Origin of the sequence: Streptomyces adelaidensis (genome assembly GCF_016598475.1) — a bacterium.
Classification (GTDB): Bacteria; Actinomycetota; Actinomycetes; order Streptomycetales; family Streptomycetaceae; genus Streptomyces; species Streptomyces adelaidensis.
This window is the reverse complement of sequence record NZ_JAEMUX010000057.1, coordinates 1-56,803: the sequence shown is the minus strand read 5'-3', so window position 1 is coordinate 56,803 and position 56,803 is coordinate 1. Positions and strand designations below refer to the sequence as shown.

50 protein-coding genes and 3 pseudogenes are annotated in these 56,803 nt (G+C 67.9%); 24 read left to right on the top strand and 29 right to left on the bottom strand.

What is annotated here, in order from left to right; all coding sequences use genetic code 11:
• Window positions 1-256 (top strand): hypothetical protein (locus I8N67_RS43010; protein WP_234046417.1); only part of this gene is annotated, 256 nt, incomplete at its 5' end.
• Window positions 257-411: 155 nt separating this feature from the next.
• On the opposite strand, the pseudogene I8N67_RS44685 reads toward I8N67_RS43010, so the two are convergent.
• Window positions 412-486 (bottom strand): annotated as a pseudogene (locus I8N67_RS44685) (VOC family protein); the annotation flags it as partial.
• A 544-nt stretch (window positions 487-1,030) separates the two neighbouring features.
• A pseudogene (locus I8N67_RS43005) lies at window positions 1,031-1,342 on the bottom strand (mycothiol transferase); the annotation flags it as partial.
• 613 nt (window positions 1,343-1,955) lie between these two features.
• Between I8N67_RS43005 and I8N67_RS28095 the strand changes: the two are divergent.
• Window positions 1,956-2,516 carry a hypothetical protein gene (locus tag I8N67_RS28095; RefSeq protein ID WP_200306880.1) on the top strand — a complete coding sequence of 187 codons (561 nt, stop codon included), beginning with the start codon at window positions 1,956-1,958 and terminating at the stop codon, window positions 2,514-2,516.
• Window positions 2,517-2,597: 81 nt separating this feature from the next.
• Here the strand turns inward: I8N67_RS28095 and I8N67_RS28090 are convergent, their stop codons facing one another.
• From I8N67_RS28090 to typA, 7 genes are all read right to left on the bottom strand, one after another.
• Complete coding sequence (locus tag I8N67_RS28090; RefSeq protein WP_200306878.1) at window positions 2,598-2,825, bottom strand: hypothetical protein; 228 nt, start codon at window positions 2,823-2,825, stop codon at window positions 2,598-2,600.
• A 1,213-nt stretch (window positions 2,826-4,038) separates the two neighbouring features.
• Entirely contained in the window at window positions 4,039-5,181 is a 1,143-nt protein-coding gene (locus tag I8N67_RS28085; protein ID WP_200306876.1) for an ABC transporter ATP-binding protein, read from the bottom strand.
• A gap of 13 nt (window positions 5,182-5,194) precedes the next feature.
• Window positions 5,195-6,256 (bottom strand): ABC transporter ATP-binding protein, encoded by a 1,062-nt coding sequence (locus I8N67_RS28080; RefSeq protein WP_200306874.1) that lies wholly within the window; start codon window positions 6,254-6,256, stop codon window positions 5,195-5,197.
• Window positions 6,257-6,266: 10 nt separating this feature from the next.
• Entirely contained in the window at window positions 6,267-7,244 is a 978-nt protein-coding gene (locus I8N67_RS28075; RefSeq protein ID WP_200306872.1) for an ABC transporter permease, read from the bottom strand.
• Between the two features lie 108 nt (window positions 7,245-7,352).
• The gene (locus I8N67_RS28070) at window positions 7,353-9,155 is read right to left on the bottom strand and encodes an ABC transporter substrate-binding protein (RefSeq protein WP_200306870.1); all 1,803 of its coding nucleotides are present in this window, start codon (window positions 9,153-9,155) and stop codon (window positions 7,353-7,355) included.
• Window positions 9,156-9,259: 104 nt separating this feature from the next.
• A complete protein-coding gene (locus I8N67_RS28065) occupies window positions 9,260-10,300 on the bottom strand; it encodes an ABC transporter permease (protein ID WP_200306868.1) in 1,041 nt (346 codons plus the stop codon).
• Window positions 10,301-10,821: 521 nt separating this feature from the next.
• Window positions 10,822-12,729, bottom strand: a complete 1,908-nt coding sequence (typA, locus tag I8N67_RS28060) for a translational GTPase TypA (RefSeq protein WP_200306866.1) — start codon at window positions 12,727-12,729, stop codon at window positions 10,822-10,824.
• Between the two features lie 287 nt (window positions 12,730-13,016).
• Between typA and I8N67_RS28055 the strand changes: the two genes are divergently transcribed.
• The gene (locus I8N67_RS28055; RefSeq protein WP_200306864.1) at window positions 13,017-13,577 is read left to right on the top strand and encodes a hypothetical protein; all 561 of its coding nucleotides are present in this window, start codon (window positions 13,017-13,019) and stop codon (window positions 13,575-13,577) included.
• Window positions 13,578-13,656: 79 nt separating this feature from the next.
• Here the strand turns inward: I8N67_RS28055 and I8N67_RS28050 are convergent, their stop codons facing one another.
• Entirely contained in the window at window positions 13,657-16,083 is a 2,427-nt protein-coding gene (locus I8N67_RS28050; protein WP_200306862.1) for an ABC transporter family substrate-binding protein, read from the bottom strand.
• A gap of 546 nt (window positions 16,084-16,629) precedes the next feature.
• On the opposite strand from I8N67_RS28050, the gene I8N67_RS28045 reads away from it, so the two are divergent.
• The 4 genes from I8N67_RS28045 (at window position 16,630) to I8N67_RS28030 (ending at window position 20,599) form a co-directional block, all read left to right on the top strand.
• Window positions 16,630-16,920: an Rv0250c family protein gene (locus tag I8N67_RS28045; RefSeq protein ID WP_200306861.1), complete on the top strand. Its 291-nt coding sequence runs from the start codon at window positions 16,630-16,632 to the stop codon at window positions 16,918-16,920.
• 74 nt (window positions 16,921-16,994) lie between these two features.
• The gene (sdhC, locus tag I8N67_RS28040) at window positions 16,995-17,831 is read left to right on the top strand and encodes a succinate dehydrogenase subunit SdhC (RefSeq protein WP_200306859.1); all 837 of its coding nucleotides are present in this window, start codon (window positions 16,995-16,997) and stop codon (window positions 17,829-17,831) included.
• Between the two features lie 19 nt (window positions 17,832-17,850).
• Entirely contained in the window at window positions 17,851-19,797 is a 1,947-nt protein-coding gene (locus I8N67_RS28035; RefSeq protein ID WP_200306857.1) for a fumarate reductase/succinate dehydrogenase flavoprotein subunit, read from the top strand.
• Between the two features lie 22 nt (window positions 19,798-19,819).
• Window positions 19,820-20,599, top strand: a complete 780-nt coding sequence (locus tag I8N67_RS28030) for a succinate dehydrogenase/fumarate reductase iron-sulfur subunit (RefSeq protein WP_200306855.1) — start codon at window positions 19,820-19,822, stop codon at window positions 20,597-20,599.
• Here the strand turns inward: I8N67_RS28030 and I8N67_RS28025 are convergent.
• Together I8N67_RS28025 and I8N67_RS42995 are read right to left on the bottom strand one after the other, a co-directional pair.
• Complete coding sequence (locus tag I8N67_RS28025) at window positions 20,574-21,665, bottom strand: phosphotransferase (RefSeq protein WP_307835392.1); 1,092 nt, start codon at window positions 21,663-21,665, stop codon at window positions 20,574-20,576. The two genes, I8N67_RS28030 and I8N67_RS28025, sit on opposite strands and share 26 nt — an antisense overlap.
• Entirely contained in the window at window positions 21,662-21,958 is a 297-nt protein-coding gene (locus tag I8N67_RS42995; protein WP_234046406.1) for a hypothetical protein, read from the bottom strand. Before I8N67_RS42995 ends, I8N67_RS28025 begins: the two co-directional genes overlap by 4 nt.
• A gap of 182 nt (window positions 21,959-22,140) precedes the next feature.
• Between I8N67_RS42995 and I8N67_RS28020 the strand changes: the two genes are divergently transcribed.
• Complete coding sequence (locus tag I8N67_RS28020; RefSeq protein ID WP_200306851.1) at window positions 22,141-24,105, top strand: hypothetical protein; 1,965 nt, start codon at window positions 22,141-22,143, stop codon at window positions 24,103-24,105.
• Window positions 24,106-24,149: 44 nt separating this feature from the next.
• Here the strand turns inward: I8N67_RS28020 and I8N67_RS28015 are convergent, their stop codons facing one another.
• From I8N67_RS28015 to I8N67_RS27990, 6 genes are all read right to left on the bottom strand, one after another.
• Entirely contained in the window at window positions 24,150-27,044 is a 2,895-nt protein-coding gene (locus tag I8N67_RS28015) for a SpoIIE family protein phosphatase (RefSeq protein WP_372443812.1), read from the bottom strand.
• Window positions 27,045-27,320: 276 nt separating this feature from the next.
• Entirely contained in the window at window positions 27,321-27,728 is a 408-nt protein-coding gene (locus tag I8N67_RS28010) for an ATP-binding protein (RefSeq protein ID WP_200306847.1), read from the bottom strand.
• Window positions 27,729-28,119: 391 nt separating this feature from the next.
• Window positions 28,120-28,527 carry a (deoxy)nucleoside triphosphate pyrophosphohydrolase gene (locus I8N67_RS28005; RefSeq protein ID WP_200306845.1) on the bottom strand — a complete coding sequence of 136 codons (408 nt, stop codon included), beginning with the start codon at window positions 28,525-28,527 and terminating at the stop codon, window positions 28,120-28,122.
• A 45-nt stretch (window positions 28,528-28,572) separates the two neighbouring features.
• Window positions 28,573-28,773 carry an SPOR domain-containing protein gene (locus tag I8N67_RS28000; protein WP_200306843.1) on the bottom strand — a complete coding sequence of 67 codons (201 nt, stop codon included), beginning with the start codon at window positions 28,771-28,773 and terminating at the stop codon, window positions 28,573-28,575.
• Window positions 28,774-29,342: 569 nt separating this feature from the next.
• Complete coding sequence (locus I8N67_RS27995; protein ID WP_200306841.1) at window positions 29,343-30,095, bottom strand: GntR family transcriptional regulator; 753 nt, start codon at window positions 30,093-30,095, stop codon at window positions 29,343-29,345.
• 147 nt (window positions 30,096-30,242) lie between these two features.
• Window positions 30,243-31,454, bottom strand: a complete 1,212-nt coding sequence (locus tag I8N67_RS27990; RefSeq protein ID WP_200306839.1) for a DUF4190 domain-containing protein — start codon at window positions 31,452-31,454, stop codon at window positions 30,243-30,245.
• A gap of 295 nt (window positions 31,455-31,749) precedes the next feature.
• Between I8N67_RS27990 and I8N67_RS27985 the strand changes: the two genes are divergently transcribed.
• Window positions 31,750-32,856, top strand: a complete 1,107-nt coding sequence (locus tag I8N67_RS27985; RefSeq protein WP_200306837.1) for a pyridoxal-phosphate dependent enzyme — start codon at window positions 31,750-31,752, stop codon at window positions 32,854-32,856.
• Window positions 32,857-33,212: 356 nt separating this feature from the next.
• Here I8N67_RS27985 and I8N67_RS27980 read toward each other — a convergent pair whose 3' ends face one another.
• The 3 genes from I8N67_RS27980 to I8N67_RS27970 form a co-directional block, all read right to left on the bottom strand.
• Complete coding sequence (locus I8N67_RS27980) at window positions 33,213-33,377, bottom strand: hypothetical protein (protein WP_200306835.1); 165 nt, start codon at window positions 33,375-33,377, stop codon at window positions 33,213-33,215.
• Window positions 33,378-33,956: 579 nt separating this feature from the next.
• The gene (locus tag I8N67_RS27975; protein WP_200306833.1) at window positions 33,957-35,093 is read right to left on the bottom strand and encodes a Fic family protein; all 1,137 of its coding nucleotides are present in this window, start codon (window positions 35,091-35,093) and stop codon (window positions 33,957-33,959) included.
• Between the two features lie 368 nt (window positions 35,094-35,461).
• Complete coding sequence (locus I8N67_RS27970) at window positions 35,462-37,642, bottom strand: DEAD/DEAH box helicase (protein ID WP_200306831.1); 2,181 nt, start codon at window positions 37,640-37,642, stop codon at window positions 35,462-35,464.
• A gap of 149 nt (window positions 37,643-37,791) precedes the next feature.
• Between I8N67_RS27970 and I8N67_RS27965 the strand changes: the two genes are divergently transcribed.
• The 4 genes and pseudogenes from I8N67_RS27965 (at window position 37,792) to I8N67_RS27950 (ending at window position 38,921) form a co-directional block, all read left to right on the top strand.
• A complete protein-coding gene (locus I8N67_RS27965) occupies window positions 37,792-38,043 on the top strand; it encodes a hypothetical protein (protein WP_200306829.1) in 252 nt (83 codons plus the stop codon).
• Window positions 38,043-38,252, top strand: a pseudogene (locus I8N67_RS27960) (DNA-binding protein); the annotation flags it as partial. The gene I8N67_RS27965 and the pseudogene I8N67_RS27960, both read left to right, overlap by 1 nt.
• Before the next feature lie 143 nt (window positions 38,253-38,395).
• Entirely contained in the window at window positions 38,396-38,665 is a 270-nt protein-coding gene (locus tag I8N67_RS27955) for a type II toxin-antitoxin system Phd/YefM family antitoxin (protein WP_100828042.1), read from the top strand.
• Window positions 38,658-38,921, top strand: coding sequence for a type II toxin-antitoxin system RelE family toxin (locus tag I8N67_RS27950; protein ID WP_200306827.1), 264 nt, complete (start codon window positions 38,658-38,660; stop codon window positions 38,919-38,921). Before I8N67_RS27955 ends, I8N67_RS27950 begins: the two co-directional genes overlap by 8 nt.
• A gap of 134 nt (window positions 38,922-39,055) precedes the next feature.
• On the opposite strand, the gene ychF is transcribed toward I8N67_RS27950, so the two are convergent.
• A complete protein-coding gene (ychF, locus tag I8N67_RS27945) occupies window positions 39,056-40,144 on the bottom strand; it encodes a redox-regulated ATPase YchF (protein ID WP_200306825.1) in 1,089 nt (362 codons plus the stop codon).
• Between the two features lie 391 nt (window positions 40,145-40,535).
• Between ychF and I8N67_RS27940 the strand changes: the two genes are divergently transcribed.
• Window positions 40,536-41,135 carry a DUF6542 domain-containing protein gene (locus I8N67_RS27940; RefSeq protein ID WP_372443811.1) on the top strand — a complete coding sequence of 200 codons (600 nt, stop codon included), beginning with the start codon at window positions 40,536-40,538 and terminating at the stop codon, window positions 41,133-41,135.
• Between the two features lie 39 nt (window positions 41,136-41,174).
• On the opposite strand, the gene ppgK is transcribed toward I8N67_RS27940, so the two are convergent.
• Entirely contained in the window at window positions 41,175-41,921 is a 747-nt protein-coding gene (ppgK, locus tag I8N67_RS27935; RefSeq protein WP_200306821.1) for a polyphosphate--glucose phosphotransferase, read from the bottom strand.
• 140 nt (window positions 41,922-42,061) lie between these two features.
• Window positions 42,062-43,081, bottom strand: a complete 1,020-nt coding sequence (locus I8N67_RS27930) for a 4-hydroxy-3-methylbut-2-enyl diphosphate reductase (RefSeq protein WP_200306819.1) — start codon at window positions 43,079-43,081, stop codon at window positions 42,062-42,064.
• 261 nt (window positions 43,082-43,342) lie between these two features.
• Between I8N67_RS27930 and xseA the strand changes: the two genes are divergently transcribed.
• The 3 genes from xseA (at window position 43,343) to I8N67_RS27915 (ending at window position 46,109) form a co-directional block, all read left to right on the top strand.
• Window positions 43,343-44,575: an exodeoxyribonuclease VII large subunit gene (xseA, locus tag I8N67_RS27925; protein WP_200306817.1), complete on the top strand. Its 1,233-nt coding sequence runs from the start codon at window positions 43,343-43,345 to the stop codon at window positions 44,573-44,575.
• A gap of 10 nt (window positions 44,576-44,585) precedes the next feature.
• Window positions 44,586-44,861, top strand: a complete 276-nt coding sequence (locus tag I8N67_RS27920) for an exodeoxyribonuclease VII small subunit (protein ID WP_200306815.1) — start codon at window positions 44,586-44,588, stop codon at window positions 44,859-44,861.
• Window positions 44,862-45,518: 657 nt separating this feature from the next.
• Window positions 45,519-46,109, top strand: a complete 591-nt coding sequence (locus I8N67_RS27915; protein WP_200306813.1) for a malonic semialdehyde reductase — start codon at window positions 45,519-45,521, stop codon at window positions 46,107-46,109.
• Window positions 46,110-46,216: 107 nt separating this feature from the next.
• On the opposite strand, the gene I8N67_RS27910 is transcribed toward I8N67_RS27915, so the two are convergent.
• Window positions 46,217-46,726, bottom strand: a complete 510-nt coding sequence (locus I8N67_RS27910) for a DUF4245 domain-containing protein (protein ID WP_200306882.1) — start codon at window positions 46,724-46,726, stop codon at window positions 46,217-46,219.
• Between the two features lie 134 nt (window positions 46,727-46,860).
• Here I8N67_RS27910 and glpX point away from each other — a divergent pair, with 134 nt between their 5' ends.
• Entirely contained in the window at window positions 46,861-47,895 is a 1,035-nt protein-coding gene (gene glpX / locus I8N67_RS27905; protein WP_200306811.1) for a class II fructose-bisphosphatase, read from the top strand.
• Between the two features lie 167 nt (window positions 47,896-48,062).
• Here glpX and I8N67_RS27900 read toward each other — a convergent pair whose 3' ends face one another.
• Both I8N67_RS27900 and I8N67_RS27895 read right to left on the bottom strand, forming a co-directional pair.
• Window positions 48,063-48,440 (bottom strand): WhiB family transcriptional regulator, encoded by a 378-nt coding sequence (locus I8N67_RS27900; RefSeq protein ID WP_200306809.1) that lies wholly within the window; start codon window positions 48,438-48,440, stop codon window positions 48,063-48,065.
• A gap of 173 nt (window positions 48,441-48,613) precedes the next feature.
• Window positions 48,614-49,336, bottom strand: a complete 723-nt coding sequence (locus tag I8N67_RS27895; RefSeq protein WP_200306807.1) for a DUF1707 SHOCT-like domain-containing protein — start codon at window positions 49,334-49,336, stop codon at window positions 48,614-48,616.
• 191 nt (window positions 49,337-49,527) lie between these two features.
• On the opposite strand from I8N67_RS27895, the gene I8N67_RS27890 reads away from it, so the two are divergent.
• The 5 genes from I8N67_RS27890 (at window position 49,528) to I8N67_RS44915 (ending at window position 53,507) form a co-directional block, all read left to right on the top strand.
• Window positions 49,528-51,195, top strand: a complete 1,668-nt coding sequence (locus tag I8N67_RS27890; protein ID WP_200306805.1) for a fumarate hydratase — start codon at window positions 49,528-49,530, stop codon at window positions 51,193-51,195.
• 259 nt (window positions 51,196-51,454) lie between these two features.
• The gene (locus I8N67_RS27885) at window positions 51,455-51,661 is read left to right on the top strand and encodes a hypothetical protein (protein ID WP_200306803.1); all 207 of its coding nucleotides are present in this window, start codon (window positions 51,455-51,457) and stop codon (window positions 51,659-51,661) included.
• Complete coding sequence (locus I8N67_RS27880; RefSeq protein WP_200306801.1) at window positions 51,645-52,166, top strand: DUF6879 family protein; 522 nt, start codon at window positions 51,645-51,647, stop codon at window positions 52,164-52,166. The genes I8N67_RS27885 and I8N67_RS27880 overlap by 17 nt, the downstream gene beginning before the upstream one ends.
• Complete coding sequence (locus I8N67_RS27875; RefSeq protein ID WP_200306799.1) at window positions 52,156-52,989, top strand: helix-turn-helix domain-containing protein; 834 nt, start codon at window positions 52,156-52,158, stop codon at window positions 52,987-52,989. Before I8N67_RS27880 ends, I8N67_RS27875 begins: the two co-directional genes overlap by 11 nt.
• 296 nt (window positions 52,990-53,285) lie before the next feature.
• Window positions 53,286-53,507 carry a DUF7848 domain-containing protein gene (locus I8N67_RS44915; RefSeq protein ID WP_443729048.1) on the top strand — a complete coding sequence of 74 codons (222 nt, stop codon included), beginning with the start codon at window positions 53,286-53,288 and terminating at the stop codon, window positions 53,505-53,507.
• Window positions 53,508-54,020: 513 nt separating this feature from the next.
• On the opposite strand, the gene I8N67_RS27870 is transcribed toward I8N67_RS44915, so the two are convergent.
• Together I8N67_RS27870 and I8N67_RS27865 are read right to left on the bottom strand one after the other, a co-directional pair.
• Window positions 54,021-54,422 (bottom strand): HNH endonuclease signature motif containing protein, encoded by a 402-nt coding sequence (locus tag I8N67_RS27870; protein ID WP_200306797.1) that lies wholly within the window; start codon window positions 54,420-54,422, stop codon window positions 54,021-54,023.
• Between the two features lie 125 nt (window positions 54,423-54,547).
• Entirely contained in the window at window positions 54,548-55,675 is a 1,128-nt protein-coding gene (locus I8N67_RS27865) for a phage major capsid protein (RefSeq protein WP_200306795.1), read from the bottom strand.
• A gap of 854 nt (window positions 55,676-56,529) precedes the next feature.
• On the opposite strand from I8N67_RS27865, the gene I8N67_RS42990 reads away from it, so the two are divergent.
• Window positions 56,530-56,803 (top strand): hypothetical protein (locus tag I8N67_RS42990; RefSeq protein WP_234046402.1); only part of this gene is annotated, 274 nt, incomplete at its 3' end.

Below are 56,803 nucleotides of genomic sequence, written 5' to 3'. Positions count from 1 at the left end.
GCAAGGGATAAAGGAGCCGCTGGATCAAGCCCAGCGAGTCCTTCGCCGCGTGCGCCTCGGGTGGTACGCCTGCGTCCAGCGGGGAAAGCGCCGCTTCGCACAGCCTAGCGAAGACGTTCGTGTACCTGGCAGCGGATTCGGCATCCCCCAGTACAGGGAATTCTCGATGTGCGCGACGATCACCGTACTGAGGCGCCGTACGGCAGGTTGCACAAAGGTGACCGAGGAACCGAAAGGCACCGGTAACAGCAACTGAAGGGCCGCCCGTGCCAAGGTCCGGTCAGCCCAACTCGCCCCGCTCCCTCGCAGAATTCGTTGCCCTCGAGGTCGGCCATGAGGACCCCAGCCGCCACCGTCGGGGCGGGTGTGGTCCGCGATCATCCGGGCGCCCAGCGCGAGCGCCCGCTCGACCTCCTGGGTACGGGTGCGATCGTGCGGCTTCAGGTCGAAGCGGAGCCGGTTCTCCGCCGACTTGCCCTCGGGCACCCGGACGAACAGCAGCCTCGGGCCACCGGCCGGGTCCGCCCATCAGCGGCCTCCGAGTCACCGGGTTGCCGTCGTCGGCCAGCGGCCGGCCGAGCAGTTCGCTCCAGAAGAGGCCGGGTTCGTACGGGTCGCCAATGCAGTAGAAGGTGAGGCTGTGGATCGTGGGGTGCAAAGCGGTCTCCTTGTTCGCTTCAGTGATTCCGGGCCGGCCGGGGTTGTTGTTCGGAGACGGGTTCATGGGAATGCGGTGGGGAGCCGACGGGATGCCCGGGGCACACTACGGCCCGGGTGTTCCAGGAGTGCCGCCGCCAGACCCGCCCGCGCATCGGCGGTATCGATCAGAACCCCGTCAACGTCGAACATAACGGCGTAGGCCACCGCCCCGCCGTCGTCCACCTTCCGTTCCAACCCCGCCAATTCGCCCGCCCCCGAAATCGAACGGGTCCTCCCCGAACCCCCGAAAGCACTGCGCGACAGAGATCCACCACACAGAAGTTGACATGCGGCGCCTACACGATTCTCGTCCATACTCCCTCGGTGAGAGGCCATTTCGACCATCGGCGAGTTCCCGAACGAGGTCAGGATGCCCGTTGTGCCGAGCGCGCTCCTCCACGAGGTGGAGGAGCACCCAGCAGAGGTCGACGTGGGCGGCCGTATCTGATCGGCCGCTGGGCCGAGTAGCACTCGACCCACCTCAGATACCCGACCAGCCCCCCAAGGTCATGAGCAACAATCGCGGCAGGGGCGCGTTCCGCGTGTCCTGTGATGACATGCCCTCACACTTGGCGGGCGCGGTGCCCGGTGCGTAATCGAGGAAGGTGGTCCACTGCGTCCGCGACACCGGCCCGAGTGACAAATCAACTCCGGAGCCCTGAAGGCGCTTTGCACTTGAGGAAAAGTTGAGGTTGGGCACCTTTCGCATCACGAAGCGCGTGGTCGATCCGAGTGAGATATAGATCTCACCAGGCGGGAACATAGGGGCGTAAATCCACCCTCACCCCGCGATCGAGACCTCCTTGACCTCCCTTTTGATCACTTTGCTCATCCGCGTCCAGGGCATATAAATCAGGTTCGAACTGCGGTGCGATACAACCCACTTGCCTTCTCACCAACACCCGGCCAATCTTCTCCCTGCGCCCCGGACGGCTCGCTCAAGCGCCGCCTCCGGTACACGCGTTGACCATCTGAACGGGGGTTCTGATGAGCGGTTCGCTCTTCTCGGCGCTCTTTGCGGCCACGCACCGGCCGACTGGCCGATCGGCCATGGCTATCCGTGAAAGGCCTCGGTAGTACCACGCAGTTCGCGACCGTTGGATCTGAACTTCCGTCGCGGGACACCGAATACGGTGCGCGAAGGCTGCGGTATCGGCCCGCCCGGCATGGGCGGTGCGCCCTCACACCACATCCAGCCGTGTTCGACCGCTCAAGCTCGGCCACGCCCAACGGGCATGGCCCGTAGAAGGAATTCCATGAAGAGACTTGTAAGCTCCACACTCACCTCTGTCATCGTGGCCGGTGGTCTGGTGGGCGTCACCGGCTCGCCCGCCTTCGCCGCGTGTGCTCCGGACCCGGTGAAGAAGTACGCCATCTCCAAGAAGTCCACGGTGTACAGGGGGACCAACCTGCACAGCACGTGGATGGACATGAGGGGCGCCTCAGAGGTCTCGGTCAGCTACAACAAGAGCAGCACGGCGACCGCGAGCGTCAGCGGTACCGCGGGCATCGAGGCCGAGGCCGGGGTGATCTTCACCAAGGCGAGCACATCGTTCAGCGTGACGGTTGGCGGAGAGTGGTCCAGCTCCAAGAGCTGGAACTATGAAATGAAGGCCAAGAAGGTCAAGGGCAAGAACCAGGTCCGTATGAGGCTCTTCCACGAAGCCAAGAGGTTCCGGGTCGGCAAGAGCATCACTACGAACAAGCCCAACTGTAAGGGGACCACCACCAAGCACTCATGGAACAAGACCATCACCGCTCCAACCAAGCGCAGCAGCAACGACTTCTGGCGCCTTGAGTACAGGTACGTGAAGTAGGTTCCATGCTGGCGGCCCCCCGAGGAATCTTGGCGGGCCGCCTTCAGTCGTCATCACCGTCGCCTCTTCGCCAAGGACGCTTCAGCGGACGAGCAGCAGGCTGGGCCCCTCGGCCGGGTCCCGAACCAGCACCTCGACGTCACCGGATTCGTCGTCGGCGAGCGGGCGGCCGAGCAGTTCGCTCCAGAAGAGACCGAGGTCGTACGAGCGCCGGTGCGGGCGAAGGTGATGTGATGGATGGTGGGATGCGACTGACGACTCCAAAGGCTGGTCGGCGGCCGTCGGGAGCATCACCGGAGACGGGCTCACTCGTCGAACGATCAACCAGAGTCCCGGAGTTAACCACAACATCCTGGGCGGGACGCCTCTTCTGTCACGAACGCTCCTCCACGGTCCGACGGGCCACCGGGCCGAGTTCCTCGACCACGCGCCGCAGCCTCTGTGGTGTCACCTAGCGCACGTACGCAGCAGTTCGGCGTAACGCCCGCTGTCCGCCCAGCGCGCGCCCCGCTCCGGGTCCGGCTCGGCCGCCTCCCGCGCCAGAGCACAGCGGTTCCGCCGCACCTGCCGGTCAGGCCGAGGACGCCTTTGGGCGGAGTCCAAGGCGTGTGCGGCGTTCTCGGGGAGCACCGAGAGGTCATTGCTGCGCAGGTCACCGTTGGACTATTGCACTGCGGATCACACGGATCACTCCTCCAGTGCGCCCTCGAGCGCGAGTACGTTGGTCGGGGACATGCGCGACGGACGGAGCCGTCTTCTGTCACCACCCCCTCTCCCACCACGCACGCTTCTCCCTCACCGGTTACTCTCCGCCTACCGCACGCAGTACGGCGTCAGCCGCCTCACACAGGGACCCGAAGACAGGCGTGTGGGTGGCCGAGTTCCTCCGGCCGGTACGTGGACGCCACCGCTTACACCGTGCAACCGGCCGCAAGCCCCGCCGCGATGCCCGCCGGCGCGTCCTCGACCACCAGGCACCGGGCCACGTCGGCGCCCAGACGGGCGGCGACATACCCGTCCCGATGACGGCCTGCCCTCAGGACACGTCCTCGGCACACACCCGCGCCTCCGGCACCACCTGCCCGTACGGGCTGGCCTGGCCGCGGTGGGCTCGGCGCAACTGGAGATGACGACGCCCCAACGCCCCCGCGGCAACGCTCCCAGCAACTCGGCGGCTCCGTTCGAAGGCACGGCACCGGGCTTCGCCGCCGCCATCAGCCGGTCCAGGGCGCGGTGTTCCTCGGAGGAATCCCGCTCCAGAGCCACCAGCCGCAGGATGTCCGCCCGCCGCCCCTGCGTGGCCACTGACACCGCCAGGGACCAGCCCCCGCGCCCAGCCTGCCAAACCCGACCGTGCGCGTCGGGGGCGTCGATCAGAGCCCCGTCGGCGTCGAACAGCACTGCGGCGGCCAACGCCCCGTCCACTGCGACCCATTGCGCCCGCCACCCGATCGCCGACCGTCGAAAACGCTACAGGGCCTGCCTTGCGGCAGGCCCTGTAGCGAGCTGAAAAATGGCCGTGTCAGCCCTTCGTGACCGTCGCCCCGGCCTCGTCCGCCGCGCTGTCCTCCAACGCCTTGAGCGCGGGGTCCAGTACGACGTCCTCGCCACGCGCCTCGGTCGTCGGGTCCTCCGGGAAGTGGCAGGCCGTCAGGTGGCCGTCCAGGTTGCCGGAGAGCTGGATCAGCGGCGGCTCCTCGCTGGCGCACTTGTCCTGTGCCTTCCAGCAGCGGGTGCGGAAGCGGCAGCCGGACGGCGGCGAGATCGGCGAGGGCACGTCACCGGCGAGCCGGATCCGCTCCTTCACCTCGATCTCGTCGTCGATGGCGACCTCGGGCACCGCCGAGAGGAGGGCGTGGGTGTACGGGTGGCGGGGCCGGTTGTAGAGCGAGTCCCGGTCGGCGACCTCGACGATCTTGCCGAGGTACATGACCGCGACCCGCTTCGAGAAGTGCCGGACGATCGCGAGGTCGTGGGCGATGAAGAGGAAGGCGATGCCCAGCTCGTCCTGGACCTTCTGGAGGAGATTGACGACCTGCGCCTGGATCGACACGTCCAGCGCCGAGACCGGCTCGTCCGCGACGATCAGCTTCGGGTTCAGGGCGAGCGCGCGGGCGACCCCGATGCGCTGGCGCTGACCACCGGAGAACTCGTGCGGGAAGCGGTTGTAGTGCTCGGGGTTGAGGCCGACCAGTTCGAGGAGCTCCCGGACCTTGTTCTCCCGGCCGCCCTCGGGCTTGATCCCGTTGACCTCCATCGGCGACTTGATGATCGTACCGACCGTCTGCCGCGGGTTCAGTGAGGAGTACGGGTCCTGGAAGATCATCTGGATCTCGGACCGCACAGGCGCGAGCTGCTTGCGCGAGGCGTGCGAGATGTCCTGGCCCTTGTAGGTGATCTTTCCGTCGGTCGGCTCCATCAGACGCGTGATCAGCCGCCCGGTGGTCGACTTGCCGCAGCCGGACTCACCGACCAGGCCGACGCTCTCGCCGACCCCGACGGTCAGGTCGATGCCGTCGACCGCCTGCACGGCACCGACCTTGCGTTTGATCGGGAAGCCGCCGTAGATGGGGAAATGTTTCGTCAGGCCCTCGACCTTGAGGAGCGTCTCGGCTGCGGTGTCCTTGGAGCCCTGTTGTGCCGGGAGGGTGAGGTTGTCACTCATGTCTCGGTTCTCCCTAGCGCAGCCGGGGCTGGATCTTGTCGATGAAGTTGGTCTGCTTCTGCTCCGCCGTCAGGTGGCAGGCAGAGGCACGCCCCGCGGCGAGCGGCGGCCGCTCACCGCTGCAGCGGTTGCCGGTCACCTCGTCGGTGAACGCGCAGCGCGGATGGAACGGGCAGCCCGTGGGCGGGTTGAGCAGGCTGGGCGGGGAGCCGGGGATCGGGTTGAGCGCCTGGCTGGTGTCGCCGCCGAGGCGGGGCATCGAGCTGAGCAGACCCCACGTGTAGGGGTGCTGGGGGTTGCGCAGCACCTCACGGACACTGCCGCGCTCCACGGCCCGGCCCGAGTACATCACGAGCAGGTCGTCGGCCATGTCGGAGATGACGCCGAGGTCGTGGGTGATGAAGATGATCGCGGAGCCGAACTCCTGCTGGAGGTCCTTGAGCAGGTCGAGGATCTGCGCCTGCACGGTCACGTCGAGCGCGGTGGTCGGCTCGTCCGCGATCAGCAGGTCGGGGTCGCAGACCAGCGCCATGGCGATCATGGCGCGCTGGCGCATACCGCCGGAGAACTGGTGCGGGTAGTCGTCCACACGCGACTGCGGGTGCGGGATGCCGACCTTGGCCAGCATCTCGATCGTTCGCTGCCGGGCCTCCTTCTTGGAGGCGCCGGTGTGCTTCATGAACGGCTCGGCTATCTGCCGGCCCACCGTGTAGTACGGCGAGAGTGCCGTCAGCGGGTCCTGGAAGATCATCGCCACCTTGTTGCCTCGGAGCTGCTCCAGCTCCTTCTCCTTGGCGGTGACGAGTTCCTTCCCGTCGAGGATGATCTCGCCCTCGACGGTGGTGGTCTTGGGGTTGTGCAGGCCGAGGACGGTCAGGTTGGTCACGGACTTACCGGAGCCCGACTCGCCCACGATGCCCAGCGTCTTGCCGCGCTCGACGTCGAAGGAGAGCCCGTCGACGGCCTTGACAATGCCGTCCTCGGTGGAGAACCGCACCCGCAGGTCGCGGACCGAGAGGAAGGCCTCCGGCCCGGTCGGGGCCTTCTCACCTTCGGTCTTGGTCAGAGTGGTCACGGTATTTCTCCTAGCTGAGGCGCACGCGCGGGTCGATGTAGGCGTAGGCGATGTCCACGATGATGTTCAGCATCAGGATGAAGAACGCGCCGAACAGCATCACGCCCATCGTCGCCGGAATGTCCTTGCCTTGCGAGGACTCGACCGCGAGGCGCCCGAGGCCGGCCAGGTCGAAGGTGAATTCCGTGACCACCGCGCCGGACAGCAGCGCGCTCAGGTCCATGCCGATGATGGTGACGATCGGGATGAGTGAACCACGCCAGGCATAACGGAAGAATACGTACCGCTGCTTCATGCCCTTGGCCCGGGCCGTGCGGACGTGTTCCTCCGAGAGCTGCTCGATCATGGTCGAGCGGGCCATACGCGTGTACTGGGCGGTGAAGATGGTGGCCATCACGGCCCAGGGGATCAACAGGCCCATGAACCAGCCGGCCGGGTCCTCAGTGAACGGCACGTACTTGGGGCTCTCCATCCAGCCGGTGCTGAAGACGAAGATGCCGACGACGATCGGGCCGAGGAAGTAGATCTGGAACGAGCTGAGGACCATCGAGGCGCCGCTGACGGCCTTGTCGACGGCGGTGCCGCGCTTCCAGGCAGCGAGCAGACCGGTGCCGAGGCCGAACACCAGGAAGATGATCAGACCACCGATGGTCAGCGACAGGGTGAGCGGGAAACTGTCGACGATGGAGTCCCAGACGAATTCACCGCTGTTGAAGGAGACGCCCAGGCACGGCGCGGAGCAGTGCCCCACCGCGAAGTCCCGGCCGACGACGATGCCGGACATGAACTCCCAGAACTGCGTGGTGATGGGCTTGTCGAGACCGAGGTTCTCTCTGATGACCGCGATGTTCTCGGGGGAGCAGTTCTTGCCGCAGGACAGCTGCGCGAAGTCTTGGGGGATCGTATAGAACAGGAAGAACGTGAAGGCGCCGATCAAGAACATGATGACGACGGCGCCGATCAGCCTGCGGATGAGGAACTGAAGCATGGCGGGTGGATGCTCTCTTCGAAAACGCGGCGGTCGGAGGGGGTGGTACCGACCGCGGGGGTGCGCTCCGCCTGGCGCACACCCCCGCGGATCAGCCGGGCTGACGGATTACGGCTGCTTCAGGAACAGGTCGTTGATGTCGATGTAGCTCGACTCCGTGCTGTACCGGGCACCGCCGATGTTCGATCCGAAGAGCTGGATCTGCTTCGAGTAGTAGACCGGGGCGGCCGGGTTGACCTCCTCCACGATGCGGTGGTGAGCCTCTTCCCACGTCTTGGCGGCGGCCTCGGGCTCCTCGGTGAGAGCCTTCTTGATCAGCTCGTCGACCTTGGCGTCCTTGATGTGCGAGTAGTTCGAACCACCGTCGGAGACGAGCGTACCGTCGTAGACCGGGGTGATGACCGTGGACGGGGAGGACCAGTCCTGGCCCCAGCCGGTCATGTAGAGGTCGAACGGGTTGTCCAGCTTGCCGATCTGCTCGTAGAAGCTGGCCCGGTCGATCTCCTTGGCCTGGACGTCGAAGCCGAGCTTGCCCAGCGTGTCCTTGATGATCACCATCTGGGCCTGGCCACGCGGGGTGTTGGAGTAGGCGTAGGTCAGCTTGGTGCCGTCCTTGACACCCGCCTCCTTCAGCAGCTCCTTTGCCTTGTCCAGGTCACCGTTGGGCTTCTTCAGCTTGCCGAACGGGTCGTAGGACTTGTCGTAGCCCGGCAGGGTCGGCGCCATCAGACCACCGGCGATCTCACCGCCGTAACGACCGCCGTCGGCCTGGACCATGGCCTGGGACGGGATCGCGTAGGTGATCGCGTCGCGGACCTTCTTGTCCTTCATGTTGGCGCTGTCGAGGTTGAACGTCATCTGCCACACGTAGGGCTGGTACCCCTGGATCGTGCGCTTCTTGGCGTTCGCGTCACCGATGACCTTGGACAGCTGGGCCGGGTCCACCGAGTCCGTGAACTGGATGGCGTTCTTGGCCTCGCCCTGGTCCGCGATCAGACGCTTGGTCTGGCTGGCCTGCTTGATGGTGGTGGTGAACTGGTAGCCGTCGACGTACTGGTGGCGCACCGAGTCCGTCTCCGGGTCCCACTGGTCGTTCTTGACCAGGGTCAGCGACTTGCCCGCCTTGTACTCGGAAATCTTGTACGGGCCGAGGGCGGCCGGAGCCTTGTCGTACTTCTCCTTCGTGTCCTGCTTCTCGGGCACGATGGCGTAGCCGGCCATGGCCAGGGCCTGCGGGAGGTCCGGGCGAGGCTGGTCGAAGTGGAAGACGACCGTCTTGGCGTCCGGGGTCTCCAGCACGGAGTCCGGCAGGTGCTTGCCCTTGTACGGGCCGTCCGGCAGCGCCTTGCGGTAGTCGGAGCCCGAGAGCCAGCTCTGGACGTAGGACGGGCCGTCGAAGATGACCTTGGAGTACTGGCGCTCGATGGTGTGGCGGACGTCGGCCGAGGTGATCTCGTTGCCGTCCTCGTCCTTGACGCCGTCCTTGAGCTTGTACGTCCAGGTCTTGCCGCCGTCGGACGACGTGCCGGAGTCGGTGGCGATGTCACCGACGACCGTCAGGTTGCCCTTGTCGTCCTCCTGGTAGTTCGTCAGGCCGCGGTGGAGCAGGTTGGCGATCTGACCGGCGTCGGAGACGTAGATCTGGCCCGGGTCCAGGTGGGTCATGTCCGACTGCGCGTACACGTTGATGACACCGCCGGGCTTGGCGCCCTTGACCGGCTCGGCCGGGCCGGTGGAGGCGGCGGCGTCACCGTAGGCGACAGGGTTCGACTGCTCGGCGGCGTCGTCCTGGGACTTGGAGGTGTCCTTGGTGTTGCTCTTGCCGTTGTCCGAGCAGCCGGTGAGCGCCAGCGAGCCGGCCACAATGGCGACGGCCACGGCGCGCGTGGTGCGGGTCCTGATGGGCTTCATGATGCCTATGCACCTACCTGTCGATTGTTGTCCACGAGTACTGCCTGACGGCCCGGGGGAACCCGGATCGGGGGTGGCAGCCCCCCCCACCCACCAATGGACGATTACCGTCCGGTCTTGGGGTCGAATGCGTCCCGGACGGAGTCGCCGAGAAGGTTGAAACAGAGCACGAAGACCACCATTGCCACGCCCGGGAAGAACATGAACATCGGGTCTTCTTCGTAGACGTCGGCGCCGACCGCGAACATGCGGCCCCAGTCGGGGGTGGGCTCGACGAAGCCGACACCTACGAACGAGAGGAAGGCGATCGAGAGGATCGTGCTGGGCAGGATGTACGTGCCCTGCACCAGGATCGGGGTGACGATGTTCGGCAGGATCTCCTTGCGCACGATGCGCCAGGGCGAGGCCCCGGAGACCTTCGCCGCCTCCACGAACTCGCGCTCCCGGAGCGAGAGCACCGAGCTGCGGACCAGCCGGGCTAGACCCATCCAGCCGAGGAACCACATCACCAGGATGATGGACAGGGCCCGCAGATAGGTCGGTGTCTCGTCGCGCGGGTCGACGAACAGCGCGGTGACCACGGGCATGAAGGCGATGAAGAACAGCTGTTGGGGGAAGCCGAGGAAGAAGTCGGTGATCCGGCCGACCCAGTAGTCGACCCGGCCCCCGAAGTAGCCGCCGACCATGCCGATGAGGACACCGGTGATCACGCTGGCCAGGGTGACGACGACCGCCATGTACAGCGAAGTCCGCATGCCGTACAGCAGCATGGTGAACACATCGCGACCCAGCTTCGGCTCGACACCGAACCAGAAGTCACCCGACATGCCACCGAACGAACCGGTGGGCATCGCGAAGTCGTCGAGCAGGAACGGGAAGTCGGGCTCCTGCGCGTACAGCGTGTAGGGGTTCTTGCCGTACACCTTCGAGATGACCGGCGCGAGCGCGGCGATCAGGAAGAAGAAAATCACTACGCACGCGGAGACGACTCCCGTACGGTCCCGCTTGAACCGTTGCCACATCAACTGGCCGGGGGAACGACCCTCAAGCTTCTTCTCACCCTTGGCGACCTCGGCGGTCGTTTCGAGCTCGGGGTCCAAGGCGACCGCGGACCCTGAGCCCTCGGCCTTGGTTGGACTGGTCATGTCTGTTCTTCCCCCGGGGGGTTGGAGAGTTGAGCGCAGCACAGATACCGGCAGGTTCTGTGGTTTGGGGGAACTTTCGCCAAACGGGTCAACGCGCGTCAAGGGCGGAAGGCATAGGGATCTCCCTACGGTCCATATTTTGAGCAAAAATTGCAAAGACTGACACCTACGCGCGCTTGACAGGTCGCAACGGATATCGGCGAAACGGACATACGGGGAACGATTTTTGTTTACATGTCCGAAACTTGATCGCTGGAACACCGATATCCGAACAGTGCTTCACAGCTCACAGACAGTCAGCGGAAGGGTCCGGGCCGGAAGTCCAGCCTCCCCCGGAACTCCTCCCCACCCATCCCGAGATCCCCATTATCCCCACGAGGCCTCCCCCGTATGCGGGCACGCCTGAAGCCCGGCACTCCGCAGTGCGGAGAACCGGGTCTTCAGAGACGGTTGTTGAGGGTGCGTCAGTCGACCGGGAGGGTCAACCGTCGACCCGAAGGGTCAGCCGTCGGTCCGTTGGATCAGCCGTGCTTGGCGCGGCTCGCGGCGCGCGCCCGCTCGCGGCCGTCCAGGTTCACCTTGCGGATGCGAACCGCCTCCGGGGTGACCTCGACGCACTCGTCGTCGCGGCAGAACTCCAGGGACTGCTCCAGGGAGAGCTTGCGCGGCGGGACGATCGCCTCGAACGAGTCGGCCGAGGACGACCGCATGTTCGTGAGCTTCTTCTCCTTGGTGATGTTCACGTCCATGTCGTCGGAGCGCGAGTTCTCGCCGACGATCATGCCCTCGTACACCTCGGTGCCGGGGTCGGTGAACAGCACACCGCGCTCCTGGAGGTTCGTCATCGCGAACGCGGTGACGGCGCCGGCGCGGTCGGCGACCAGCGAGCCGTTGTTACGGGTCGCCAGCACGCCGAACCACGGCTCGTGGCCCTCGTGGATGGAGTGCGCGATGCCGGTGCCGCGCGTGCCGGTCAGGAACTCCGTACGGAAGCCGATGAGGCCCCGGGACGGGACGACGAACTCCATGCGGACCCAGCCGGAGCCGTGGTTCGACATGTTGTCCATACGGCCCTTGCGGACGCCCATGAGCTGCGTGACCGCGCCCATGTGCTCCTCGGGGACGTCGATCGTCATGCGCTCGACGGGCTCGTGCGTCTTGCCGTCGATCTCCTGGGTGACCACCTGCGGCTTGCCGATGGTCAGCTCGAAGCCCTCGCGGCGCATCTGCTCGACCAGGATGGCGAGCGCGAGCTCACCGCGGCCCTGGACCTCCCACGCGTCCGGACGCTCGGTGTCGAGCACGCGCAGCGAGACGTTGCCGACCAGCTCGCGGTCCAGGCGGTCCTTGACCTGACGGGCCGTGACCTTGCGGTCCTTGACCGCGGCCTTGTTGTCCGCGCCCTTGCCGGTGGCACCGCGGCCGACCATCGGCGAGGTGTTCGTACCGATGGTCATCGAGATGGCCGGCTCGTCGACCGTGATGAGCGGCAGCGCGATGGGGTTCTCGGTGTCGGCGAGGGTCTCACCGATCATGATGTCCGGGATACCGGCGACCGCGCAGATGTCACCGGGGCCGGCCATCTCGGCGGGCCTGCGGGTGAGCGCCTCGGTCATCATCAGCTCGGTGATGCGGACGTTGGACATGGTGCCGTCACGCTTGATCCAGGTGACGGTCTGGCCCTTGCGCAGCTCGCCCTGCTCGACGCGGAGCAGCGCGATACGGCCGAGGAAGTTGTCGGCGTCCAGGTTCGTGACGTGGGCCTGGAGCGGGGCGGCCTCGTCGTACTCGGGGGCCGGGACGTGCGACAGGATCGTGGAGAAGAACGGCTCCAGGCTGTCGCTGTCGGCCGGCACGGTGCCGTCGGCCGGCTTGGTCAGCGAGGCGACACCGTCACGCGCACACGCGTAGACGATGGGGAACTCGATCTGGTCCTCGTCGGCGTCGAGGTCGAGGAAGAGGTCGTACGCCTCGTTCACGACCTCGTCGATGCGCGAGTCGGGCCGGTCCGTCTTGTTGATGCACAGGATGACGGGCAGTCGGGCCTTCAGTGCCTTGCGCAGCACGAAGCGGGTCTGCGGCAGCGGCCCCTCGGAGGCATCGACGAGCAGCACGACCGCGTCGACCATCGAGAGACCGCGCTCGACCTCGCCACCGAAGTCGGCGTGGCCGGGGGTGTCGATGATGTTGATGGTGATGACGTCGCCGCCATCCTTGGGGTGGTACTTCACCGCGGTGTTCTTGGCCAGGATCGTGATGCCCTTCTCACGCTCCAGGTCGTTCGAGTCCATCATGCGGTCGTCAAGCGACTCGGCGGCGTGCGCGGCGAAGGCACCGGCCTGCTTGAGCATGGCGTCGACCAAGGTGGTCTTGCCATGGTCGACGTGGGCGACGATGGCGACGTTGCGGATGTCGTGGCGCGTGGCCATAGTGAGGCGCTTCTCCCGGAGTGTGAGGACGGCCTGCGCTGACGTCTGTACTGACATCTGTCGCGCGGACCCTGCCGGGCTGGACACGCCACGGCCTCACCCCATGGTACGGGCCCGCCGCGGTAGGAGCTCGCTGGGTCGCACCGAAGGCCATTCCCACCTCAAATCCACCTCAAGTCACTTGGGTCCCTGATGACACCTGTGTAATTTGACGATCCCCCGTCAGACGAGACGGGTAAACTAGCAGAACGGCAACATCTGTGAGTAGGAAGATGATGTCGGTGGCCGTGGCCACCGGTATTGCAGCGGCCACCGTCGTGCTCGGACCGGTGTCGACGGCCAGCGCCAAGCCCCTCATCTGTGAGCCCGGCCACAAGAGCGCCAAGTGGATCAGTCTGAGCAAGGCGTGGGTGGTCACCCACGCCAAGCAGATCAACATCGCCAAGGACTCCACGGGCTCCTACACGAAGACCGCCATTTACCGCAAGACGGTCAGTTCAGGCCGTTCGGTCACTGGCGGCGCCAGCTACTCGGCGAGCTGGGTGATTTCCAGCATGGACGCCCATGTCGAGGGGACGCTCAGCAAGGCGGGCGAGAAGACCCGCGAGAAGAGCGAGTCGGTCACCTTCAACTTCAACAAGCCTGGGACGTATGTCGTCTTCAGCGGCGTCAAGAAAGCCTCCGGCTACTGGGATGCCAAGACCTGCAACGCCAGCGGCACCGGGTTCGAGAAGAAGGGTAGCGGCAAGGCCACCAGCTGGAGCGTCCAGGCCGAGGGCTCCGTCAAGTGCACCGAGAAGCCCAAGGCAGGCACCATCAAGCGGGCCGCCAAGAACGGGTACTGCTGATCCTGGGTTGCGCGTGAACCTTGGATGACGAGGATGGCCGGACCCTCCTGGGTCCGGCCATCGCAGTTTTCGCGCGCCGTCAGCGCAACGCCGGGCTCGCCGACACCTTCGCCCCCTTCGCGCCCTTCGCGCCCTTCTTCAGGAAGCCCATGTCCTCGTAGACCGGCGTCTGGAAGCCGAAGGCTCCCGTGTTCGCGAGGCCGGTGCGGGTGGCGACGAGCTGGGGCCGCTGGTAGAGGGGGATGGACCCGGCGGCGGCCCAGATGCGGGCGTCCGCCTTGCGGATCAGGGAGCGGGTCTCGGACTCGTCGAGGGTGGCCACCGCCTGGTCGAACAGTTGGTCGACCTGGTCCGTGCCGACCCGCGTGTAGTTCTGCTCGACGCTCAGCGAGCCGTCGGCGGCCGGGACCGGCTTGGCGTAGATCGGCCGGGCGTCGGTGGCGGGGTAGGCGGAGGTCGGCCAGGAGTACAGCGCGAGGTCGTACTGCCCGTTCGCGATGTGGTCCTTGAAGTAGCTCTCGTCGGCGACCTTGGAGATCTCCGTACGGATCCCGACGCGGCCCAGCATCACCGCGATCCGCTCGCCGACGGCCCGCAAGGACTCCGTGCCCGGCCCCGACGGCAGCACGAACCGCAGCGTCAGTGGCTTGCCGTTCTTGGCGAGCGGTCCGCGCGCGGTGTCGGCGGGCGCACGCGTCCCCTTCGGGGCGTACGCGCCCGGCGCGCCGCCCGGCTTGAACTGCTTGCCGTCCTGAGCGAGGTGCTCGCCCTCCTCCCCCTTCTTCTTGTCGTCGCCGGTATCGCCCTTGTCCCTCTCGTTGTTCCTCTCGTTGTTCCTCTCGTTGTTCCTCTCGTTGTTCCTCTCGTTGTTCCTCTCGTTGTCCTTCTCGTGCTCGGTGTCGTGCGGCTTGTTGTCGTCGCCGACGATGTACGTGTCGTCGTCCTCGGAGGAGCCGTCGGGGCCGGAGTCCTGCTCCTGCTCCCGCTCCTCCTTCGGCTTCTTCTCCTCCTTCGGCTTCTTCTCCTCCTTCGGCTTCTCCTCCGCCGTCGTCCCTTCCGCGCCCGCCGCCTTCTTGTCCTTCTTCAGCGGGCCGCCCTTTTCCCAGCCGGCGTCGGCGAGCAGGGCCCGCGCCTCGGCGGTGTCCTGGTCGCCGAGGGCGCCGCTGTTGTCGGCGTAGGCGGCCTGGCCGGCGAGGGCGAGGTGGCTGCCGACGGGATCAGCGGGCAGGCCGAGGGGTTCCAGGACGAGGGCGGCGAGTTCCTCGCGGTCGAGGGCGCGGGCCACCGCGCGGCGGACGCGCTCATCGGTGAGGGGGCCCTCGGCGCCGTTGAGAGCGAGCTGGGTGAAGGCGGGTTCGAGGGACCGGCGGACCGTGAAACCGCGCAGGGCGGACTGCTCGGCCGTGTACGCGGCGATCGCCTCGCGCCGCTCCTCCCGGGCGCCGATCTCGTCGTCCGCCGCCTCCTCGTCCGAGCCGTGCGCGATCGCCCAGGACCGCAGCGACTTCGCGGGCGTCAGTTCGGCGGCGGGACCGTGGGCGAGGGGGCCGTTCCGGCCGGGCGCACCCTTCTGGGGCAGCGAGCCGGCGCCCCGCGACCCCTTCTTGTCCCGCCCTGCGAGCATGATCCGCTCGGCCTGGACGGCGTCGATCTCGGCGACGTCGACCTTGTCCTCGGCCAGCGCCTTGGCCCGCTCCTCGCGCGGTACGGCGCGCAGGACCACCTTGGAGAGCTTGGCGGGACGACCCCACCAGCGCGGATTACGGGTGAGGGTGACCTCGCCGTCCCCGCCGTCCTCATCGTCACCGTCGTCGACGCTCTTCAGCGCGAACGGCCCGGCGGTGACCTTGAGCTTCTTGCGGGCGCCGTCGTTGAAGGAGTCGGGGGTGCCCATCACCTGCTTGGGGTACAGCGGTGAGAACAGCGACTTCCAGTCGGCGTACGGACGGGCGAAGGTGACCCGGACCTGCAGGTCGTTGTCGCCCCGTTCGATCTTCTCGATACGTTCGTAGCCGGCGTTCCTGGCCGTCCAGTACGCGGAGTCCTTGCCGGACAGGGCCCGCCACTGCGCGGCGAAGTCGGCGGCGCCGATCTCCCGGCCGTCGCTCCACACCGCCTCCTGGTGGAGCTTGTAGAGCACGACCTGCCGGGGCTCGCGCTCGACGACCTTCGCGGACTCCAGGTAGTCGGCGTTGAGCGTCGGGCGCCCGCCGACGTCGAGGCGGTACATCGACGGCAGTACGGCACCGGCGATCCGCGCGGTGGCCGGGCCGGCGTCCGCCTGGAACGTGTTCAGCGTCTCCGGCACGGCGTCCACGGCCCAGCGCAGGGTGCCGCCGTCGGCGATCAGGCTCCGCGCGGCCGGGGCGATGTCCTGGCCGGCGACCGGCTTCCCCGCCGGGTCCTCCTCACTGCACCCGCTCAGCACGGGAATCGTCAGTACGCCTGCTGCCAAAAACACCACCGATCGGCGCAGGGCACGTGGTCGAACGCGGTCGTGGGTCATCACTGCGACCTCCTCGCTCCGTGGAGGGAGAACGGGGACGGGGGTGGGCTCTGATCACGTTCGGCGGTATATGGAGCTGATCAGACGGATGCGGCCCACTGAAGTGGACGAGGTTCGCGCGGCGGGGGCGACACGGCGAAGAGAGCCCCGGAACCCACCCGTGCGGCGCAATGCGCCCCCTCTTCGGCGCGCGATAGCTCGGGTGGGTCAGGTGGGTCCGATGGGTCAGATGCGTCAGGTGGGTCCGATGGGTCGGCAGATGAACACGGGAGTCGGGTGGTCGGCGGGTGCACGGGAGTCGTGGTCGCTCGCGCCAGTTCCCGCGCAGTTCTTCGCGCCCTAAAAAGCGCGGGGGTGCCCCTGGTCCCTTAGCCTTTAGGGGCGCGGGGAACTGCGCGAGCAACCCCCCACGCACCCGTGGGCAACCAACTCTCGTCGGCCAATCCACGCACACCGCTTCCCACCGGCAGGTGTGACGCGCGACACTCGCAGGCGCATGAACGTTGCCGCCTTGGGGTCACCACCCCCTGAAAGCGAGGGCAAGTCATGTCCGTGCAAGACGACTTGACGTCCGTCCGGCGCAGCCTGGACGAACTGACCCGGTCCGTACGCCGACTGGAACAGCAACTGGGCGGCAGCGGGCTGGAGATACGCCGCGTCCGAACCGACGCCGACCACCTGCGCGAGAGCGTCGCGTTGCTCAGCGAGGTCGCCCCCGGCCTGGCGAAGCCGCGCCGCCCCGACCTGGTCCCCATCCCCGACACCCCGTACGACACCTCCCTGTGGACGGACTCGGACGACGAGGGCCTCGGCGCCCGCGACCGCCGCGCGCCCTGACCGCCGTAGCCGAAGACCCGCCAAAAGAAGACCTCAGCGACCGAGAAGCCAAGAACCCGACCGGGAGTCCCCCGTTGGCCACTGGTACGGAACCACCTGGAACAGAACCCCATCCACAGCGCGGCGGCGTGCGTGACGGCACGCGCGCCGCGATCACCGCCCCGCATCTGCGCACCGACCGCTGGTGGCTGGCCCTCGCCGCCACGGCCGCCGGACTGCTGGCCTTCATCGTGTACTCGACGTGGCGGGCCTTCGCGGACGCGCACTACTACGCGGCCCCGTACGTCTCGCCGTTCTACTCGCCCTGTCTGGCGGAGCGCTGCGAGCCCATGCACGGCGGGCCCAACTGGGAGATCTTCGGCGGCTGGTGGGGCATCTCACCGGCGATCATCATCCTGATCTTCCCGCTCGGCTTCCGCCTGACCTGCTACTACTACCGCAAGGCCTACTACCGCGGCTTCTGGGCGTCGCCGCCCGCCTGCGCGGTGGCCGAGCCGCACAAGAAGTACTCGGGTGAGACCCGCTTCCCGCTGATCCTGCAGAACCTCCACCGGTACTTCTTCTACGCGGCCCTGCTCGTCGCCGGGATCCTCACCTACGACACGGTCCTCGCCTTCCGCGACGAGAACTACGAGTGGGGCCACATGGGCCTCGGCACCCTCGTGTTCCTCGTCAACATCGTGCTGATCTGGGCGTACACCCTGTCCTGCCACTCGTGCCGGCACATCGTCGGCGGCAAGCTCAAGCACTTCTCCAAGCATCCCGTGCGCTATCGGATGTGGCAGTGGGTCGGCAAGCTGAATGCCCGTCACATGCTGCTCGCCTGGGCGTCGTTGGTGAGCGTGGCGCTCGCCGACTTCTATGTGTACCTGGTCGCGTCCGGCGTCTTCGACGATCCGACCCTCTTCTAACAGACAAAAGGTGCTTCTGATGTCCGTGGTCGAACGACAGGAGTGGGACGTCGTCGTGATCGGCGCCGGCGGGGCGGGGTTGCGCGCCGCGATCGAGGCCCGTGAGCGGGGCGCCCGTACGGCCGTGATCTGCAAGTCCCTGTTCGGCAAGGCCCACACCGTGATGGCCGAGGGCGGCATCGCGGCCGCCATGGGCAATGTCAACTCCGGTGACAACTGGCAGGTCCACTTCCGCGACACCATGCGCGGCGGCAAATTCCTCAACCAGTGGCGGATGGCGGAGCTGCATGCCCAGGAGGCCCCCGACCGCGTGTGGGAGCTGGAGACCTGGGGCGCCCTCTTCGACCGTACGAAGGACGGGCGCATCTCGCAGCGCAACTTCGGCGGCCACGAGTACCCGCGCCTCGCCCACGTCGGCGACCGTACGGGCCTCGAACTCATCCGTACGCTCCAGCAGAAGATCGTCGCGCTCCAGCAGGAGGACCACAAGGAGACCGGCGACTACGAGTCCCGCCTGAAGGTCTTCCAGGAGTGCACGGTCACCCGGATCCTGAAGGACGGCGAGCGGGTGTCGGGGGTCTTCGGCTACGAGCGCGAGTCGGGCCGTTTCCTCGTCCTCGAAGCGCCCGCCGTCGTCATCTCCACCGGTGGCATCGGCAAGTCCTTCAAGGTGACGTCGAACTCGTGGGAGTACACGGGCGACGGGCACGCGCTCGCCCTGCTGGCCGGCGCGCCCCTGCTGAACATGGAGTTCGTGCAGTTCCATCCGACGGGCATGGTCTGGCCGCCGTCGGTGAAGGGCATCCTCGTCACGGAGTCGGTACGCGGCGACGGCGGGGTGCTGCGCAACTCCGAGGGCAAGCGGTTCATGTTCGACTACATCCCGGACGTCTTCAAGGAGAAGTACGCGCAGTCCGAGGAGGAGGGCGACCGCTGGTACGACGACCCGGACCACAACCGGCGCCCGCCCGAGCTGCTGCCCCGTGACGAGGTGGCGCGAGCCATCAACTCCGAGGTGAAGGCGGGCCGAGGCTCCCCGCACGGCGGGGTCTTCCTGGATGTGTCCACGCGGATGCCGGCCGAGACCATCCGCCGTCGGCTCCCCTCCATGTACCACCAGTTCAAGGAGCTGGCGGATGTCGACATCACGGCGGAGGCGATGGAGGTCGGGCCCACCTGTCACTACGTGATGGGCGGCATCGCGGTCGAGTCGGACACGGCGGCGGCGCGCGGCGTACCGGGCCTGTTCGCGTCCGGTGAGGTGGCCGGTGGCATGCACGGCTCCAACCGGCTGGGCGGCAACTCCCTCTCCGACCTGCTGGTCTTCGGCCGCCGGGCGGGGCTGCACGCGGCCGAGTACGCGGCGGGGCTCACCGGGGCCCGGCCCCCGGTGGACGAAGACCAGATCGACACGGCCGCCGCGGAGGCCCTGCGGCCCTTCTCCGCCGAGGGACCGCCGCCCGGCGAGCAGGACGGGCGCCCGCCGGAGAACCCGTACACCCTGCACCAGGAACTCCAGCAGGCCATGAACGACCTGGTCGGCATCATCCGCCGGGAGGGCGAGATGGAGCAGGCGCTGGAGAAGCTGGCCGACCTGCGCGTACGGGCGCGCCGGGCGGGCGTGGAGGGGCACCGGCAGTTCAACCCCGGCTGGCATCTCGCCCTGGACCTGCGGAACATGCTGCTGGTCAGCGAGTGCGTGGCGCGGGCCGCGCTGGAGCGCACCGAGTCGCGCGGCGGCCACACCCGCGAGGACCATCCGGCGATGGAACGCGAGTGGCGCCGTATCAACCTGCTGTGCCGGCTGACCGATCCGACGGGCGGATCGGCGGCGGCCACGGACCCCGTCGTCGCCCAGATCGCCCTGACCCGTGAGACCACCGAACCCGTCCGCCCCGACCTGCTCGCCCTCTTCGACAAGGAGGAGCTGGTCAAGTACCTCGCCGAAGAGGAGCTCTACGAGTGAGCAGCTACGAGGAGCCGCGGTCATGAGCGGCGGATACGAGGCCCGCTTCAAGGTGTGGCGCGGCGACGTGAAGGGCGGCGACCTCGAGGACTTCGAGGTCGAGGTCAACGAGGGCGAGGTGGTCCTCGACATCATCCACCGTCTCCAGGCCACCCAGGCGCCCGACCTCGCCGTCCGCTGGAACTGCAAGGCGGGCAAGTGCGGTTCGTGTTCCGCCGAGATCAACGGGCGTCCCCGGCTGATGTGCATGACCCGGATGTCGGTGTTCGAGCCGGACGAGACGATCACCGTCACCCCGCTGCGCGCCTTCCCGGTGGTCCGCGACCTGGTCACGGACGTCGGCTTCAACTACACCAAGGCGCGCGAGATCCCGGCGTTCGTGCCGCCGGAGGGAGTCGGGGCCGGCGAGTACCGGATGATGCAGGAGGACGTGGACCGCTCCCAGGAGTTCCGGAAGTGCATCGAGTGCTTCCTGTGCCAGGACACCTGCCATGTCGTCCGCGACCACGAGGAGAACAAGTCGGCTTTCGCCGGCCCCCGCTTCCTCATGCGCGTCGCCGAGCTGGACATGCACCCCCTCGACGCCGCCGAGGACACCGGTCTCGACCGCAAACAGACCGCCCAGGACGAACACGGCCTCGGCTACTGCAACATCACCAAGTGCTGCACCGAGGTCTGCCCCGAGGGCATCAAGATCACGGACAACGCGCTGATCCCGCTGAAGGAGCGAGCCGTCGACCGCAAGTACGACCCGCTCGTGTGGCTGGGCTCGAAGATCAGGAGGCGTTCCTCAGCAGGGTGAGGGCCCGCCGCAGGCTGTGCTCGACGATCTCCCGCATGAACGCCCGGTCCGGGAAGTCGCCGTCGAGGAGGCGGAGCGGACCGGCGACGAGGCTGAGGTTCATGGCGAGGCGGTAGAGGCGGAGCCGGTCCTCGTCGAGGCCGGGGGCGCGCAGGACGTCGTAGTGGGGGCCGAACCGGAGCTCCAGGAACGCGTGTTCCCACTCCGGGTCGAAGTACATCAGCCCCTCGATGTCGATCAGGACGGGCTCCCCGCCGGCCCCGACCAGCACATGGTCGGGGCCCAGCTCGCCATGGATCAGGGTGTGATGATCGCGGGGCCGCACGGCGGAGGCGAGCGCCTGCACCCGCTCGTCGAACGCCTCACGCGCCTGAGCCACACGCGCGTCCCGGCCGGCCGCCTCCGCGATGTCCCGCAGCGCCCGGTCCCGTACGACGGCCGCGCAGGAGGTGCCGTACGAGGAAGCCCCCTGGTCGACGACGGAGACCTTGCCGAACCCTCGGGCGGCCGGCGTACCACCACGCATCGTCTCCAGCATCCCTGCCAGCCGCTCCAGGGTGCCCGCCACCGCCCCCGGATCACGCTCCAGCGCCTCCTCCAGGGTCCCGTCGCGTACGTCCTCGACGACGGCCGCGTCCGTCGGGAGGTGACGGCCGGTGCGGTCGGCGAGGAGCAGCCGCGGGGTACGGACCCCGAGACCGGCGAGCCGATCGTGCGCGGCGGTGAACAGTTCGATGCCGGAGGCGTGCGAGAAGGGATCACGCGGATCGGATTCGACGAAGTGCCCTGCGCCCCCGCCCTCCTGCTCGTTCTTCTTCTTGTTCTTCTGCTTGTCCTTCTGCTTGTTCTTCTGCTTGTCCTTCTGCTGCTGCCAGTAGTCCTCGTCCGGGGACCAGACGTAAGCAACGGCCGTGCCGCCGTCGTCGAAGGTGAGCCGGTAGACGCCCTTCTTGCTGCCGCCGCGCAATCGCGAGACCGCCACGAGCCGCCGGTCCGGGCCGAGGGCGGCACGGGCGAGGGGCGCCAGCTCGGTCACGGTGAGCGGCCTGCGCCCGCCGACTGTCACTGTGGTTCCTGCCGGACGCGGCCGGGACGGTTCGCGAGGGGCGATATCGCCATGTTCGCGGCGAACAGTACGCCGGCCGCCAGCGCGGCCGGCGTACTCATCCCGTCCGCCCGAAAGGCGAAGAGCCACAAACAGATCCCGGCATTGCCGATCAGCGTCGAGTAGCCCCACAGCCTGGGCCGCAGCGTCCGCCGCAGCCACGGCGGCATCCATCCGGTACGGATCGCGATCACGGCGCACACCGTGGACGCCACGATGAGCGCCCCGGCGATCCCGATGAAAACGTCTCCCACGATGCCTTTGACCTCCCCCGCGCAGCGAGCTGATCATGACACCCTCACCCCTGGGAGACCAGTCCCATCCACCCGCCGACCGCCCCTCCCACTCGCGACCACGCAACACCGGACATACGCTCCCAAATGTGACGTCGCGTCTGAGAACAACCCAACCGCGAGCCGCCACGTCCCACATAGCCGTGCGCCTGGCCCACACCGCGCTCGGGGGGCTGGCCGCCATGGGCTGGCTACTGCTGCCCGCGGCGACGGGGTCGACCATCGGGGGACAGTCCTTGGAGCCGGGGGCCGGGGGGCGGGGGGTTCCTTCGGCCTCCGGCGAGCGGACCGTGGGGGCGGACGTCGACGGAGAGTCCCCGGAGTTGGGCGCCGGCAGGCGAGGGGTGCCCTCGGCCGTCGGCGAGCGGCCCGTGGGGGCGGACGTCGGCCAAGGGCCGGCGCCTCCGGCCGAGGGCGAACAATCCGTGGTCGCTGCCGGAAGGGAGTCCACGAAGGCGGACGCCGGCAGCCAGGCGCTGCCACCGCGCGCCGGTCGGCAATCCGTGGCCCCCGCCTCCGACGAGCAGACCACCGCTCCGGCCACCGACAGACAACCCGTAGAGCAGCCCGCCGGTCCGGCCGGCGGACAGCCTGTCGCCCCGGCCCTCGGCGGGTCGCTCGGCGTGGCAGCATCCGGAACCGACGAGGCCTCCGCCGCGGAACTGGTGCTGCCGGTGGCCGCCGCCGGCGTGGCGGTCGCCGTTGCCGTGTACTCACTCGTACGACGCAGACGCCGCGCCCAACTCCGCACGACCCCCACCGGCGCCTTCGAAGCGCCGGTCACCTCGCTGCCCGACCTGCACCGCCGGGCGCAGCGGCTGCTCGTCGACACCGACGACAGCGTCCGTACGAGCGCCGAGGAACTCCGCTTCGCGGCCGCCCGGCCGGGCCGTACCGCCACCGAGCCGGACCCGGCGGATCCCGATGAGGCCGAGCCGCACGCCCAGACGCCGGCGGCACCCGACACCACCCAGCCGTCCCCAGCGCGGCCGATGGCGCTCGACACCACCCAGCCCTACGCCGAGACGCCGTCGACCCAAGACCCGGCCCAGCCCTTCGTAGAAGCCCTGGCGGACGCGCGGCGCGCGCTGGGCGTGGCCTTTCAGGCGGGTCAGCGGCTGGACGACGAAGCGGACGCCCTGTCTCCCGACGAGGAGCGGGCCCTGTTGGAGGAGATTCTCACCCGGTGTACGACAGCACAGCGGCGGCTCGACACGGCGACCCCCGCATTCGATCAACTCCGGGCACTGGAGCGGGACATCACCCCGGCGCTGGTGTGCGCGGAGGCCCGCTTCCGCGAGTTGACCGGGCGTACGGCGACCGCGGCCACCACCCTCTCCGCCCTCCGCGACGGCTACGCCCCGGCCGCCGTCCTCCCCGTCACCGGGTATGTCGAGCAGGCCAAGGACCGCCTGGTCTTCGCCACGGCCGAGCTCAACCGGGCCCGCCAGGCGGCCTACCCGGGCGACTTGACCATCGCGGCCGTGCACCTGCGGGCCGCCGAGGGCGCGATCGACCAGGCCGACGTGTTCGTGACCGGCGTGGAGCGGCTCGCCGTCGAGCTGGCGCGAGCCACCGAGGCCGCGAAGCGGGGCGCGCCCTTCGCCGGGCCGTACGACGACCCCCTCGATGTCCTCCGCCGCCAGGGGCGCTGGTTCCTACCGGCCCACAGCGCCGTGGCCGCCGCGACAGACTTCGTCACCACGCATCGCGGAGCGGTGGGATTCAGGGCACGAACCCGACTGGCGGAGGCGGCACGGCACTTGGCGCAAGCGGATTCGGCCTCCCCCGACACCGACACCGAGGCCGACACCGAGGCCGGAGCCGCAGCCCCACCCGCAGCCACCGAGACCACCCCGCACTCCCAGCGCGCCCTCAACCTCGCCCTCGCCCACGCCCAGGAAGCCCGGCAGCTGGCCGAGCAAGACGTACGGGCGTACGGAAACCCGTACGGCGGCCCGGTCGGCGACGGCCTGGCCGGAGCCCTCCTGGGCGGAATCCTCCTCGGCGAGGCGCCCGGCGGCGGTGGCCGGGGCGACCCGCGGGGCCCCGCCTGCTTCGGCGGCACGGCGACCCGCGGCCGTAGGACGGTCGGCGGCCAGTTCTGACCCCCGGCCCCGCCCCGACGCCGTCCACCAACCCCAGGCGACCCCTAGAACAGGCTCAGCAACGCCTCCGCCGGATCCGTCAGCCCGGTCTCCCCACCGGGCAGCGGCAGTTCGAACCACACCGTCTTGCCGCGCGGCGTCCGGCGGGAGCCCCACGCGGCGGAGAGGAGGCCGACGAGCTGGAGGCCCCGGCCGCCCTCGTCGGTGTCGCGGGCGCGGCGACGGCGGGGCTGGACGAGACCGGCGTCCCAGACCTCGCAGACGAGGGTTCTGTCGAGGAGCAGCCGGAGCCGTATCTCGCCCTCGCCGTAGCGCAGGGCGTTGGTGACCAGCTCGCTCACCAGCAGCTCCGCGGTGTCGACCAGCGGTTCCAGGTCCCAGCCCATGAGCCGGCTGCGAGCGTACTCACGGGCGCGGCCGACGCTGCGCGGCTCACGCGGCAGCGTCCAGTCGCCGACGGAGTCCTCGGGCAGCCCCTGCACACGTGCCATCAGCAGCGCGATGTCGTCCTCGCCGTGGTGGGTGTCGAGGGTGTTGAGGACGTGGTCGCAGACGTCCTCAAGCGACCGGGGCGTGTCGGCGCGCAGCGCGGTCGGCGGCTGGGCGGGATCGGTGAGCGCGCCGACGAAAGCCTGGAGGCCCTCGTCGAGGGGATGGTCACGGGATTCGACCAGTCCATCCGTGTAGAGCGCCAACAGTGCCCCTTCGGGCAGTTCGACCTCCACCTCCTCGAACGGCTCGCCGCCGACACCGAGCGGCATGCCCGGCGGCACGTCGAGCATCAGCGCGCTCTCGCCGGGTTCGACCAGTACGGGCGGCAGATGGCCGGCGTTGGCGAAGGTGCAGCGGCGGGTCACCGAGTCGTAGACGGCGTAGACGCAGGTCGCGAGGTACACCTCGGCAAGGTCCTTGTCGCGGGGCCGGCCGGCGGTCGTGCGGGAGGCCGACTGGCCGCCGCCGGGTGTACCGAGGCCACGGGCGATCTCGTCGAGCGCCGAGAGGACCTCGGCGGGTTCGAGGTCCAGCAGGGCCAACGTACGAACAGCTGTACGAAGTTCACCCATTGCCACCGCTGCCCGCAGCCCGCGGCCCATCACGTCGCCGATGACCAGGGCCGTGCGGTGGCCGGGGAGTTCGATGACGTCGAACCAGTCGCCGCCGACCTCGGTGGCCGCGTTGCCCGGCAGATAGCGGCAGGCGATGTCGAGCCCGGAGGCCTCGGGGTCGCCCGGGGGCAGCAGGGAGCGCTGCAGAATGAGGGCGCGTTCGTGTTCGCGGCGGTACAGGCGCGCGTTGTCGATACAGACGGCGGCGCGCGCGGCCAGCTCCACCGCCAGTGCCCCGTCCCGTTCGCCGAACGGCTCGCTGCCCTTCGTACGCGAGAACTGCACGAGCCCTACGACGGTGTCGTGCGCGACCATCGGCACGGCGAGCGTCGACTGGATCAGGTTGCCCTCCTCGGGCACCTGCTGGGGCCGGGCGGTGCGCAGGGCGTCCGCGCAGGGCGAGTTGAACGGGTAGTGGTGGACCGCGCCGACGCGCACCGGGGCCGGTCCGCCGACGAAGGGCGCGTCGGAGACGGCGCTGGCGAAGGCGACCCGGCGCAGCTCGGCGCTGCCGTCGGCGAGGCCGGGCGGGGTCTCGTCGCCCATCAGGAGTCCCTGGTAGAGGTCGACGGTGGCGAGGTCGCAGAAGCCGGGGACGACGACGTCGAGGAGTTCGCGGGCGGTCGTCTCCAGGTCGAGGGAGTTACCGATGCGCGAGCCGGCCTCGTTGAGAAGGGCGAGATTCCGCCGGGCGGCGGCCGCTTCCCGGGCCGCGGAACGGCGGGCCGTGATGTCGGTGGCGAGCCAGGCGATGCCGATGGGGCGGCCGGTGCCGCTGTGCACGCGATAGAGGTTGACGGACCAGTGGAGGCGCTTGTCGGAGCCGGGCAGGAAGCCCGTGATGTGCATGTCCGTGATCGACTCGCCGGTCTCCATGACCCGCCGCAGGGTCGCCTCGACCCGCTCGGCCTCCGGGGACTGGAGATAGTCCCGGACGCCCCGGCCCCGGTGGTCGTCGACGTCGCCGCCGTAGAGGGAGGCGAACCGCTGGTTGGCGCGCCTTACCCGAAGATCGGTGTCTATCAGAAGGAATCCGAACGGGGATTGGCTGAAAATCGACTGCGAAGCGGCAAGGTCGGTCTCAATCCTGCGCAGAGTCCGCACATCCACCACGATGCACACGGCGGCCCGTTCGCCACCCTCCACGGTGGTGGGCATCACGTACACCTCGGCGAGCCCCTCCACCCCTTCGGGACCCGGCACCCGGAACGGGACCACGCCGGTCCACTCCCGGCCGTCGAGGATCTCGGCCATCTTCCGCTGGCCCTCGGCACGCCGGTCGGGGTCGATGAAGGCATCGATGGGGTCCATCCCCACGGCCCGCTCGGCGGATATGCCGAACAACTGCTCGGCACGCAGACTCCATTGGTCGACGAGTCCGTCGGGACCGATGGAGAAGGACGCCACCTTGATGTAGTCGTACATGGACCCCGGCGGGCTGGTCTGCCACATGGCGTCGCCGGGCCCCTGACCGGCCATGACACCAGCGGACGCACCGGCATCGTCGGCACCGCCCGGCGCACCGCCGCCCGCCTCGGCCGCCGCTCGGCCCCCGGACGCACGCCGGGCAACCACACCCTCGCCGAACCCACGGCTCCTGGACGCACCACTGCCGGACGCACGACTCACAGGCGTACGACGCGTCGTGTCGCCGCCCGTCCTGTCGCGTGTGGCCCCGCTGCCGCGAGTGGCTCCGCCCAGGCCTGAATCGTCTGCGGCCTCGGGCCTCGCGCCGTCCGACGGGTCCTTGGACCCGGTGGACTTCGTGGCCTTCGCTGGTATCTCGCTCACGCGAACCGTCCCCTCCAGCTCACCGCGTCCGGCTTCGGTCACCAGGGGCGGCTGCCCGCAGTATCCAGCACTACGGCGCCGCACAACACGGTGTTCACGATCACAGCACGGTCCCGATCGTTTTTGGACCTGCCGGGACATACTCCCAAGTCTTCTAACCAGGCGGTGCCCTCTCGAATCAAAGACTCCAGCCAGCTCTACTGGCTGGATCCAGTCGGTCGCACGCGCGCCCCGGGGAGCCGCCCCCTCCCCCGGTTCGTACGCCCCGGGCTCCGGCCATGCACCAGGACCTTCTTCCGATACGTCGACAGGTGCCCCTCAGCGGGGAACCGCGAGCTCGAACCAGACCGTCTTGCCCGCCTCCCCGGGGCGCGTACCCCAGGCCCGCGAGGAACAAGCCACGAGTTGCAGACCCCGTCCGCCCTCGTCGTCGAGATGGGCCGCGCGCTCCAGGGGCAGATCGGGCAACGGGTCGGAAACCTCGACAAGGAGAGTGCCCGAGGGGCCGGCGGGACGCACGAGCCGTACGCCGATGGGCCCGGTCGCGTGCCGCAGGGCGTTGGTCACCAGCTCGCTCACCAACAGGACGGTGATGTCGCCGAGCGCGTCGAGACCCCACTCACGCAGCCGGCGGTGGACGACAGAACGTGCGGTGCGCACGGCACCCGGCTCCGCAGGGAAGGTCCACTCGGCGCAGTCGTCTCCGCTGTCGATCACGCCGATCACTTCCCAGTCCAGAAGCAGACCCTGTCCGGTTTCGTGGGGTTAATGGGCACATACCCGATATCCAGCCCGAAGTACCGCGCACGAGGGCGCACTGTGGCACGAACAGCGTAGAGAGCGCACCCGCACGGGCAAACCGAGGGCACGCCCCAAAGGGGCGCGGGGAACTGCGCGATCAGCCACGACGCTCGGACAGGTATCAGCGCACGGTGGCCCCCACCGACGACCCCGGCGGGGGCACGGGGGCGGCAGCCCCCAGAGTCTGCACCTGGGATTCCGGGGCGCCGCAGCCCCCGGCGCAGGAGGGGCAGCGCCCCTGGGGATGGGACGGGTAGGGGCGGCGGGGGCGACAACGCCCCCCGTCCGGCGGCACCCCTCGCACCCCCAAGGAGGCTCAGCCTCCCCCGTCCCCCCAAGCCATCCGCGCCGTCTCCATCACGGCCGGGACATCCTGCTCCAGCCAGTCCACGTCCCACACCTCATCGACGGTGAGCCAACGCAGCTCGTCATGATCCTCGAGGGGCCGGGGCTCACCGGAAAGCAGATGCGCGATCCAGACCCGCAGGACATACCCCGGCTTCACCGCCCACTCCCCCGGCACCCGCTCCGCGGACTTCGCCTCGACCCCGAGCTCTTCGCGCAGCTCACGGACGAGGGCCTGTTCGGGGGGCTCGCCGGGCTCCACCTTGCCGCCGGGCAGTTCCCAACGTCCGGCCAGCTCAGGCGGTGCGCTGCGGCGCGCGGCGAGCAGTCGCCCGTCGCTCAGCAGGGCGGCTCCCACCACCACGATCGGTTCGGTCATGCGCGGGAGCCTACGGGAGCGGGAACGGACGCCGGGCGGGGTGAATCACTTGCTCCCACTCTGCCCGTTCTGACCGTTCTGTCCGACCCGCTCGACCCAGTAGAGCTGCCTGTGGCCGCGACTGTCGAGGCTGTCCGCGATGTCCTGTGCCTCGGAACGCGTCGCGTACCTGCCCACCCGGTAGCGATTGCCGTTGTCGTCCTGCCTTATGACGAGCCAGGGAAGAGTGATCGTGCCGTCGTTCATCGACCCCCACCACTCCTTCCCGCCCAGGCCCGTCCAGGTCCCGCCCCCGGACCCCGTCGCACCCCGCCACCCAAGGAAACCGCAATCCGCATATGCCCGAGCGTACGCCTAACCTTCACGCAGCGAATCCGTCTTTTCACAAAGAGGTACGCAACCAGCCAAGACGGAGGGAGCGCACCCCGTCGAACGCGCCGTCGATCGCTACCCACGCGCCCCCCAGCGCTTCAACGAGCAGCGATACAGCGCCACTCACACAAAACGGGCGACTGCCGGAGCGCACGGCGACCCGCCGGCAAGAACGACCGAATTCGAACTACGTTCGGATGGAATCCAAGGTCTTGGAAAGCCCCAGCTTCCCCAACTTCCCTCTGGCAAAGGCCACTTGACCCACGCCCGCGCCACAGCCCCCTACACACGAATCCAGCCGACTTCCCGAACGGGCAGGCAGCCGGGGCCACTTCACCGCCACGGACCGCACACCGCCCATCGGCGCCCACCCGCCGACACCCACCCCTGGGCCCGCCCCCGGTCCCACCTATCGGTGGCCGCCCCTCACCCCCGGGCCGCCGTCACTTCACCGGCAGGTGGTACGAGACCCGGTACCGGTCCGCCGGGACCACCACGTCCGCCGTCTCCACCGGGCGCCCGGAGGCGAAATAGGTGCGCTGGACGGCCAGGACGACATGCCCGGGGACACCGCCGAGCGCGAGCAGCTCCTCGGCGAGGCCGGGGCGGGCGCCGACCTCCTCGGTGACGTTGTCCACGACGACATCGATGGCGGCCATGCGCTCGACGACACCCATACCGCCGAGGGGGCCCTCCTCGGGGAGCATCACGGGGGTGCGGCCGGTGAGGGAGAGGGGCTCCCAGGAGGTGGAGAGCATCATCACCTCGCCCGCGTCCCGGAAGGTGTACTTGGTGCACATCACGCGGTCACCGGGCTGGATCGCCAGCCGCTCGGCGACGCAGCCGCTCGCCTCGACCTGCTCACTGCGGGACTCCCAGGTGCCGCGCGCGGCGGCATCGGCCTGCTCCTGCCGGAAGGGCGTGGCACCTCCGGCGGGCCGGAACCCGGAGCGGGCCACCCGGCGCGGCACCGGCCGCTCCCGCACATACGTGCCCGACCCGGAGCGACCCTCCACCAGCCCCTCGGCCATGAGCACCTTGCGGGCCTCCAGCGCGACCGTGTCCGAAACGCCGTACTCCTCCCTGATGCGGGCCTGGGAAGGGAGTCGGGTATGCGGTGGCAGCGAACCGCTCGCGATCTTCTTGCGAAGATCACCCGCGACGCGCAGGTACGCAGGCTGCTCACCGAAAGTCACTGGCCGCTCCCATCAGGATGTACAGACAGCTACAGCGTGGCAACCGTGGGTTCCACCATGCAAGCAAAGGCCAGAGAATCACTCGATGTGATGACATACGCCCGGTGAGGGCTTTACGCAGGCACTTTCTCCCCGCTATGGCCGCCGTCACACCTCGGTACCGGAGTCATTCCCTCCGCCATCCTCGCCGGTGTCCTCCGCGTCGTACGTCGGGGACTCGGCGGCCAGACCCAGAGCCTCGCGCGCGGTGACCGCCTTCGGGCCATCGGTCAACTGGTGCGCCTTGTCCCAGTGCTCCGTGAAGACCTCGGCGTCGCTCGCCTTGCTCGCCGCCGCCCACTCGTCACGCGCCTTGTCCAGGCCCTCCGCGTAGTCGGTGACGGCCTCCTCGGCGGAGGGCTCCCAGTCGTGCGCGCGCAGCGCCCGCGTCTGCCGTTCCAGGGCCTGGACCACCCGCGACGCCCACACCTTGTGCCCGGCCAGGTCGTCCTCGACGTACTCCGCCTCGGGAAGGCCGTCGTAGGCCTCGTTCAGGATCGCGTCGGCCTCCAGGTACGCGAACTGGTCGTCGTCGAGGGTCGTCTCGTCCTGTCGCAGCGATCCCGTAAGGGTGGCCTCGGGGTCCATGTTGCCGAACATGCAGGTGATCAGGCGGTCGCCGAGGCGCCAGCTCTGCCGCGTGGGGGTGAAGTAGTAGACGTCGGCGTCGAACGGGAGGGCCCAGGTGTCCATCGCGTACGTCTCCGAGCGCGCGTAACACTGCTCGTCGGCGGCGTCGGTGACCGCGTCGTCGCCCGGGAAGGCGCCCTCCGGCATCGAGAAGTTGGCGAACACCTCCGCGTCGTGCTCTCCGTCGCACGGCACGATGTCGACGTCGTACGCGTAGCTCTCCAGCGAGCCGCTCGGGGTGTCGAAGCAGTCGCCCTTGTCCACCGCGAAGGCGGTTCCCGTGTCGTTCGCCGCGTCCCGGAAGCCGTCCCACGCGTCGCGTGCGCCGCCCGTGGTGAACGCGAGCGTCATCAGCAGCGCGCCGACCGTCGACAGCACGATTCCGGCCACCGCCATGCCCTTGCCGCGCTCCCCCTTCTTCCGGATCTGCACCAGCGCGACGATGCCCAGAAACAGCCCGACACCCGGCAGGAAGCACAGCACCCCGAGCACGAGCCCGGCGATCGCCAACCCGTTGACGGGCCGAGGCGGCTGCGCCACCGGATACCCCTGCCCCCAGGCCTGCCCCCACGGCTGCGGCCCCACCTGATACGGATACGCCTGCCCGGACACGGCCTGCGGCTGCCCCGACGGCGGAAACGGGCCACCGCCATGGGGTGGCTGGGGCCCGAGGTGCGGGGGTGTGGCCACGGGTACAGGTACTCCTTGCGCCGAGCAGAACCGAACAGAGCCGACCGAAGTGGGAACTGACGTACGACTGGGCGCATGGTAAGTCGTGGGACGGTCCGGGGCGATACGCGGGGCGATACACAGAGAGATGCACGGAGAGATACGCAGGGCGATGCACGGGTCGGAAACACCACAACCCACGGCCACAACGCACGGCCACAACTGACCGTCGTCACACATGCCAGGCCCCATGTCCCCATGCCATGCCGCCCCGTCATGCCGCACCGCCATCAACCGTCCCAACTACTCTGCGTTCATGACACCTCTGCCGGATCGCTTCTGCCCGACGGACGGCATTCGCGTCCCCGCCGCCTCCCTCGCCTGGTGCTGCCCGTCCTGCCGGGGCCCTCTGGACCTGGACTTCGCACCCACGCCGGCGCCGCTGAAGTCCCTGACCGGCCGGGTGAACTCCCTATGGCGCTACGCGGAATGCCTCCCCCTCGCGACGCCCTCGGTGTCACTGGGCGAGGGTCGGACCCCGCTCGTCGGGCTGAAGGACGGCATCCAGGCCAAGCTCGACTTCCTGATGCCGACGCTGTCCTTCAAGGACCGGGGCGCGGTCCTGCTCGCCGAGCTGGCTCTGCGGCTGGAGCCCCAGCGAGTGATCGCGGACAGCAGCGGCAACGCGGGCACGGCGGTCGCCGCGTACTGCGCACGGGCCGCGCTGCCCTGCACGGTGTACGTCCCCGCCGGTACGTCGGCCAAGAAGCTGGAGCAGATCGGGGCGCACGGCGCGCAGCTCCACCTCGTCGACGGTGACCGCGAGGCCACGGCCCGCACGGCCCGCGAGGCGGCGGACGCGGACGGCGTCTTCTACGCCTCCCACGTCTACAACCCCTATTTCCTGCACGGCACGAAGACCTACGTCCACGAACTGTGGGAGGACCTCGGCGGCCGCCTCCCCGACGTCATCGTCGTCCCCGTCGGCAACGGCACCCTGCTGCTGGGCGCGGCCCTCGCCGTCGCCGAACTGCACGCGGCCGGCCTCATCGACCGCCGCCCCGCCCTCCACGCCGTCCAGTCCGCGGCGGTGGCCCCCCTGGCCCATGCCTGGGCCGAGGGCGCCGACGACCTCATCGGCGTCACCCCCGCGGCCCCCACCTTCGCCGAGGGCATCGCCATCCCCCACCCACCCCGCGCCCGCCAGATCCTCCGAGCCGTCCGCAACTCCGGCGGCGCCTTCCTCACCGTCACAGAGGACCAGATCCGCCACGCCCAACGCGACCTCGCCTCTCGCGGCCTGTACGTCGAGTCCACTGGCGTGGCGTGCTGGGCGGCCGTGCGGGAAGGGGCGCTTGGGGGGCGTACGGCGGTGGTGCCGTTGTGTGGGGCGGGCTTGAAGACGGGGTTGGCGGCTGGGTGAGGAATTCGGCGGGGGGCTTGCGCGGGGCAGGGCGGCGCGCTTCCGAACGTGGCGAAGACCCAGGGGCGGGCATCGTCTTTGCGGCGGCCCAGGGGCACGCGCCTCGGAACTCACGGGGGTCCCGGGGCGCAGCGCCCCTGGCGGGGTCCGGGGCCGAGTCCCGTGGCAGCGCGGCAGCGCGGCGGGGTCGAAGGGGCGCAGCCCCTGGGCTGGGACGGGTAAGGGCGGCGGGGGCGAACTCCCCTCACCCCACAGGTCCCACCCCTCTTGGCGTACACCCCGAGCCGACAGACCACAGCCCGGGGTGACTTGGAAAGACGCACCTGCCCGGAACCGAACCCCAGCGAACAGCCGGTTCAGTACACCGCGAACAACATCACGGCGAGAAAGCCCGCACCGACCGCCGTAAGCAGCATGCTGCTCCGCTTGTGCCCGACCCACAGCAGGAGCACTCCGGCGGCAACCGCCAGCACACGAAACTCACCGTTGAACACGCCGAGTATCGCCAATGCCACCCACATGTGGCCCCCTCTCCCTGCCTGACTCGCCTGCCTGTTCAAGGCTTCCCCTGCCAAGAGATCAGCACCCCCAAATCACCACGATCCAGGCACGGCAGATCCAAGGGCCGGACCTCCAGGGGTGGCCCTGGCGCGAACCAGGCATGGCGCAGCGAGGCGGGCGCGCTCGAAGGAGGCACTCCGGAAAGACTCGGCGACAAGAGGGAAAACAAGTACCGACGGGGCCGCGCGACGGCCGCCGGCCGCGAGGACGACGATTGGGGCGAGGTCTCGGCCCACGTCCGGCGTGACGACGGCGTCGAGAGCAGGCCGAGCACGAAAGCGATGGGATCGGCAACCCGAAAGCGTTCGAGTCCCACAGCCACTGGTTGATGGGCCCTCGATTTCGGAATCTCGGCTCTCTAACGAGGAGAGGTCCCTACACCCAGAGTTCCCGTACGGGTTTGATCACTCTTGGCTGCTCTTCGAGAGGTGTGGCGGGTCAATTTTCTCGCTGAGATTGGGCGGCACGAAGTGGGCATGCTTTGAGCGCAGGTACTCCACTCCGTCATCGTGATGGACTCGGCAGTCCGCCGGATGTCCTCAGCGCGTGTACGGATCGACCAGCGGCAGCGGCGTCCGAGCCGCTTCCAGAGCTGACTCCGGAAAAGCGGGGCCGGCGGTGTAGAAGCGGGCACGGGTGCGGCCGACCGGTGTCAGAACGCCAACCGCGGCCAGGTCCCGCAGGTCGCGTTGGGCCCGCTGCAGGCTCAGATCCTCCGCTCGCTCGTAGCGTGTACGACGCACCCTCCCAGACATCGCCACGTCGTGCAGAGCGGAAACCACCCTCTCGTCCAGCCTTCGGACCTCCGCGAACTCACCGAGCAGAAGCCACACCCGACTCGAACGATCCAGGCGACTGCGTACGGTCTGCGCCTGCTGGTGGTACGCGGTGAGGCTGAAACGGACCCAGTCGGAGACGTCCTGGTCGGGGCGGTAGGTGCCCCCCCGACGCTGCAACTCACGGTAGTACTCCCAGGTATTGCCGGGGCGCCCCAGCCAAGCCTCGATCGAGGAGAACTCGGGGGCCAGTTCCCCCTCTCGCGCGATCATGAGTGTTTGGAGAGACCGAGACATGCGGCCGTTTCCATCCGCCCACGGGTGGATGGAAACGAGGTGCAGATGCGCCATGGCGGCCCGTACCAGCGGGTGGGCGCCGTCGTCTGCGTTCAGCCACTCGACCAGTTCTCCCGTCAACGCAGGCACATCGGCCGCGTCCGGCGCCGTGTATGCCGCGATGCTGGGGTCGCGGGTGTCCGTCACGTACACCGCCCCGCGCCGCCATTGCCCGGCCGGCTTCCGCGGGGTGTGCCGGTGCCCCTGCAGCATCCAGTGGAGCGCGTTGAGGAGCTCCTTGCCATAACGGAAGTCCGCGACATCGTGCAGCGTCTGGATGTAGGTCATCATCCGCTGGTAGGCGAGCGTCTCCTCGCGGTCCTCCTCCGAGACATCGACATCCCGCTCGCCCTCCAGAAGGTCCTCGACGTCGACCGTGGACACTTTGAAGCCCTCGATCGAGTTGGAGGCCGCCACCGCGTCGGCGGTCAGGAACTTGCGCAGGCCTTCGGTCCACTTCACCGGAGTGGACCGAACCTGCAGGCGCAACGAGCGGCGAAGGTCTTCGATCTCATGGAGGACACGCCGGTCCTCGGCGGTGAGAACGGGCGTGGGGAAGAGCATGCCCACACCATAGAATGACGCAAACATTACGTCAATGCGTCAGCATCCGCCCCCAGTCCGGCCTCAAGTCCACGCGAGAACGACGAAGGACCGAGCCCATGAGAGGGCTCGGCCCCGAATCCGCACGTCAAATGAATCACATTGACGTACAGTAATTCAGCGATCACACATTGAAGCGGAACATCTACGATAGCGCTCCCACCTACGGAAACAGGTCTCCGCGAGATCCAAGTCAGCGCAGAATCAGCACGGTCCTCGTCAACGACCTCACCGACCTCGCCCAGACCCACACCCTGTCGTCTGGTCGACGAAGCCCGCAGGTGGTCCCTGCTGGAAGCCGTGGCAACCACTGTTCGGCTCGGCCCGATTCACTCGGCCGCCGTGAGGCTCTCGTCCGTCATGCCCAGACGCGCCTGTTCCTCCTCGACGATCCGTCGTGCCAGTTCGGTGTCCGACACGTCGACCGCGTCCGGGGTGGCTTCCGCCACGGCGCTGCGGCGGGCGTAGGCGTCAAACAGGCGAGCCTTGGCCTCCAGCATCTTCACCATGCGTTCGTCGACGCCTCCGGTGGCGAGGAGACGGTACACGCGAACCGGCCTGACCTGGCCCATGCGGTGGGCCCGGGCCACCGCCTGATGTTCGATGGTCGGCTTGATCTGGGGTTCGCAGATGACGACGACAGAGGCGGCCTGCATGTTGAGGCCGACGCCCGCTGCCTGGATCTGGGCCACGAGCACCGCGGGACCCGAAACACCGGCGAAGTCGTCGACGATCTGCTGCCGACGCCCGGCCGGGACACTTCCGGTGAGTGGGCCGAACAGCTCAGTGCCGTCGGTGGTTCCGGCCGCGAGTGCTTCCTTCACCACGCCCAATACGTCCCTGAAATAGGAGAAGACCACCGTCTTCTGCCCGTTCTCTCCGGCCTCCTGAACGATCTCCCGGAGCCGGTCCAGCTTGGCCGACTTCGCGGGGCGCATGTACGCCGCCCTGCGCATCGCCATGAAGTTGCCGGCGCGCACGGCTTCACGGTACGCCTCCTCGTCCGATGCGCTCAGCTCCTCCCACTGGTCGGTCTGCTGGAGACTCGGGAGTTCGGTCAGCACGTCCTCCTGGTTGCGCCGCAGGTAGACCGGGGCCACCGCCTTACGGAAGGCGACCGACCCGGCCAACGCGTCCCGTTCACCGAGGGAGTCCGCGACCTCGCCATCGAGCATCCGGACCAGATCGCGGAACTCCACGACCCTGTTCTCCATCGGGGTTCCAGTCATGAAAAGGGTGCGCCCGCAACGCTCCGCCCACAGGGCGACCGCCTGAGACCGCTTGGCCTTCGGGTTCTTCACGGAGTGCGCTTCGTCAACCACGAGCAGTCCGACCTCCCCACCGCCCGGCGTGGCAAAACCGCGCAGCGCATCGAACGTGGTCACCCCGACCCCGCCTCGCCCCTTCCAGTCGGCGAACGCATGGTGCCGATCGGGGCCGTGGAGCACCATGACACGCAGGACGCTGCGGGCCTCGATCTCCCGTGTCCAGTTCACGAGGACGCTCGCCGGGCACACGACCATGAAGTGGCTCTCTCCCCCGGCTGCCAAGTGCGCCAGCACAGCGATCGCCTGGATGGTCTTACCAAGTCCCATCTCGTCGCCGAGTATCACTTTGCGCTGCGCAAGCGCGAACCGCGCGCCGAACGCCTGGTAACCACGCAGGGAGACCCGCCGGTGCGTGTCGTCGAGGTGCTGGGTCCGTACCCGTTCGGCGATCTCGTCCGGCAGGAAGCCCTCGGTGGCGGCCGCGTCCGGCAGCCGCCCGGAGATCTCGGCGAGCAGGCTGTAGTACTCCGCGGAGCGGAGTTCGAAGTCCACCCAGGCCGCAATGTCGGACGTGGGCCCGCGGAGCAGGTCCACCGATGCCTGCGCGAGAAGCCCGGGCAGTGCCGCGCGCTCCGCCTCGTCCACCAGCAACCGGATCTCGGTGACCGCCGCCAACGCGCGAGTCTTCTTCTCCTGGCCCGCCAGGAGCATCCGGATTCGTCCGGCGGCGGGCCGGGCGTCGGCGAGCAACGGGCCGAGCCGTTTCGACAGGACGGCGGCCTTGTCGACCGCACGCCGCGCGTCGGGGCCGGCCTCCACAACCACGTGCAAGGCCACGACGAGCGCGGTTGTGCTCGGTTCCGGCCGGTCCACGTCGATGTGGACGGCCACGGTCTCGTGCACAGCCTCGGAGAGCCGACGGGCAGCCGCGAGCATCTGGTCAGTCGTGCGCTGCCCGACACCGGGAATCTGCCGCAACCGGTAGGGGCCTGCTTCGAGAACACTGCCCACCGTGGGCAGTCCGCTCTTTTCGACGCTCCCCAGCCGCAGCCGCCCTTCGGTGACGTCCTGCAGTCGGGCAACAGGGATGGCGTCGAGCTCCCGCTTCACCGCTGCGTCGTGGATCGGCTTCAGTGCCGCCCGTACCGCCTCCACAGCCCGTCCGTGGTCACCGACCACTGCCTGCGCCGCCTCGTACAGGCGCGCTCCCCTCGCGACCGTGTCCCGCTCGCCACGCCCCACGCTTCCCGCCCCTCGCTCGCTCTCCCCGCATCCTCCCACCGCCCGCACAGGGCCCGGACTGACGTTCGCGGGGCCCAGCGGCGGACGGATCAGACCCATATGGGGATATTGACGCTCAGGGACTTGCGACCACCGGTAGGAACGACACCATGAGCGGTAGCAGGAAATGCTCGATCAGCCTGCCTGAGGATCTCGCCGAGGCCGTACGCGCCCACGTCGGGCCCGGCGGTTTCTCCGCCTACGTCGCCGAGGCCCTCGAACAGCGAGTCGCCATGGACAAGCTGCGGGAGATCGTCGCCGACTTCGAGACCGACAACGAGGAACTCGCCCGCGAAGAAGTTGAGGCCGCCCGTGCGCTACTACGCCACGACCACCGGCAGGCCGGCGGGGCCACTGCCTGATGCCTGGCACCCTACTGCTGGACAGCGAAGGACTCTCGAAGCTCTATCGCAAGGACCGCGCCGTCGTGGCTCTGGTCCAGGCGGCGTCGGAAGAGGGTGTCCGTGTGGCCACCAGCGCCATGACCACCCTTGAGGCCGACTACGACCGCATCCACCCGGTCCGCGTCAAGTGGGTTCTCTCCCGCGTCGACGTTCACGACGTCACCAAAGTCAAGGCCTGAGAGCGTCGCTGTCACGCCGACCAGCCCCTGTCGCATCCAGCACAGATCCAGCACGGTTGCGGTTCACCCAGCACCCGGAGCGCGACAATGAGCCGTTGTGTACACATGCGGCACTCGGTACTCTTGTGCGCATGACGCAGCCGCTGCCCATAGAGTCCATCCGCGATGTCCGGGCACACCTGGCCGAGGTCGTGGAGCGGGCTGACCGCGACGACGTACCCACGGTGATCACGCGCCGAGGCAAGCAGGTGGCTGCCGTGGTGTCCATCGAAGTGCTCCGGAAGTACCAGGAGTGGGAAGAGCGCGAGATCAACAGAATCATCGACGAGCGCATGGCCAACCCGGCACCCGGCATCCCGATCGAGGACATCATGAGGGAGACGCTGGCGCGCAGTGAGTGAGTACCGCACCGTCTTCCGACCCGAGGCTCAGGCCGAGCTCCGCAAGGTCCCGCGAGACGTGGCCCTCCGCATTCTCGCCAAGCTGACCGAGCTGGAGAGCGACCCGCTGGGGTTCAACACCACGGCCCTGGTCTCCCAGCCCGACCGACGCCGCCTACGGGTAGGCGACTACCGCGTGATCTACACGATCGACAACGGTGAACTGGTGGTGTGGGTCGTGCACGTGGGGTATCGCTCTACCGTCTACGACACCTGAGCACTCCTGACATCGAGTCAGCAGATCCAGCACCGATCCAGCACCGCATCGATGACGGGGCCGGGCTCCCACGAGCCCGACCCCTTCTGACCTGTATGTTTGCCACGTCAGTGATGTGGTGTTATTTCATCCGCTCACACATTGAAGCGGAACTCGACAACATCCCCGTCCTGCATCACATACTCCTTGCCCTCCATACGCGCCTTGCCCTTGGCGCGGGCCTCGGCGACCGAGCCCGTGGCGACGAGGTCGGCGAAGGAGATGACCTCGGCCTTGATGAAGCCCTTCTGGAAGTCGGTGTGGATGACACCGGCGGCCTCGGGGGCGGTGGCGCCGCTCTTGATGGTCCAGGCGCGGGATTCCTTGGGGCCGGCCGTGAGGTAGGTCTGCAGGCCCAGGGTGTTGAAGCCGACGCGGGCCAGGGTCGCCATGCCGGGCTCCTCCACACCGACCGACTCCAGGAGCTCCTTCGCGTCCTCCTCGTCGAGCTCGGCGAGATCCGCCTCCAGCTTGGCGTTGAGGAAGATCGCCTCGGCGGGGGCGACCAGGGCGCGCTGCTCGTCCTTGAAGGTGTCGTCGACCAGTTCGTCCTCGTCGACGTTGAAGACGTAGAGGAACGGCTTCGTCGTCAGCAGGTGCAGGTCGTGGAGGAGTTCGTCGTTGCCGGAACCCTGGACGATGCCTGCGGAGAACAGGGTGTCGCCCTTCTCCAGGATCTCCTTCGCCGCCTCGACGGCGGCGACCTTCGGCCCGATGTCCTTCTTGATGCGTGACTCCCGCTGGAGACGCGGCAGGACCTTCTCGATCGTCTGGAGGTCCGCGAGGATCAGCTCGGTGTTGATCGTCTCGATGTCGTCCTTCGGCGAGACCTTGCCGTCGACGTGCACGACGTTCTCGTCCTGGAAGGCGCGGATGACCTGGCAGATCGCGTCCGACTCGCGGATGTTCGCGAGGAACTTGTTGCCGAGGCCCTCGCCCTCGCTGGCACCGCGCACGATGCCCGCGATGTCGACGAAGTCGACGGTCGCCGGGAGGATGCGCTGCGAGCCGAAGATCTCGGCCAGCTTGGCCAGGCGCTCGTCCGGGACGCCCACGACGCCGACGTTCGGCTCGATCGTGGCGAACGGGTAGTTGGCCGCGAGCACGTCGTTCTTGGTCAGGGCGTTGAACAGGGTCGACTTGCCGACGTTGGGCAGACCGACGATTCCGATCGTGAGCGACACGTTTGCGACTTCCCGTACGTAGGAGGGCCAGGCGGCCTGGGGCTGGGGCGGCGGGACCTGGAACCTGAGGCCGGTCCTGCGGATCATGCCCCAGCGGCCAGAAGGCTGGCCGATCCCCCAGTTTACGGCGTGCGCGCCCCCAGCCCCGCGAGGTATCGAACGCTTGGCCAAGGTCCGCTCAACGGCGTGTCTGTGAACCCATTCGGCACATTAACCGACCTAAGTTGGTCAAGTGGAGCAGCAACAAAGGACACACCCCCCTCGAACCGGGCCGCAGCGCGGCGCACCGCCCCTCCCCCCACAGGCGGGCAGAGGGGGCCGGGGTCCCGGCGCGGGCGCGCCACGTCGTGCTCCGGTCGCGCGCGGGCCTGTACCGCCGCCCGTCCAAGCCGTGCGGCGCGTCGCACGGGCCATGCGCCGGATGCCGAACCCCCGGCTCACCGGGCTGGGCTGCGGATTGTTCTGCGGGACGTCGATGCTCGCCCTCGCCTGTCTCGACCGGCTGCTGTTCGGGGCGTCCCTCACCCTGTACGGAGCGCTGTTCCTGCTGGTCAGCGCGTTGAGCGCGGTGTGGGTGCGGGGCGGGGACCTGACGAGTGCGCCGGTCGTCGTACCGATCGCCTTCGCGGCCGGCCTACCCCCCGTCGCCAGCGGCGAGGACGGCCTCGGCGGACACCTGATGGCCCTCGTCACCACCCTCGCCATGCAGGCCGGCTGGCTCTACGGCGGCACCCTCGTCGCCGGCCTCATCGTGACTGTACGCAAGCTCCGGCTGATGGCCCGCCGGGCGGCCGAACGGGAGTGGGAGAGGGAGCGGGAAAGAGAGAGGGAGAGGCGTAGGGGTCTGGAGAGGGATCGGAGTCAGGAGCAGAGGCAGAGGGAGGGCCAAGGGCAGGGGCAGGGTCAGCCTCCGTACGACCGGCGGCCCGTCCCGCCCCGGGCTCCCAGGACCACGGCCCAGCCCGGCCGTACCGTCCCCCGAAGTTCCTAGCCGCCCCGCCCCCGGATCCCCCGCCCCTTACCGCCGTTCCTAGCCGGCCTTCGCCGCTCGCATCGCCGCGCCCACGATGCCCGCGTTGTTCTGCAGCTCGGCCGGGACGATCTCGGCCTTGATGTCCTCGATGAGGTGGAGGAACTTCGCGGACTTGCGACTGACGCCGCCGCCGATGATGAAGAGCTCGGGAGAGAAGAGCATCTCGACATGGGCGAGGTACCTGGTGACGCGCTTGGCCCAGTGCTCCCAGGTCAGCTCGTGGTCGTCCTTGGCCTTGGTGGAAGCGCGGGTCTCGGCGTCGTGGCCGTTCAGCTCCAGGTGGCCCAGCTCCGTGTTGGGGACGAGGACGCCGTCGCAGAAGAGGGCGCTGCCGATGCCCGTGCCGAAGGTGAGCAGGACGACCGTGCCCTGGCGGTCGCGGCCGGCGCCGAACTGCATCTCGGCGACGCCTGCCGCGTCCGCGTCGTTGACCACGGTCACCGGCAGACCGCCGAGCCGGTCGCTGAGGAGGGCGCGCGCGTCGACGTCGACCCAGTCCTTGTCGACGTTGGCCGCCGTGCGGATCGTGGCACCGCCGGTGACCACGCCGGGGAAGGTGATGCCGACCGGGCCGGTCCAGCCGAAATGATCGACGACCTCTTTGACCCCGTCGGCCACCGCGTCGGGCGTCGCGGGGTGCGGGGTCAGCACCTTGTGCCGCTCGTCCGCCAGGTCGCCCAGGTCCAGGTCCACGGGAGCGCCCTTGATCCCCGAACCACCGATGTCCACGCCGAAGATGTGCATGGCCCTACGTTACGTCGTACGACTGACAGTCACGGCAGCGAGGCCCCTGGCCGCCGCCCGGCTGGTCAAGTCCTCACGCCCTCGAACGCGTACGGCCCCGGAACCTTCACGTTCCGGGGCCGTACGGGCATGTCCAGGGGTCAGGCTCCGGCGGCGCCCTGTCCGGTGCGCTCGGCGACCAGGGACTCGGCCTCCGCGCGCAGGTCGCGGCGCAGCTCCTTGGGGAGCGAGAAGGTGATCGACTCCTCGGCGGCCTTGACCAGTTCGACGTCCCCGTAGCCGCGCTGGGACAGCCACTCCAGGACCTCTTCGACGAGGACCTCCGGCACGGAGGCGCCTGAGGTGACGCCGACGGTCTCCACGCCCTCCAGCCAGGCCTCCTCGATCTCGCTCGCGAAGTCCACGAGGTACGCCTCTCGGGACCCGGCGAGCTTGGCGACCTCGACGAGCCGCACGGAGTTGGAGGAGTTGCGCGACCCGACCACGATGACCAGCTCCGCCTCGGCGCCCATCTGCTTCACGGCGAGCTGGCGGTTCTGCGTGGCGTAGCAGATGTCGTCGCTGGGCGGTGAGATGAGCAGCGGGAACTTGTCCTTGAGCGCGCCGACCGTCTCCATCGTCTCGTCGACGGAGAGCGTGGTCTGGGAGAGCCAGACGATCTTGGAGGGGTCGCGGACCTCGACCTTGGCGACATCGCCGGGGCCGTCGACCAGTTGGATGTGGTCCGGCGCCTCACCCGACGTGCCGATGACCTCTTCGTGTCCCTCGTGCCCGATCAGGAGGATGTCGAAGTCCTCCTCGGCGTACCGGATCGCTTCCTTGTGGACCTTGGTGACCAGCGGGCAGGTCGCGTCGATGGTGGCGAGCCTGCCGCGCTGTGCCTCGTCGTGGACCGTCGGCGCCACGCCGTGCGCCGAGAACATGACGATGTTCCCCTCGGGGACCTCCTCCGTCTGCTCGACGAAGATGGCGCCCTTCTTCTCCAGGGTCTGCACGACGTACTTGTTGTGGACGATCTCGTGGCGGACATAGATCGGGGCCCCGTACTGCTCCAGGGCCTTCTCGACGGCGATCACGGCACGGTCGACACCCGCGCAGTAGCCGCGCGGAGCGGCGAGGAGGACACGGCGGCGGCCAGGCGAAGCGGTCATGTCTTCCATCGTAGGGGGTTCCCCTGCGACGGGGCTCCGCCGTGGGAGAGCGCGGGAGGGCTCGGTGGGGTGCGGTTGTGTGGCGAATGCGGGTCGGTGGGGGTTGTTCGCGCAGTTCCCCGCGCCCCCAAAAAACAGGCAGGGGGCGCCGCCAGCTCTTGGGAGGGCGGGGAACCGCGCGCACAGCCACGAACCACCCGCACCCGCCAACGCGCCCCCGGTCCCGAGCTCTTCGGCGGCCTTGTCGGCCCCCGCCGTTAGGCTCCACGCATGGCTCTCAACACGTCCGCCGAATCACCCCTCCCCGTCGGCGAGGTGTCCCGGCTCATCGGCGGCTGGATCGACCGGCTCGGCGCGGTGTGGGTCGAGGGGCAGATCACCCAGCTGTCGCGGCGCCCGGGGGCGGGGGTCGTGTTCCTCACCCTGCGCGACCCGTCGCAGGACATCTCGCTGAGCGTGACCTGCTACCGGCAGGTGTTCGACGCGGTGGCCGACGCGGTGAGCGAGGGCGCGCGGGTTGTCGTACACGCGAAGCCCGAGTGGTACGCGCCGCGTGGGCAGCTGTCGCTGCGGGCGACGGAGATAAAGCCGGTCGGTGTCGGTGAACTGCTCGCGCGGCTGGAGCAGTTGAAGAAGTCCCTGGCGAGCGAGGGGCTTTTCGCACCCGAGCGGAAGAAGGCGCTGCCCTTCCTGCCGCAGCTGATCGGGCTGGTGTCCGGCCGGGCGTCGGCCGCCGAACGCGATGTGCTGGAGAACGCGCGGCGCCGCTGGCCGGCGGTCCGTTTCGAGGTGCGCAACGTCGCCGTACAGGGTGTGCACGCGGTGCCGCAGGTCGTGCAGGCGGTGAAGGAGCTGGACGCGCTGGACGGCGTGGACGTCATCATCGTCGCGCGCGGCGGCGGCAGTGTGGAGGATCTGCTGCCGTTCTCCGACGAGCAGCTTCTGCGGGCGGTCGCGTCCTGTCGTACACCGGTCGTGTCGGCGATCGGTCATGAGCCGGACACCCCGCTGCTGGACTATGTGGCGGACCTGCGCGCGTCCACGCCGACCGACGCGGCCAAGAAGGTGGTGCCGGACGTGGGCGAGGAGTACGAGCGGGTGCGGTGGCTGCGGGACCGGGCGCGGCGGTGCGTGGAGGCGTTCGTGGAGCGGGAGGAGCGGGGGCTCGCGCACGCCTTGGCGCGCCCCTCGATAGAGGATCCGCACCGCATGATCGACGAGCGCGCCGCTCAGGTGGCCTCGCTCGTCGACCGGGGGCGCCGCTGCCTGGGCCACCATCTGGACCGCGCCTCCTCGGAGTTGACGCACACGCACGCGCGCGTGGTGGCCCTCTCCCCCGCCGCGACCCTCCAGCGGGGATACGCGGTGCTGCAGAAGGCCGACGGCCATGTGGTCCGCGCGCCCGGCGAGGTCGCGCCGGACGAGCCGTTGCGGGCGCGGGTGGCCGAGGGCGAGTTCGCCGTCCGGGTCGACGGAACCGGGACTGTCGGAGGGGACGCATAGGGTGGGCCGCATGACCAGCAACGTGAGCGAGGCCGACGGGACGACCGAGGCCGCCGGGGCCTCCGAGGCCACCCGCGCCCTCGGGTACGAGCAGGCGCGTGACGAGCTGATCGAGGTCGTCCGCCGCCTTGAGGCGGGCGGTACGACGCTGGAGGAATCCCTCGCTCTCTGGGAGCGCGGCGAGGAGCTGTCCAAGGTCTGCCGCCGCTGGCTGGACGGCGCCCGGGCACGGCTGGACGCGGCCCTGGCGGAGGACGAGGGGGCGGACGGGGACGCGGAGGGGTAGCGGCTGCCCCGCCGATCACGCCGACCGCGTCCACCATGCCGCTGTGGCTGACGGCTTCTTATAGCTGCTGGTGAGGCGGCCTTTGGGCACACCGCAGGCCGGGCTCCGGACGGGCCTCCAGTCGAGCTTTGGGCGGGCCTCCGGTCGGGCTTCGGGCGGGCCGCCGGCGGGCTTCGGGCGGGCCTCCAGTCGAGCTTCGAGCGGGCCGCCGCACAGGCTTCAGGCGGGCCTCCGCACGGCGGAAGAGGTCGTCGAGGCGACGGTGACCCCCGAGCCGGGCCACAACGAGAGCCGGTGACTCCGATAGCCGGCGGCGCCGAGAGCGAGCAACGCCGGGCCGGCCACTGACGACAGCGCGACAGCCGGAGGGTCGCAGGGTCGGGCCCACCCCGCGCCTGCGGGGGTTGTCCGCCGGTCGACCCTTGGTCGGGTGACGCCCACAGCCGCCGACCCGCATACGCCCGACTCCTCCCAGTGCTCCCCGCCCCTCGCCGGCCGGCACCGAGTCCTCCCGAGCGCCCCGTCGCACTCCCCCGGCGCCCCACGAACCACCCAGCCCCTGTGAAGCGGATCACTCAGCTTCATTTTTGATTGAAGTTTGAACTTCATTCGCGTAGCGTCGATGACGTAAATCCACCGCCTCACGAAGGTTGTCCCATGTCGCTCGTTCTTGACCCCGCCGCCCAGGACCTGCTGTTCCGTGAAGCGCACACCGCGAACACGTTCACCGGCGAGCCGGTGACCGAGGAACAGGTGCAGGCGATCTACGACCTGGTCAAGTACGGCCCGACCGCCTTCAACCAGACCCCGCTGCGTATCGTCCTGGTCCGCTCCGCCGAGGCGCGGGAGCGCCTGGTGACGCACATGTCCGAGGGCAACCAGGCCAAGACGGCCGCCGCCCCGCTGGTCGCGATCCTCGCCGCGGACAACGAGTTCCACGAGGAGCTGCCGACCCTGTTCCCGGCGTTCCCGCAGGCCAAGGACCTCTTCTTCGCCGAGCGCGCGGCCCGCGAGTCCGCCGCCCGGGTGAACGCCGCCCTCCAGGCCGCGTACTTCATCATCGGCGTCCGCGCCGCGGGCCTGGCCGCCGGCCCGATGACCGGGTTCGACTTCGCCGGTGTCCAGAAGGAGTTCCTGGACGACGACCACACCCCGCTGATGGTCGTCAACATCGGCAAGCCCGGCGAGGGCGCGTCCTACCCGCGCTCCCCGCGCCTGGAGTTCGACCAGGTCATCACCACGGTCTGAGCCTCACCCCAGCAAGTTTCAGCAATACCGCAGCAATGACGAAGGGCCCCCGGCGAACCACGCCGGGGGCCCTTCGTACATACACAGCGCTTACCCGCCACGCGGGGTCACTCCGTCTTGAGCGCCTCGGCCATCTTCGTCAGCCGGTCGAACGACGCCGTTCCCGTGACGACGGTCGTGGAGCCCTCGCGCTCCAGCACGAGGGCGTCGTAGCGCTCGCCCTCGTACCGCGTCCAGGTCTCGTCGCCGATCTTCCGCGTCGCCTCGGTCTTCGTCGCGTCCTGGGTGGCGTCCGGGATGAACCGGGACGGCTGCTCGGCGGACTGTTCGATCGCCACGTACTCGCCGTCAGGGTCGTGGAACCCGAGGTGCCAGTGGTCGGACTGGTCGCCCTGGAAGCGGACGGAGGTCGCCTTCCAGGTGTTGGGCAGGGCTTCGGGCGCGGCGACCGGATAGGAGGCCGCACGGCGCGCCGTCAGCAGTTCGACGCGGTAGTCGACACGCTTGAGCTCCGGCTCGGTCTCGTCATGGGGGACGAAGAGATAGATGACCCACGCCGCCAGCACGATGAGCCCCAGGGAGAGGACCATGTCGCGAACGCTCTGCTTGCCTTTCATACCTGCCACGGGCTCATCGTCGCAGGTGCACCGGTCCGCTCATCCGTGGGGTCCCCTGCTCATTTTGTCGAACTGACGATAGAGTCGGGCCGAACCCTCATCCGGCCGTCGTCGTATCAGAAAGGTGCGCTCCGATGACCGAGAACCATCAACTGCCGTCCGAGCTCGAAGTCCCCTCCGAGGCCCCCGACCGCAACCTCGCCCTGGAACTCGTACGGGTGACCGAGGCGGCTGCGATGGCCGCCGGCCGCTGGGTAGGCCGCGGGGACAAGAACGGGGCGGACGGAGCGGCTGTGCGCGCCATGCGCACCCTCGTCTCCACCGTGTCGATGAACGGCGTCGTCGTGATCGGGGAGGGCGAGAAGGACGAGGCCCCGATGCTCTTCAACGGCGAGCGTGTCGGTGACGGCACCGGCCCGGAGTGCGACATCGCCGTGGACCCGATCGACGGTACGACGCTGACGGCCAAGGGCATGACCAACGCGATCGCCGTTCTCGCGGCGGCCGACCGGGGCACGATGTTCGACCCGTCGGCCGTCTTCTACATGGACAAGCTGGTCACCGGCCCGGAGGCGGCCGACTTCGTCGACATCGACGCGCCCATCTCCGTGAACATCCGCCGGGTCGCCAAGGCGAAGCGCTCCGCGCCGGACGATGTGACCGTGGTCATCCTGGACCGGCCCCGGCACCAAGGCATCATCAAGGAGATCCGGGAGGCCGGGGCGCGGATCAAGCTGATCTCCGACGGGGATGTCGCGGGCTCGATCCTGGCGCTGCGGGAAGGCACCGGCGTCGATCTGCTGCTCGGCGTGGGCGGCACGCCCGAGGGCATCATCTCGGCCTGTGCGGTGAAGTGTCTCGGCGGCACGATCCAGGGCAAGTTGTGGCCGAAGGACGACGCGGAGCGGCAGCGGGCGATCGACGCGGGGCATGACCTCGACCGGGTGCTCACCACCGATGACCTGGTGTCCGGGGAGAACGTGTTCTTCGTCGCGACCGGGATCACGGACGGGGAACTGATGCGCGGTGTGCGGTACCGGTCGGAGACCGCGACCACCGACTCGATCGTGATGCGGTCGAAGTCGGGGACGGTGCGGCGGATCGATTCTGTGCATCGACTGAGCAAGCTGCGGGCTTACAGCTCCATCGACTTCGAGAAGGCCAAGTAGCTCCGCCGGTCGCGCTGGGGGTTGAGGGTGACTGCGGTCGGTTGTCGGCCGCGGGTTCGTTGTGGCTTGTCGCGCAGTTCCCCGCGCCCCTGAGGGGCGCGCCCCTGATGTCGCGTCAAAGGGGCACCCTCTTGTGCGGAGAGGGTGCCCCTTTGACGTACGGATGGTCAGCCGGCCGCCGCTATGGGGCCCGTCGTCCTCGCCGCCTTCTGGAGTTCGACGTCTCGGCGGCGCCTGCGGGCCAGCACCACTCGGCGTTCGGCGGCGGTGAGGCCGCCCCAGACGCCGTAGGGCTCGGGTTGCAGGAGTGCGTGTTCTCGGCACTCCACCATGACGGGGCAGCGGGCACAGACGCGCTTGGCGGCTTCCTCTCGGGAGAGCCGGGAGGCGGTGGGTTCTTTGGAGGGGGCGAAGAACAGCCCGGCCTCGTCGCGCCGGCACACGGCCTCCGTGTGCCACGGGGCGTCCTGATCCCTGTCGCGCACTGGCACCCGCTGGGGCGGAACAGCAGCGACCTGCAGGGACGAATGCGGCGGATGCAGCACGGTCTACTCCTGACGACGGCTTCGCGAGCGAGAGACGATGCAGCAAGGCCTACCCGCTGTGCGCGGGCCTATGCACTGAGTCCCGAACCGCTGGAATCGGCGTCATCACCATCCGGTCACATCCGGACCGGATCCCTTCGGGTGATGTCCGGACGTGGTCGAATTCACAACCGTCAACGGTCCAGGTGTTTGCGCAAATGATCGTCCACCTTGCGGGCCACGTGATCCGTGACGCGGTCGAGGAGGTCGGTGATCATCTTGCCCCGCTTGGGCTTCGCCTCGATGCTCCCCAGTACCGCCAGCCCGTCCACGAAGACCACCGGTGCGTCGGTCTCGCCCGAATCCAGCGTCTCCACCTCGAAGCTGCCGAGGATGCCGCCGCCACTGCCGCGCAGCGAGACGTTCTCCGGGACGCGGATCTCCACGCTGCCGAACACCGAGATCGCCTTGATCATCACCTGGCGGTGCTCGAAGAGCGCCTCGCTGAGGTCTATCTCGACGCTGCCGAATATCGCGTAGGCATGGATGCGGCGGCCCGCCCGCCAACGGCCCTTGCGCACCGAGGAACTGAAGACGGCCATCAGCCGGTCGTCGGCGTCCATCGGAATGGCCCCCGGCGTCGGCCGGTTGGGCACGGCGGAGACGGGCGGCACATACTCCGGCCCCGCCTTCCGGGCCTGGCCGGCCGGCAGATCCCGGACGAAGACGTCCAGCTCACCCACCGTCCTGGCGGCGAGCACACCCTCGATCCGCTCGGAGTGCTCCTCCGCGGTGAGACGGCCCTCGGCGAGGGCGTCGCGCAGCAGATCGGCGATCCGGTCACGGTCGGCGTCGGAGGCCCGCAGCTCGGCGGACGGCAACGGCGGTTCCTGGGCAGGGCGCTTGTGAAGGTCCACGACAGCAGCGTACCCACTCGCGATAGATCGCGACCAGGGGTGTGGACAACTCATGGGCGACGAACTGAGCCTTACCTCACAAGCTCGCTTTCCGAGGCAGGTTCTACGCTGGTGGGCGCTGCCGACGAAGGTCAGCCGACGTCGAGCGAGCCGAGCCTGAAACCAGCCTTGTCGAGTGAGGAATGGGCGCCATGCCTGAGTTCGAGTACACCGATCTGCTCCCCATGGGAGAGGACACCACTCCGTACCGGCTGGTGACCTCGGAGGGTGTCTCCACCTTCGAGGCCGACGGGCGTACGTTCCTCAAGGTGGAGCCCGAGGCGCTGCGCAAGCTGGCCGCCGAGGCCATCCACGACATCCAGCACTATCTGCGCCCGGCCCACCTGGCGCAGCTGCGCCGGATCATCGACGACCCCGAGGCGTCGGGCAACGACAAGTTCGTCGCCCTCGACCTGCTGAAGAACGCGAACATCGCGGCGGCGGGTGTCCTGCCCATGTGCCAGGACACCGGCACGGCGATCGTCATGGGTAAACGCGGGCAGAACGTGCTGACCGAGGGCGCGGACGAGAAGGCCCTGTCGAAGGGCATCTACGACGCGTATCTGAACCTGAACCTGCGCTACTCGCAGATGGCTCCGCTCACCATGTGGGAGGAGAAGAACACCGGTTCGAACCTCCCGGCGCAGATCGAGCTGTACGCGACGGACGGCGGCGCGTACAAGTTCCTGTTCATGGCCAAGGGCGGCGGGTCCGCGAACAAGAGCTTCCTGTACCAGGAGACGAAGGCCGTCCTGAACGAGGCCTCCATGATGAAGTTCCTTGAGGCGAAGATCCGTTCGCTGGGTACGGCCGCCTGCCCGCCGTACCACCTGGCGATCGTCGTCGGCGGTACGAGTGCCGAGTACGCGCTGAAGACCGCGAAGTACGCCTCCGCGCACTACCTGGACGAGGTCCCGGCGGAGGGTTCGCCGCTCGGGCACGGGTTCCGGGACAAGGACCTGGAGGAAAAGGTCTTCGAGCTGACGCAGAAGATCGGTATCGGCGCGCAGTTCGGCGGCAAGTACTTCTGCCACGACGTCCGGGTCATCCGGCTGCCGAGGCACGGGGCTTCGTGTCCCGTCGCGATCGCCGTCTCCTGCTCCGCCGACCGGCAGGCCGTCGCGAAGATCACCGCCGAGGGCGTGTTCCTGGAGCAGTTGGAGACGGACCCGGCGCGGTTCCTGCCGGAGACGACCGACGAGCACCTCGATGAGTCGGACGTCGTGCGCATCGACCTCAACCAGCCGATGGACGACATCCTCGCCGAGCTGACCAAGTACCCGGTGAAGACGCGTCTTTCGCTCTCCGGTCCGCTGGTCGTGGCCCGTGACATCGCGCACGCCAAGATCAAGGAACGCCTCGACGCGGGCGAGGAGATGCCGCAGTACCTGAAGGACCACCCGGTGTACTACGCGGGTCCGGCGAAGACCCCCGAGGGGTACGCGTCCGGTTCGTTCGGTCCGACGACGGCCGGCCGTATGGACTCGTACGTGGAGCAGTTCCAGGCGGCGGGCGGTTCCAAGGTGATGCTGGCGAAGGGCAACCGCTCGCAGCAGGTCACGGACGCGTGCGGCGCGCACGGCGGCTTCTACCTCGGCTCGATCGGCGGCCCGGCGGCCCGGCTCGCCCAGGACTGCATCAAGAAGGTCGAGGTCGTCGAGTACGAGGAGCTCGGCATGGAAGCGGTGTGGAAGATCGAGGTCGAGGACTTCCCCGCGTTCGTCGTCGTCGACGACAAGGGCAACGACTTCTTCAGCCCGCAGCAACTCTCTCAGCCGACCTTCACGTCGATCCCGGTACGCGGTCCGGGCCTGACCTAGGCAGCGACACCCACGTAGAGCTCCGGCCGTCGGCCGGGGGCTCTACGTCAGCGGGGCCGTCTCGTCCGCGAGCGGCCCGCGCAGAGCCGCGTAGGGCCTCGCATCGGGGCCAGGCCGCGACAGACAGCCGCACCGCCGTCCCGAGCGGTGGCGTACCCGACTACGCGAATATCAGCGTTGCCGCATAGACGACCATGAACAACCCTCGTACCGTCATGCGTACCGGCCCTAACGGGGGCCATGACCAAGGGGGTTGAGCATGGCTCGCGAGGAACTGACCCGCCTTACCGGCAACGGGAACGGGGAGTGCGGACAAGGGGACTGCCCGAACGTGTACCGCACCGAAAAGGGATCGATCGTTGTGCAGGGCGACGTGTTCAACGGCTTCATCCCGCCCGAGGGCGAAGGGTTGGTTGAGATCCCGGAAAGCGTACTGAGGGAGGCTTTCAATGCTCTTGGCTGGTGAAGCCTGGCAAGCCAAGTTCCGAGACTTCCAGACCGAGGCATGGCGACTGGAAACCCTGCCGGTCTACCGCGTACCCCAAGAGGCCGAAGAGTTCTCGCGTTTCCTTGCGGGCCAACGGTTTCCGGGGCCGTACGAGGATTCGTGGACGGCCATGATCCGGCATCGTAGGGAATCCGGGGCAAATGTCGGGCGAGTGCACATCCTGACTCGGCCTCTCTCCGACTACCTACGCTTCGAGTTCGAGAGGTATTACCGTCATCAAGCCCCCATCGGGGAAGATATCCGAATCCTTGACGTGACCGAGCGCGAGAATCCGTTGCCGGGTGTTGAAGACTTCTGGATGTTCGACAAAGCAGAAGTCGTCATCATGCACTATGAGGCGGACGGAACGCAGATCAACCGAGAAGCGTATGAGGGGGACGTGACACCGTTCCTTGAATATCAGGGAATCGCGCTGGCCGAGTCTGTTCCCTTCGAGGAGTACGTGAAGGGCCTTGACCTTTGAGCCGGAAGAGCTAGGCCAGTCCAGAGCCGACCTAGCCGAGACGCTGAAGACGCTCCGCAAGCGGGCCGGGATCACCCAAACCCGGCTCGCCCAGCGTTGCGCTATGAGCCAAACGAAGATCAGCAATATTGAAGGGGCGAAGCTAACCCCCACCCTTGTTGACGTTGAGCTGATTCTCAGGGCATTGGATGCACCCCCGGACCTTGTTTCCCGAGTGGCGGCACTTGCGCGTAACGCTAACAGTGAATGGCAAGACGCTTGGTCCCAACGCCGTACCGGGTTGGAGAAGAAACAGAATGAGCTAGCCGGGTTCGAGAGGCCCTCAACAGAGTTCCGGTATTTCCTGTTGTCAATGGTGACCGGTCTTCTCGCAACACCCGATTACGTTCGGGCCAGTCTTGCCCACATCCCTGGCGACCACAGTAAGGCCATTGCCAAGAAGCTAGAACGGCAGTCTGCCCTTTATGACACGTCGAAACGCTTCACATTCATCCTGACCGAGCAGGCCGTCAGATGGCCATTCCTGCCTCCAGCGGCCATGGCCGTGCAAGTTGACCGACTGGTTTCGATTAGCCTGCTTCCAAATATCGAGCTCGGAGTCATCCCTTTGGTTGGCCACATGCCGACCGCGCCATTGAATACCTTCACTGTCTATGACACGCGGATAGCGACAGTGGAGACACAGACCGGAGTAATGGTCTTCCGAGATCACCGGGACGTATCGGCTTACCTGAACGAGTTTGCAACATACCAGGGGTATGCCCTGTTCGGAGACGGCTGCCGGGAACTCCTTTCCGAGTGGGCCACTCGGTTCCGTTCCTGATCTTCTACCCGACAACGCAAATAATGACCGCACCCATGCGCGCCGTGCGGGAACATTCTCTAGGACGGCATGCAGTCGGGGAGAGGTCACGGTATGAGTGCAAGGCGGACGACGATGACGGAACCGGTGCACTTGACGGCCCCGGTCCAGCAGCCCGACCCCGTAGCAGGCTGCCAGGAATGCCTTCACATCGCGGTGACGCGAACTAACGCCCGATCGATTGGCGACTACTCGAAGGTGTCCGATGCGAACGTGGTTCTCCGGACACACCTTCAAGAAGAGCACGGGGCCGAGTGATGGTGCGCACTGTACTGCGATACGTACAACACCGGATCACGCAGCACCCGAACACTGACGTGACCTTTGAGGCCGAGTGCCTCAAGTGCGAATGGAAGGCCACACCTTCGACCGATGGCGCGGCCGTTGACGTCGAATGCATGGGCCATACGGGCCGTGCCGGTCACCCAGGATTCCGGCGCATCTGCACCTCATTCGCTCTGGTCGAGCGGATCGAGTAAAAGACCCCGGCACGCTAGGGACGGCGAACCTCTTCTCACCTAGCGTGCCGGTCCAGCCCCACCAGCATCCCCCGTCTGGTGGGGCTGCGTGCATTCCGCGTGATTCAGCCTGACTCGCCATTCAGGCGCATAGACACGGCCTTCATTCCCTCGGCCAGCAGATAGGCCGACCGAATGCGCTTCTGCTCTTTCTCGAAGCGACGAAGTGCGACGCGTTGAATAAGTCGATCGAATTTCGATTCAGGCATCAGCCGGCCAGCCTTTCCCGGGAACTCCAGCCGGTTAGCGTCAGATGAGAAACGGTAATGCAGAGCTTGTTACCGCATCTGTTGCTAAAGACCGGAACGAGTTCCTTGTGCCTATACCGGTTCGCGGTCAGATACCGCGTTACCGGGGTATCAAATAGGTAGCCAAAGACCGGCACGCCGTCAGGCGAGACGCGCCCTTCCCAGATGCGGCACCCGATTTCAACAATCGGCCTAGAAGTCGCCATGATCTCGTCGAGTGGAGTCATCACGCACAAACCTCGGCTTCGAGCACAGTGCCACCGATCTTTTGAAGAACGTTCCGGGCCGCGAAGTGATCCTTCATGAAGGCGATCCAGTAGTCGTTACGCGCTCGGCACGAGTTCTCGCTTCTCGTCACGGGCGAGAGATGATCCGGGTTACAGCAAGCCTTGTTCTGGCAAAGGTGGTCGATAGTCCAGCCTTCCGGTATTCGGCGGCCCGAAGCCTTGAAAGCTTCACGATGCGAGTAGTAAGACCGATTGTCGGCCGTGAAGCGGCCGTAGCCGTCCGGAGTCTTCGAGCAAGTCCATTCCCAACAACCGCCCTCGGACTCGGGCCAGATGATTGAACGACTGCGAAGGTATGAGAGAACGGCGGCCTTTTCGGCCATATCGAGGAAGGATTTCACGGGAGTTCCTTGACGGGTAGTGGCAAGTTTTGGGCACACGCCCAAGCATTGAGGAGAGCAAAAAAGGGAGACGGCCCGGAAACGGGGTGACCAAACCCGTTTCCGAACCATCCAAAAGGACTGCCTTAGCTCGCGGCAGCCTTGACAATCTGCGCCGAGGAAGCCTCGGCCAGAGAGACACCCGCGAGACGCATAGTCAGCTTGAAGCCCACCTGATCCTTATCGAATCGGGCGTCTTCGCTGACTCGCACCGTGGCGTTTCGCCGAACGCCAACCACGATCCGGGAGCCATCGGCGACCACAATCGTCTTGGCGGGCAGGAACGCGCTAGCGAGAATCGGAAGACCCCAGGCCGTAGAAGCCGGGGAATCCGTGGGGGAGCCCGCCTGATACGTGCCCGATCCGGCGGCCTTCTCCTTACGGAGAGACGCAGCCATGTCGACGGAAGCCCAGACAATCGAAGGGGTGCCGTTCATGGCTTCAATGCGGGCTACAGCGTCGGCCAGGTCGTCATAGGTGACGGCCGCCTTTCCGGTGCCCAGAGTCGTAGTCGTTCCCTGGGAAAGGATTCCCTTAATCGGGTTGGTGCCGGACCCAACAAAGGCGTCGGCATCGAACTTCAGGGAAGCATCACGCAGAAGGTTATTCGCAATCGAGTTGCGCAGGTCGATAGCGGAGTCTTCCAAAATCTCAGTTGAAGCCCACTGAATCCGGCCGATCTTCTTCGGCTCGAACTTGACCTCACCCCAGACCATGTCTCCCTCGGGAAGGGGCTGACCTTCCTCGACGTAGTCCATGCCGTCCGAGGACACAAGCTGCGGAACAGAGAAGGTCGCCGAACTGAAGGGAACGATGCTCTCCACCGGAAGACCGCGCAGGAACGTCGACTTGGCCTTAAGAGCGTCGACGTACTTCGCGGCCGTCTGCTGGCTCACGGTGTAACCGCCGTCGCCCGGAACGCCTTCGGCCACCAGGGCGCGGTACTCGCTGAGCGACGGCATCAGAGCCCGCCAGGAGCCCTCATCACTGGCCGGGGGAGCCGTAGGCGTCAGCATGCCCAGGCCGCCCGCCAGAGAGCGAACCTCGGCCTCCAGGCGCATGATGTCCCGGTCGAGACGCTCGACGCGCGATCGCTTCGCAGCGTCGCTAAGGGACGAGTCACCCTCGACGGAGCGAAGCTCGGTAACCAGCTTCTTCCGCTCTTCAAGGGCGGTCGTTGCCTGGCGCTTATACAGGTCAGTGCAGTCAGTCATTGATATTCCTTCATTGGTCGGGGCCGGAAGCGGCCATGCAAAGCCGCCCTGCACCCGGAATGGGTGGGGCGGCTTGGATGAGGCGGTTACTTCTCCGCTAGCTCGCGGAGTTGTTCTCTACAGATGGCACTTCAGCGCATGCCGCGCGACGCTGTTCGATCCGCTCAACGAAGCGGACTCGGCGCGCAATCTTGCGCGCTAGGTTCTTGCAGGAAGGGCCGCAATACCGTGGCGGCCGGCCAGGGCCGTACTCGATATTGAACGGCTTCTCACAAGCCCAGCACTTCAGCTCGACTGTGTTGTTCATTTCCCATGTCTCTTCGAGATCGTTCGGGGGGAGTGCAGTGTTTGGCGACGGAACGGAAGACAGCCCGACTCCACGACCAGCATTTGGATAGATGCCGTGAAGCCGGGCCGCCGTCCTGGCACCGCCCCGTGGTGCTTCCTCCCCCGACCCCCGAAAGGATCGAAGTCGCTCTTGCATCATGTAAAGACCTGTTAGGCAGCCCGAAACCACACGCGCTACCCTGCGCGATTCCCGGTGAAGTACTGGATGCCTCGGCCGATTGCGCCCCGCCTATCGGTCCCACGACTTCGGGCTAACCCCCGCGCGTTCACGAAGAGGGAAAGACGCGGGTGCGGGAAAGGCTTCCCAGATCCTTTCGGATCTCCCCTCCCGAGCCGGTGACCGACAAAAACCCCTTGACTGTGCCAGTACCGTGGATCGCATGGGCTGGTCGCTGGGGTACTTGAAGCCGCGTGAACCTCGACTACTGGATGCGCTTTTCCTGTCAGCTGGCCGGGCGCTACACCTGGCCAACTCCTTCGAGTCAAAGTGTCAGTACGTCTTGCGCATGGCACATCTCGCCGAGGCTTCAGAAGCCGACCCCGTCATGGGTCTGCAAGAGATGATCGCTAGTCTGCCTCCGGACAAGATGCTCGGTGGCACGCTGCGAGACCTATCGAATACGTCGCTCGGGTCGCGACCCTCTGACTTCGACTTGCTCGATGGAGCCAGAAAGGCCCGCAACTTCATTGCGCACGAAGGAGCCTCTATCGGCACCATATGGGGTGCGAGGCGAGAAGCTATTTTGGAGCACGCTGTTCGGCTGCGTGCAGCCGTCTCAG

Coding starts and splice junctions, on each gene's coding strand:
- glpX (WP_200306811.1), top strand. CDS start 46,861: ATGACCGAGAACCATCAACTGCCGTCCGAGCTCGAAGTCCCCTCCGAG.
- I8N67_RS27965 (WP_200306829.1), top strand. CDS start 37,792: ATGAGCGGTAGCAGGAAATGCTCGATCAGCCTGCCTGAGGATCTCGCC.
- I8N67_RS28045 (WP_200306861.1), top strand. CDS start 16,630: ATGTCCGTGCAAGACGACTTGACGTCCGTCCGGCGCAGCCTGGACGAA.
- I8N67_RS28070 (WP_200306870.1), bottom strand. CDS start 9,155: ATGAAGCCCATCAGGACCCGCACCACGCGCGCCGTGGCCGTCGCCATT.
- I8N67_RS27975 (WP_200306833.1), bottom strand. CDS start 35,093: ATGCTCTTCCCCACGCCCGTTCTCACCGCCGAGGACCGGCGTGTCCTC.
- ppgK (WP_200306821.1), bottom strand. CDS start 41,921: ATGCACATCTTCGGCGTGGACATCGGTGGTTCGGGGATCAAGGGCGCT.
- I8N67_RS44915 (WP_443729048.1), top strand. CDS start 53,286: ATGGTGCGCACTGTACTGCGATACGTACAACACCGGATCACGCAGCAC.
- I8N67_RS28075 (WP_200306872.1), bottom strand. CDS start 7,244: ATGCTTCAGTTCCTCATCCGCAGGCTGATCGGCGCCGTCGTCATCATG.
- I8N67_RS27910 (WP_200306882.1), bottom strand. CDS start 46,726: ATGAAAGGCAAGCAGAGCGTTCGCGACATGGTCCTCTCCCTGGGGCTC.
- I8N67_RS27890 (WP_200306805.1), top strand. CDS start 49,528: ATGCCTGAGTTCGAGTACACCGATCTGCTCCCCATGGGAGAGGACACC.
- I8N67_RS28095 (WP_200306880.1), top strand. CDS start 1,956: ATGAAGAGACTTGTAAGCTCCACACTCACCTCTGTCATCGTGGCCGGT.
- I8N67_RS27930 (WP_200306819.1), bottom strand. CDS start 43,081: ATGGAAGACATGACCGCTTCGCCTGGCCGCCGCCGTGTCCTCCTCGCC.
- I8N67_RS28000 (WP_200306843.1), bottom strand. CDS start 28,773: ATGAACGACGGCACGATCACTCTTCCCTGGCTCGTCATAAGGCAGGAC.
- I8N67_RS28030 (WP_200306855.1), top strand. CDS start 19,820: ATGAGCGGCGGATACGAGGCCCGCTTCAAGGTGTGGCGCGGCGACGTG.
- I8N67_RS27955 (WP_100828042.1), top strand. CDS start 38,396: ATGACGCAGCCGCTGCCCATAGAGTCCATCCGCGATGTCCGGGCACAC.
- I8N67_RS27885 (WP_200306803.1), top strand. CDS start 51,455: ATGGCTCGCGAGGAACTGACCCGCCTTACCGGCAACGGGAACGGGGAG.
- I8N67_RS28005 (WP_200306845.1), bottom strand. CDS start 28,527: ATGACCGAACCGATCGTGGTGGTGGGAGCCGCCCTGCTGAGCGACGGG.
- I8N67_RS28050 (WP_200306862.1), bottom strand. CDS start 16,083: ATGACCCACGACCGCGTTCGACCACGTGCCCTGCGCCGATCGGTGGTG.
- I8N67_RS28065 (WP_200306868.1), bottom strand. CDS start 10,300: ATGACCAGTCCAACCAAGGCCGAGGGCTCAGGGTCCGCGGTCGCCTTG.
- I8N67_RS28035 (WP_200306857.1), top strand. CDS start 17,851: ATGTCCGTGGTCGAACGACAGGAGTGGGACGTCGTCGTGATCGGCGCC.
- typA (WP_200306866.1), bottom strand. CDS start 12,729: ATGGCCACGCGCCACGACATCCGCAACGTCGCCATCGTCGCCCACGTC.
- I8N67_RS28085 (WP_200306876.1), bottom strand. CDS start 5,181: ATGAGTGACAACCTCACCCTCCCGGCACAACAGGGCTCCAAGGACACC.
- I8N67_RS27880 (WP_200306801.1), top strand. CDS start 51,645: ATGCTCTTGGCTGGTGAAGCCTGGCAAGCCAAGTTCCGAGACTTCCAG.
- I8N67_RS27985 (WP_200306837.1), top strand. CDS start 31,750: ATGACACCTCTGCCGGATCGCTTCTGCCCGACGGACGGCATTCGCGTC.
- I8N67_RS27980 (WP_200306835.1), bottom strand. CDS start 33,377: ATGTGGGTGGCATTGGCGATACTCGGCGTGTTCAACGGTGAGTTTCGT.
- xseA (WP_200306817.1), top strand. CDS start 43,343: ATGGCTCTCAACACGTCCGCCGAATCACCCCTCCCCGTCGGCGAGGTG.
- I8N67_RS27920 (WP_200306815.1), top strand. CDS start 44,586: ATGACCAGCAACGTGAGCGAGGCCGACGGGACGACCGAGGCCGCCGGG.
- I8N67_RS27865 (WP_200306795.1), bottom strand. CDS start 55,675: ATGACTGACTGCACTGACCTGTATAAGCGCCAGGCAACGACCGCCCTT.
- I8N67_RS27915 (WP_200306813.1), top strand. CDS start 45,519: ATGTCGCTCGTTCTTGACCCCGCCGCCCAGGACCTGCTGTTCCGTGAA.